Origin of the sequence: Lentzea alba (assembly GCF_047445655.1) — a bacterium.
GTDB classification, from domain to species: Bacteria; Actinomycetota; Actinomycetes; order Mycobacteriales; family Pseudonocardiaceae; genus Lentzea; species Lentzea alba_A.
In genome coordinates, this window is the sequence record NZ_JAJAEG010000032.1 from 72,982 (window position 1) to 122,865 (window position 49,884).

At 68.1% G+C, this 49,884-nt stretch carries 43 protein-coding genes, 2 tRNA genes, 2 pseudogenes and 1 riboswitch; of the genes and pseudogenes, 31 read left to right on the forward strand and 16 right to left on the reverse strand.

The features are described 5' to 3' along the window. Positions 1 to 245 precede the first annotated feature (245 nt). The 3 genes from serA (at position 246) to LFM09_RS39540 (ending at position 6,674) form a co-directional block, all read left to right on the forward strand. Complete coding sequence (gene serA / locus LFM09_RS39530; RefSeq protein ID WP_414101760.1) at positions 246 to 1,841, forward strand: phosphoglycerate dehydrogenase; 1,596 nt, start codon at positions 246 to 248, stop codon at positions 1,839 to 1,841. Positions 1,842 to 2,084: 243 nt separating this feature from the next. Further along, on the forward strand, positions 2,085 to 5,357 hold the full coding sequence (locus LFM09_RS39535; RefSeq protein WP_414101761.1) for a S8 family serine peptidase: 3,273 nt from the start codon (positions 2,085 to 2,087) through the stop codon (positions 5,355 to 5,357). Between the two features lie 279 nt (positions 5,358 to 5,636). After that, positions 5,637 to 6,674 carry a 3-isopropylmalate dehydrogenase gene (locus tag LFM09_RS39540; protein WP_414101762.1) on the forward strand — a complete coding sequence of 346 codons (1,038 nt, stop codon included), beginning with the start codon at positions 5,637 to 5,639 and terminating at the stop codon, positions 6,672 to 6,674. Between the two features lie 75 nt (positions 6,675 to 6,749). On the opposite strand, the gene LFM09_RS39545 is transcribed toward LFM09_RS39540, so the two are convergent. After that, the gene (locus LFM09_RS39545) at positions 6,750 to 7,169 is read right to left on the reverse strand and encodes a YciI family protein (protein ID WP_414101763.1); all 420 of its coding nucleotides are present in this window, start codon (positions 7,167 to 7,169) and stop codon (positions 6,750 to 6,752) included. 145 nt (positions 7,170 to 7,314) lie between these two features. Then, a riboswitch (cobalamin riboswitch) is annotated at positions 7,315 to 7,444 on the forward strand. Positions 7,445 to 7,473: 29 nt separating this feature from the next. Between LFM09_RS39545 and LFM09_RS39550 the strand changes: the two genes are divergently transcribed. The 6 genes from LFM09_RS39550 to LFM09_RS39575 all read left to right on the forward strand — a co-directional run bounded on the left by LFM09_RS39550 (position 7,474) and on the right by LFM09_RS39575 (position 13,632). Then, the gene (locus tag LFM09_RS39550) at positions 7,474 to 8,496 is read left to right on the forward strand and encodes a FecCD family ABC transporter permease (RefSeq protein ID WP_414101764.1); all 1,023 of its coding nucleotides are present in this window, start codon (positions 7,474 to 7,476) and stop codon (positions 8,494 to 8,496) included. Continuing rightward, positions 8,496 to 9,236, forward strand: a complete 741-nt coding sequence (locus LFM09_RS39555) for an ABC transporter ATP-binding protein (protein WP_414101765.1) — start codon at positions 8,496 to 8,498, stop codon at positions 9,234 to 9,236. The genes LFM09_RS39550 and LFM09_RS39555 overlap by 1 nt, the downstream gene beginning before the upstream one ends. Next, positions 9,233 to 10,216, forward strand: coding sequence for an ABC transporter substrate-binding protein (locus LFM09_RS39560; protein WP_414101766.1), 984 nt, complete (start codon positions 9,233 to 9,235; stop codon positions 10,214 to 10,216). Before LFM09_RS39555 ends, LFM09_RS39560 begins: the two co-directional genes overlap by 4 nt. Positions 10,217 to 10,548: 332 nt before the next feature. Then, the gene (gene cimA / locus LFM09_RS39565) at positions 10,549 to 12,132 is read left to right on the forward strand and encodes a citramalate synthase (RefSeq protein WP_414101767.1); all 1,584 of its coding nucleotides are present in this window, start codon (positions 10,549 to 10,551) and stop codon (positions 12,130 to 12,132) included. Positions 12,133 to 12,146: 14 nt separating this feature from the next. After that, positions 12,147 to 12,905 carry a fumarylacetoacetate hydrolase family protein gene (locus LFM09_RS39570; RefSeq protein ID WP_414101768.1) on the forward strand — a complete coding sequence of 253 codons (759 nt, stop codon included), beginning with the start codon at positions 12,147 to 12,149 and terminating at the stop codon, positions 12,903 to 12,905. Positions 12,906 to 12,972: 67 nt separating this feature from the next. Beyond that, on the forward strand, positions 12,973 to 13,632 hold the full coding sequence (locus LFM09_RS39575) for a LuxR C-terminal-related transcriptional regulator (protein ID WP_414101769.1): 660 nt from the start codon (positions 12,973 to 12,975) through the stop codon (positions 13,630 to 13,632). On the opposite strand, the gene LFM09_RS39580 is transcribed toward LFM09_RS39575, so the two are convergent. After that, on the reverse strand, positions 13,622 to 14,878 hold the full coding sequence (locus LFM09_RS39580) for an FAD-dependent oxidoreductase (protein ID WP_414101770.1): 1,257 nt from the start codon (positions 14,876 to 14,878) through the stop codon (positions 13,622 to 13,624). The two genes, LFM09_RS39575 and LFM09_RS39580, sit on opposite strands and share 11 nt — an antisense overlap. A 383-nt stretch (positions 14,879 to 15,261) precedes the next feature. Between LFM09_RS39580 and LFM09_RS39585 the strand changes: the two genes are divergently transcribed. From LFM09_RS39585 to LFM09_RS39595, 3 genes are all read left to right on the forward strand, one after another. After that, a complete protein-coding gene (locus LFM09_RS39585; RefSeq protein WP_414101771.1) occupies positions 15,262 to 15,999 on the forward strand; it encodes an HAD family hydrolase in 738 nt (245 codons plus the stop codon). 150 nt (positions 16,000 to 16,149) lie between these two features. Next, a tRNA-Gln gene (locus LFM09_RS39590) sits at positions 16,150 to 16,221 on the forward strand. Between the two features lie 117 nt (positions 16,222 to 16,338). Then, positions 16,339 to 16,411 (forward strand) — tRNA-Glu (locus LFM09_RS39595). 1,684 nt (positions 16,412 to 18,095) lie between these two features. Here the strand turns inward: LFM09_RS39595 and LFM09_RS39600 are convergent. Continuing rightward, positions 18,096 to 18,797, reverse strand: coding sequence for an IclR family transcriptional regulator (locus tag LFM09_RS39600; RefSeq protein WP_045310640.1), 702 nt, complete (start codon positions 18,795 to 18,797; stop codon positions 18,096 to 18,098). Between the two features lie 73 nt (positions 18,798 to 18,870). Between LFM09_RS39600 and leuC the strand changes: the two genes are divergently transcribed. The 3 genes from leuC to LFM09_RS39615 all read left to right on the forward strand — a co-directional run bounded on the left by leuC (position 18,871) and on the right by LFM09_RS39615 (position 21,715). After that, positions 18,871 to 20,277, forward strand: coding sequence for a 3-isopropylmalate dehydratase large subunit (gene leuC, locus LFM09_RS39605; RefSeq protein WP_414101772.1), 1,407 nt, complete (start codon positions 18,871 to 18,873; stop codon positions 20,275 to 20,277). A gap of 2 nt (positions 20,278 to 20,279) precedes the next feature. Continuing rightward, the gene (gene leuD, locus LFM09_RS39610; protein ID WP_414101773.1) at positions 20,280 to 20,882 is read left to right on the forward strand and encodes a 3-isopropylmalate dehydratase small subunit; all 603 of its coding nucleotides are present in this window, start codon (positions 20,280 to 20,282) and stop codon (positions 20,880 to 20,882) included. A 185-nt stretch (positions 20,883 to 21,067) separates the two neighbouring features. After that, complete coding sequence (locus LFM09_RS39615; RefSeq protein ID WP_112261950.1) at positions 21,068 to 21,715, forward strand: HU family DNA-binding protein; 648 nt, start codon at positions 21,068 to 21,070, stop codon at positions 21,713 to 21,715. Between the two features lie 428 nt (positions 21,716 to 22,143). Here LFM09_RS39615 and LFM09_RS39620 read toward each other — a convergent pair whose 3' ends face one another. Genes LFM09_RS39620 through LFM09_RS39630 form a run of 3 tightly spaced genes read right to left on the reverse strand, consistent with a single transcriptional unit; the run spans position 22,144 to position 25,603 of the window. Next, positions 22,144 to 23,061, reverse strand: coding sequence for an NUDIX hydrolase (locus tag LFM09_RS39620; protein WP_414101797.1), 918 nt, complete (start codon positions 23,059 to 23,061; stop codon positions 22,144 to 22,146). Beyond that, positions 23,061 to 25,352, reverse strand: a complete 2,292-nt coding sequence (locus tag LFM09_RS39625; RefSeq protein ID WP_414101774.1) for an RNA degradosome polyphosphate kinase — start codon at positions 25,350 to 25,352, stop codon at positions 23,061 to 23,063. Before LFM09_RS39625 ends, LFM09_RS39620 begins: the two co-directional genes overlap by 1 nt. Before the next feature lie 59 nt (positions 25,353 to 25,411). Continuing rightward, complete coding sequence (locus LFM09_RS39630) at positions 25,412 to 25,603, reverse strand: hypothetical protein (RefSeq protein ID WP_414101775.1); 192 nt, start codon at positions 25,601 to 25,603, stop codon at positions 25,412 to 25,414. Positions 25,604 to 25,666: 63 nt separating this feature from the next. Between LFM09_RS39630 and LFM09_RS39635 the strand changes: the two genes are divergently transcribed. Beyond that, complete coding sequence (locus tag LFM09_RS39635) at positions 25,667 to 27,208, forward strand: hypothetical protein (RefSeq protein ID WP_414101776.1); 1,542 nt, start codon at positions 25,667 to 25,669, stop codon at positions 27,206 to 27,208. On the opposite strand, the gene LFM09_RS39640 is transcribed toward LFM09_RS39635, so the two are convergent. From LFM09_RS39640 to cofC, 4 genes are all read right to left on the reverse strand, one after another. Beyond that, positions 27,121 to 28,275 carry an acyltransferase family protein gene (locus tag LFM09_RS39640; RefSeq protein WP_414101777.1) on the reverse strand — a complete coding sequence of 385 codons (1,155 nt, stop codon included), beginning with the start codon at positions 28,273 to 28,275 and terminating at the stop codon, positions 27,121 to 27,123. The two genes, LFM09_RS39635 and LFM09_RS39640, sit on opposite strands and share 88 nt — an antisense overlap. 91 nt (positions 28,276 to 28,366) lie before the next feature. Further along, positions 28,367 to 29,128 (reverse strand): hypothetical protein, encoded by a 762-nt coding sequence (locus LFM09_RS39645; RefSeq protein WP_414101778.1) that lies wholly within the window; start codon positions 29,126 to 29,128, stop codon positions 28,367 to 28,369. Next, positions 29,122 to 30,087 (reverse strand): hypothetical protein, encoded by a 966-nt coding sequence (locus tag LFM09_RS39650; protein ID WP_414101779.1) that lies wholly within the window; start codon positions 30,085 to 30,087, stop codon positions 29,122 to 29,124. Before LFM09_RS39650 ends, LFM09_RS39645 begins: the two co-directional genes overlap by 7 nt. A gap of 53 nt (positions 30,088 to 30,140) precedes the next feature. After that, the gene (gene cofC / locus LFM09_RS39655; RefSeq protein ID WP_414101780.1) at positions 30,141 to 30,764 is read right to left on the reverse strand and encodes a 2-phospho-L-lactate guanylyltransferase; all 624 of its coding nucleotides are present in this window, start codon (positions 30,762 to 30,764) and stop codon (positions 30,141 to 30,143) included. Positions 30,765 to 30,899: 135 nt separating this feature from the next. Between cofC and LFM09_RS39660 the strand changes: the two genes are divergently transcribed. The 4 genes from LFM09_RS39660 to LFM09_RS39675 all read left to right on the forward strand — a co-directional run bounded on the left by LFM09_RS39660 (position 30,900) and on the right by LFM09_RS39675 (position 34,201). Further along, entirely contained in the window at positions 30,900 to 31,547 is a 648-nt protein-coding gene (locus LFM09_RS39660; protein WP_414101798.1) for a lysophospholipid acyltransferase family protein, read from the forward strand. A 2-nt stretch (positions 31,548 to 31,549) separates the two neighbouring features. Then, entirely contained in the window at positions 31,550 to 32,560 is a 1,011-nt protein-coding gene (locus LFM09_RS39665; RefSeq protein WP_414101781.1) for an NAD(P)H-dependent glycerol-3-phosphate dehydrogenase, read from the forward strand. After that, a complete protein-coding gene (locus LFM09_RS39670; RefSeq protein WP_414101782.1) occupies positions 32,557 to 33,624 on the forward strand; it encodes a cystathionine gamma-lyase in 1,068 nt (355 codons plus the stop codon). The genes LFM09_RS39665 and LFM09_RS39670 overlap by 4 nt, the downstream gene beginning before the upstream one ends. A gap of 118 nt (positions 33,625 to 33,742) precedes the next feature. Beyond that, complete coding sequence (locus LFM09_RS39675; protein WP_414101783.1) at positions 33,743 to 34,201, forward strand: cysteine dioxygenase; 459 nt, start codon at positions 33,743 to 33,745, stop codon at positions 34,199 to 34,201. On the opposite strand, the gene LFM09_RS39680 is transcribed toward LFM09_RS39675, so the two are convergent. Next, positions 34,182 to 34,826 carry a pyridoxamine 5'-phosphate oxidase family protein gene (locus LFM09_RS39680; RefSeq protein WP_414101784.1) on the reverse strand — a complete coding sequence of 215 codons (645 nt, stop codon included), beginning with the start codon at positions 34,824 to 34,826 and terminating at the stop codon, positions 34,182 to 34,184. The genes LFM09_RS39675 and LFM09_RS39680 overlap by 20 nt on opposite strands. 67 nt (positions 34,827 to 34,893) lie before the next feature. Here LFM09_RS39680 and LFM09_RS39685 point away from each other — a divergent pair, with 67 nt between their 5' ends. The 3 genes from LFM09_RS39685 to LFM09_RS39695 are packed head-to-tail and all read left to right on the forward strand — an operon-like array spanning position 34,894 to position 37,646. Next, a complete protein-coding gene (locus LFM09_RS39685) occupies positions 34,894 to 36,258 on the forward strand; it encodes a PLP-dependent aminotransferase family protein (protein WP_414101785.1) in 1,365 nt (454 codons plus the stop codon). Further along, the gene (locus LFM09_RS39690) at positions 36,255 to 36,560 is read left to right on the forward strand and encodes a hypothetical protein (protein ID WP_414101786.1); all 306 of its coding nucleotides are present in this window, start codon (positions 36,255 to 36,257) and stop codon (positions 36,558 to 36,560) included. The genes LFM09_RS39685 and LFM09_RS39690 overlap by 4 nt, the downstream gene beginning before the upstream one ends. 33 nt (positions 36,561 to 36,593) lie before the next feature. Then, a complete protein-coding gene (locus tag LFM09_RS39695; RefSeq protein WP_414101787.1) occupies positions 36,594 to 37,646 on the forward strand; it encodes a D-alanine--D-alanine ligase family protein in 1,053 nt (350 codons plus the stop codon). On the opposite strand, the gene LFM09_RS39700 is transcribed toward LFM09_RS39695, so the two are convergent. After that, a complete protein-coding gene (locus LFM09_RS39700; protein ID WP_414101788.1) occupies positions 37,643 to 38,206 on the reverse strand; it encodes a DUF3515 domain-containing protein in 564 nt (187 codons plus the stop codon). The genes LFM09_RS39695 and LFM09_RS39700 overlap by 4 nt on opposite strands. 19 nt (positions 38,207 to 38,225) lie before the next feature. Continuing rightward, a complete protein-coding gene (locus LFM09_RS39705; RefSeq protein WP_053736927.1) occupies positions 38,226 to 38,459 on the reverse strand; it encodes an Lrp/AsnC ligand binding domain-containing protein in 234 nt (77 codons plus the stop codon). Positions 38,460 to 38,556: 97 nt separating this feature from the next. Here LFM09_RS39705 and LFM09_RS39710 point away from each other — a divergent pair, with 97 nt between their 5' ends. The 5 genes from LFM09_RS39710 (at position 38,557) to LFM09_RS39730 (ending at position 42,581) form a co-directional block, all read left to right on the forward strand. Further along, positions 38,557 to 39,525 (forward strand): thiamine-phosphate kinase, encoded by a 969-nt coding sequence (locus tag LFM09_RS39710; RefSeq protein ID WP_414101789.1) that lies wholly within the window; start codon positions 38,557 to 38,559, stop codon positions 39,523 to 39,525. A 55-nt stretch (positions 39,526 to 39,580) separates the two neighbouring features. Then, entirely contained in the window at positions 39,581 to 39,991 is a 411-nt protein-coding gene (locus tag LFM09_RS39715) for a GNAT family N-acetyltransferase (RefSeq protein WP_414101790.1), read from the forward strand. Positions 39,992 to 40,001: 10 nt separating this feature from the next. After that, on the forward strand, positions 40,002 to 40,523 hold the full coding sequence (locus tag LFM09_RS39720; RefSeq protein WP_414101791.1) for a gamma carbonic anhydrase family protein: 522 nt from the start codon (positions 40,002 to 40,004) through the stop codon (positions 40,521 to 40,523). A 16-nt stretch (positions 40,524 to 40,539) separates the two neighbouring features. Then, entirely contained in the window at positions 40,540 to 41,214 is a 675-nt protein-coding gene (locus LFM09_RS39725) for a uracil-DNA glycosylase (RefSeq protein WP_045310622.1), read from the forward strand. 149 nt (positions 41,215 to 41,363) lie between these two features. Beyond that, positions 41,364 to 42,581, forward strand: a complete 1,218-nt coding sequence (locus tag LFM09_RS39730; RefSeq protein WP_414101792.1) for an MFS transporter — start codon at positions 41,364 to 41,366, stop codon at positions 42,579 to 42,581. Here LFM09_RS39730 and LFM09_RS39735 read toward each other — a convergent pair. The 3 genes from LFM09_RS39735 to rpmB form a co-directional block, all read right to left on the reverse strand. Then, on the reverse strand, positions 42,524 to 43,405 hold the full coding sequence (locus LFM09_RS39735) for an NAD-dependent epimerase/dehydratase family protein (RefSeq protein WP_414101793.1): 882 nt from the start codon (positions 43,403 to 43,405) through the stop codon (positions 42,524 to 42,526). The genes LFM09_RS39730 and LFM09_RS39735 overlap by 58 nt on opposite strands. After that, a complete protein-coding gene (locus tag LFM09_RS39740; RefSeq protein ID WP_414101794.1) occupies positions 43,402 to 44,532 on the reverse strand; it encodes a nucleotide disphospho-sugar-binding domain-containing protein in 1,131 nt (376 codons plus the stop codon). The genes LFM09_RS39735 and LFM09_RS39740 overlap by 4 nt, the downstream gene beginning before the upstream one ends. 162 nt (positions 44,533 to 44,694) lie before the next feature. After that, positions 44,695 to 44,886, reverse strand: a complete 192-nt coding sequence (gene rpmB, locus LFM09_RS39745; protein WP_030467945.1) for a 50S ribosomal protein L28 — start codon at positions 44,884 to 44,886, stop codon at positions 44,695 to 44,697. Positions 44,887 to 45,034: 148 nt separating this feature from the next. On the opposite strand from rpmB, the gene LFM09_RS39750 reads away from it, so the two are divergent. The 3 genes and pseudogenes from LFM09_RS39750 to LFM09_RS39760 form a co-directional block, all read left to right on the forward strand. Then, entirely contained in the window at positions 45,035 to 46,645 is a 1,611-nt protein-coding gene (locus LFM09_RS39750; RefSeq protein WP_414101795.1) for a DAK2 domain-containing protein, read from the forward strand. 14 nt (positions 46,646 to 46,659) lie between these two features. Then, positions 46,660 to 47,157 (forward strand): annotated as a pseudogene (locus LFM09_RS39755) (OB-fold nucleic acid binding domain-containing protein); the annotation flags it as partial. Positions 47,158 to 48,180: 1,023 nt separating this feature from the next. After that, positions 48,181 to 49,845 (forward strand): annotated as a pseudogene (locus LFM09_RS39760) (helicase-related protein); the annotation flags it as partial. Between the last annotated feature and the right edge of the window lie 39 nt (positions 49,846 to 49,884).

Consider the following 49,884-nt stretch of genomic DNA (forward strand, 5'->3'; position numbering starts at 1 on the left):
CACCGTGGTGGGCGTGGTGCCGCACTCTCCCGAGTCGAGCACCACGCCCACCCGTGCGATGGCAACCACCGCAAACCCCGTCCCACCCCACAAGACGCCTGCCGTGACCTGAGCCACCCGCCAAAGGCCCAGGCAAGCCCCCTGTCTATGCTCGTTAACAGTCCGGACACATTGCGGTGCCCGGTCGGCGCGGGTCAGCCGCCTCGACCACGCCCGCGCCCCACGATCCGACCGTTCTGGGAGCGATGTCCGTGACCAACACGAGCCGACCTGTTGTCCTCATCGCCGAGAAGCTCGCGCCGTCCGTTCTGGACGCTCTCGGCGACGGCGTGGAAGTGCGCCACGTAGACGGCACCGACCGCCCGGCCCTGCTTGAGGCCGTCGCCGACGCGGACGCCCTGCTCGTCCGGTCCGCCACCCAGGTCGACGCCGAGGTGTTCGCAGCCACCCGCAAGCTCAAGGTCGTGGCCCGGGCCGGTGTCGGCCTGGACAACGTCGAGGTGCCGGCGGCGACGAAGAACGGCGTGATGGTCGTCAACGCGCCGACGTCCAACATCGTCAGTGCCGCCGAGCACGCCGTGGCGCTCCTCCTGAGTGTGGCGAGGCAGATCCCCGCCGCCCACGAGACGCTGCAGAACCACGAGTGGAAGCGCAGCAAGTTCAACGGCGTCGAGCTCAACGGCAAGACCGTCGGCGTCGTCGGTCTCGGCAAGATCGGGCAGCTGTTCGCGCAGCGCATCGCCGCGTTCGGCACCAACCTGATCGCCTACGACCCCTACGTGAGCCAGCAGCGCGCCGCTCAGCTCGGCATCGAGCTCGTCACCCTCGAGGAGCTCCTCGAAAGGGCCGACGCCATCAGCATCCACCTCCCGAAGACGCCTGAGACCAAGGGCCTCATCGGGTCGGAGCAGCTCGCCAAGGCCAAGCGCGGCGTCATCATCGTCAACGCCGCCCGCGGTGGCCTCATCGACGAGGAAGCGCTCGCCGAGGCGGTCCGTGAAGGCCAGGTCGGCGGCGCCGGCGTCGACGTCTTCAGCACCGAGCCCACGACCGAGAACCCGCTGTTCAACGTTCCGGGCATCGTCGTCACCCCGCACCTCGGCGCGTCCACCGCCGAGGCGCAGGACCGGGCGGGCACGGACGTCGCGAAGAGCGTCATCCTCGCGCTGGCCGGTGACTTCGTGCCGGACGCCGTCAACGTTCAGGGAGGTGCGGTCGGCGAAGAGGTGCGGCCCTACCTGCCGCTGGTGCAGAAGCTCGGCACCGTCCTCAGTGCACTGTCGCCGAAGGCCCCGACCAGCGTCACGGTCGAGGTGCGCGGCGAACTGTCCAATGAGGACGTCGCGGTCCTCCCGCTCGCGGCACTGCGCGGCGTTTTCGCCAGCGTGGTCGAGTCGCAGGTGACCTTCGTGAACGCGCCGCGCCTCGCCGAGGACCTCGGCGTGAACGTGGAGCTGGTCAAGGAGACCGAGAGCCCGAACCACCGCAGCCTCGTCACGGTCAAGGCCGTGCAGGCGGACGGCACGACGAACAGCGTGTCCGGCACCATCAGCGGTATCGCTCAGGTCGAGAAGCTGGTGAACATCAACGGCCGCAACTTCGACCTCAGGGCCGAAGGTTCTGTCCTGCTGCTGGAGTACCCGGATCGTCCGGGTGTCATGGGCACGGTCGGCACGCTGCTCGGCGAGGCCGGCGTGAACATCGAGGCCGCGCAGATCAGCCAGACCGGTGCGGACGCCGTGATGGTGCTGCGCGTGGACCGTCCGGTGGACACCGCGGTGCTCGACCCGATCGGTGCTGCTGTGGGCGCGCGCACCGTGCGGAGTGTCGACTTCGGATAGTCACGACAAAGCGGGAAGGGGACCGCAAAGTCCCCTTCCCGTGTCTATCGCTGTTCACAACGAACGCGTAACAGGCAACTATCTGTAGACAACATTCATACTTTCGGGGCAGTCGCAGACACACGATCAGCGATTAGGTTCCCCACGAGGTCGACCCGTGCCGTAGAGGGCGCGGCACTGTGTATTCGGGTCGAAAGCACACACCTCGTTTGGGGCAACGTTGTGAAGAGACGATCAAGTCTGGTGGTGTTCTCTGCCATCACCACACTGCTGATCGCACCCGCCACGGCTCAGGCGCAGAGCGACCCGCTCGCGCAGGGCATCCAGGGTGCGCAGGGGCTGGACGCGAAAGCGTTGCACCTCAAGGTTTCTCCCCGGTTGAACAAGTCCGGCAAGGTCACCGCGTTCGTCGCGCTGGACCGCAAGGCCGCCGTCGACGCGTTCACCGAGAAGCAGAGCCAGGGCAAGGAAGCGCAGAAGCAGGCCGCCAAGCAGGCCAAGAACGACGTGTCGGCCACGGTCGACCAGGTCGTCGGCCAGCTCAAGACCGCGGACAGCTCCACCAAGGAGCTCTACCGCACCTCGAACGGCGTTCCCGGCGTCGTCGTGAAGGCCGACGCGCAGAAGGTTCGCGAGCTCGCGAACCGCTCGGACGTCATCGCGGTCTACCCGGTCGTGCCGAAGAAGCGGCAGAACTCCAACGCCGTCCAGCTCACCAAGACTCTCAACGTCTGGCAGCAGTACGGCAAGCTCGGCGACGACGTCCGGGTCGGCATCATCGACACCGGCGTCGACTACACCCACGCGAACTTCGGCGGACCCGGCACGGTCGAGGCCTTCCGCGCCGTCAACCCGCGCGCGGCGGACCCGAACTTCCCGACCGCGAAGGTCGTCGGCGGTTACGACTTCGTCGGCGAGGAGTACGACGGGGCGAGCGAGGACCCGGCGATCAACACGCCGAAGCCCGACCCGAACCCGATCGACTGCAACGGCCACGGCTCGCACGTCGCGGGCACCACGGCCGGCTTCGGTGAGAACGCCGACGGCAGCACGTTCAAGGGCGACTACACCAAGCTCGACGCCGACAAGCTCAACGCGATGAAGATCGGCCCCGGCACCGCGCCGAAGGCCCTCGTCTACGCGCTCAAGGTCTTCGGCTGCGACGGTTCGACCAACGTCACCTCGCAGGCGCTCGACTGGTCGCTCGACCCCGACGGCGACGGCGACTTCTCCGACCACCTCGACGTGGTCAACCTGTCGCTCGGCTCCGACTACGGCGCTCCGGACGACCCCGACAGCCTGTTCGTGAAGAAGCTGTACAAGGTCGGCGTCATGCCGGTCTTCTCCGCGGGCAACGGCGGCGACCTCTACGACATCGGCGGTTCGCCGGGCAACACGCCCGAGGCGCTGACCGTCGCGTCGACGCGTGACTCGTTCGTGCTGCGCGACGGCGCCGAGGCGAAGGGCCAGGGCGTCAAGCCTGGCCAGTACAGCCAGAACTTCACCGGGTACCTGGGCTACAACAAGGAACTCCCGGTCGTGAAGCTGACCCAGGCGGGCAACGCCGACGGCTGCCAGCCGATCACCGAGTCCCTGGCCGGCAAGTTCGTGTGGCTGGAGTGGGACGACGTCGACGCGACGCGTCGTTGTGGTTCGGGTGGCCGCACCAACAACGCGCAGGCCGCGGGCGCGCAGGGCGTCCTGCTCTCGTCCACTTTGAACAACTTCAACGCGGGCATCGCCGGCAACGCGACCATCCCGGTCTTCCAGTTCACCGGTGACGCGACCAACCAGGTTCGTCCGGCGCTGAACGCGGGCACGCTGGTCGTCCGCATGGCGGGTGACCTGCGCACCACGGTGCCGACGTACGACCAGTCCATTTCGGACACCCCGAGCTCGTTCACCAGCCGCGGCACCCGCGGTGGCGTGGTCAAGCCGGACGTCGCGGCACCCGGTGACACGATCTCGTCGACCGCCGTCGGTTCCGGCAACGACCGCTCGGTGATCTCCGGTACGTCGATGGCGTCCCCGCACGTCGCCGGCATCGCCGCCCTGGTGCGCCAGACGCACCCGGACTGGTCGCTGGAAGAGGTCAAGGCCGCGATCATGAACACCGCCGGTGCTGACGTGAAGGAGAACGGCAAGACCTTCGCGCCCAACCGGGTCGGCACCGGCCGCGTCGACGGCAAGGCCGCGATCGACAACCAGGTCCTCGCCTTCGTCGAGGACGACCCCGGCCACGTGAGCGCGAGCTTCGGTGTCGTCGAGGTCGCCAAGGCGCTGTCGAAGACCAAGACGATCAAGATCGTCAACAAGTCGACGAAGACCGTCGAGTACAACGTCGGCTACACGGCCGCCACGACGATCCCCGGCGTGAGCTACGTGCTCTCGCAGGACAAGGTGAAGGTCGGCCCGCGCGGCATCGCGAGGGTCAAGGTCACCCTGAAGATCGACGACCCGAAGGCGCTGCGCAAGACGGTCGACTCGACGGTCGCGCCGACGCAGCTCGACGTGCCGCGGCAGTTCCTCGCGGACGCCTCCGGTCGCGTGAACCTCACGCCGACCTCGGGCTCCTCCGTGCCGCTGCGCGTGTCGGTCTACGCGGCGCCGAAGCCGGTCGCGGACATCAACACCGCGTCCAGCCTGAAGTTCCGCGGCAACGACAAGCAGGCCGTGCTCAACCTGACCGGCCGCGGCGTCGACCAGGGCACCGGCTCGCAGGCGTACCGCTCGCTGGTCAGCGTTCTGGAGCTGCAGGCCCAGTCGCCGAAGCTGCGCGACTGCCGCCGCAACGTCACCGAGAACTGCGCGCTCAACGAGACCGCCAAGGGCGGCGACCTCCGCTACGTCGGCGCGGCCTCCACGGCCCCGCTCGCCAAGGCGCAGGGCAAGCCCGAGGAGTCGCTGCTCGCGTTCGGTGTCGCGACGTGGGGCAACTGGTACAACCTCGGCATCAACACCATCCCGTTCGTCGACATCGACACCAACGGTGATGGCACGGCCGACTTCGAGGTGTTCGCGACCCGCCTGACCGACACCGACCTGCTGGTCGCGTCGACGGTCGACCTCAAGACGGGGCAGACGGTCGACATCCAGGGCGTCAACGGCCTGTTCGGCGACGTCGACGCGAACGTGTCCGACACCAACGTCGTGGTCCTGCCGGTGCTGCTGACGGCACTGGGCATCGACCCGACGAAGGACACCTCGCGCATCTCGTACGTCGTCGGCACCGGCGGCTACTACCCGGCGCCGGGCAACGCGAACAGGCTCGTCGACGTCATCGACCGCAACCTGTCCTTCGACCCGCTCAAGCCGGGTCTGTGGGCGCAGGGCGGCGGCGACGCGGCGCTCTCCTACCTCGCCAAGCCGGGCACGGCGCTCGTGGTGAACAAGGACGAGGCGGCCCTGAAGGCCGACAAGTCCGAGGGCCTGCTGGTCCTCAACCACCACAACGCCAACGGCGACCGCGCGTCGGTCGTCACAGTCCGCTCCAGCGGTAGGGGTTCTGCCTACTAGCAGCTCCGACGTTTGCCATGAGGGTGACCTTCATGGACCTCAGGTCCATGAAGGTCACCCTCATGGCTTGTAAGCAGGGGTGTCACCCCTTGACGCGACAGCGTTCCTACGATCGAGTGACACCCGAAAGTGCGGAATGGGCCGTGTGGGTGTCCCGCAGTACGGGAGAGAACACCCCGATGGGGTGTCCGGCATGCGGCGAGTGGCGGCGATGCCGGTAGCCTTTCGCGAAGGAAAGTAGTCCCACTAATTGGGGACTGACACCTGGGAGGTGTGTGGATGCGGCTCGCAGTGATCCCAGGAGACGGGATCGGGCCCGAGGTCATCGCTGAGGCCCTGAAGGTCCTCAACGAGGTCGTTCCGGCGGCCGAGATCACTCGCTACGACCTCGGCGCGGCGCGCTGGCACGCCACGGGAGAGTTGTTGCCCGAGTCGGTGCTCGGCGAACTTCGCCAGCACGACGCGATCCTGCTCGGCGCGGTCGGAGATCCGTCGGTGCCGAGCGGAATTCTGGAGCGCGGCCTGCTGCTGCGGCTCCGGTTCGAGCTCGACCACCACGTGAACCTCCGCCCGGCTCGTCTCTACCCCGGTGTCCGCAGCCCGCTCGCGGACCCGCCGGAGATCGACATGGTGGTGGTGCGCGAGGGCACCGAGGGCCCGTACGCGGGCAACGGCGGTCTGCTGCGCAAGGACACACCGCACGAGATCGCCACCGAGGTCTCGCTCAACACGTCGTTCGGCGTGGAGCGCGTCGTCCGTGACGCTTTCGCGCGTGCGTCGAACCGCCAGCGCCGGCACCTGACGTTGGTGCACAAGACGAACGTCCTCACGCACGCCGGCTCGTTGTGGTCGCGCGTCGTCGAGGAGGTCTCGCTGCAGCACCCGGACGTCACGGTGGCGTACCAGCACGTGGACGCGGCGACCATCCACATGGTCACCGACCCGGGCCGGTACGACGTGATCGTGACGGACAACCTGTTCGGCGACATCCTGACCGACCTGGCCGCCGCCGTCACGGGTGGTATCGGCCTGGCCGCGTCGGGAAACATGGACGTGACGCGCCGCAACCCGTCGATGTTCGAGCCGGTGCACGGCTCGGCACCGGACATCGCGGGCCAGGGCATCGCGGACCCGACGGCCGCCGTGCTGTCGGTGGCGCTGCTGCTCGACCACCTCGGCGAGCACGAGGCAGCGCGCCGGATCGAGGCCTCCGTGGCCTTTGATCTGGCGACCCGGGACCACCAGTCGCCGGGCGCTACTTACGCGATCGGTGACAGGCTCGCCGCGCTCGTTTCCTCGAACGTGCGCACGGGCTGATCTTCCGATTCCGGCTTCCGGCCCCGGCACCTCCTGGTGCCGGGGCCGAGTTGTGTCAGGGGCCCGTACCCACGCTCAGAGCTGACCGGTCGACTCACGCCACGCGCGCTCCTTCTGGATCCACTCGTTGTCCTGCGGGAACTCGTCGATCGTCGGCACGCGGCGGATCTCGGTCTTGAAGCCGGGCCCGGTGATCGGCGCGCGCTTCGCCCACTCGATCGCCTCTTCCTTCGAGGCGACGTTGATGATGTAGAAGCCGTTGAACAGCTCCTTGGTCTCGCCGTACGGGCCGTCCGTCACGACCGGCGGTTCGGTGGAGTAGTCGACGACGACGCCCTCCGAGGGGTCTGACAGACCTTCGGCGGCCAGCAGGACGCCGGCGCGGATCATGTCCTCGTTGAACCGGCCGACCGTCTCCAGCATCTTGTCGAAGTCGAACTCGCCCATGTTCGCGAAGGCCTCGTCGGTGGCGCGCCAGATCATCATGAACTTCATGGTGTGTCTCCCTGTTCGGTGTCTTCGGTGTTGTGACATCCCGAGGTCGAACGGGCCCCACGCCGGATCGACACGAGCCTCGAACTTTTTTCGAGATTTCTGTTTTCCCAGGTCACGGCCCTGGCGAGAACTTCCTGCAAGGTTTGTGCAGAAGGCGGGTTAGAGTGCGTGCGTCGTGCACGGGGGAAGACCGGTCGAAGTCCGGCGCTGACCCGCAACGGTAGGTCCCTCCAGGGGGACGAGCCCGAACACCCGCTCACGGTGAAACCAGCTACTCCTGCCGTGGACTGCGGGAAGGGACCCCTTGCTCTCGAAGATCAGCGCGCTCGTCGGCGTGCTCGCCGTCAGCATCGTCGCCGGCGTGGCGTCAGGCCCCGTCTCCGTCCCGTTCGACACCACTCTCGAACTGCTGCAGGCCGCCATCACCGGTGGCACGATCCCCGCCGACCTGGCGGGGCAGTACCACATCGTCTGGGACATCCGGCTGCCGCGCGTGTTGCTGGCCGCGGTCGTCGGGGCGGGCCTGAGCACCGTCGGCGTGGCGATCCAGGCCATGGTCCGCAACGCCCTGGCCGACCCGTACGTGCTGGGCATCTCGTCGGGGGCGAGCGTGGGCGCGACGGCCGTGGCGACGCTCGGCGTGCTGTCCGGCCTCGGCGTCTACGCGTTGTCGGTCGGGGCGTTCGTCACCGGGCTCGGCGCCACGGCCCTGGTCTACATCACCGCACGCACGAGCCGGGGGCTCACACCGTTGCGGCTCGTGCTGACCGGAACCGCGCTGGCGTACGGGTTCTCCGCCGTGGCGATGCTCATGGTGTTCCAGGCACCGCACGGGGAGGCGGCCAGGAGCGCCATGTTCTGGTTGCTCGGCAGCCTCGGTGGCGCGACCTGGACGGCGTTGCCGATCGCCACCACCGTGACCGTGCTCGGGATCGCCTACCTGATGACCAAGGCCCGGCAGCTGAACGCGCTGGCGATGGGGGACGAGACCGCGACGACGCTCGGGGTCGCGGTCAACCGGTTCCGCACGCACCTGTTCGTCGTCACCGCGGGCATGACAGGCGTGCTGGTGGCGGTGAGCGGCGCGGTGGGGTTCGTCGGTCTCATGCTGCCGCACCTCACCCGCATGGTCGTGGGCGCCGACCACCGCCGGGTCCTGCCGCTCGCACCCCTTGCCGGAGCGTCGTTCCTGGTCTGGGTCGACGTGGCCGCGCGGATGCTCGCGGCACCGGAGGAACTGCCGCTCGGCGTCATCACGGCCGCGATCGGCGTGCCGTGCTTCATCTTCCTCATGCGCCGCAAGAGCTACGTGTTCGGAGGACGTTGATGCGCGTCGAGATCGACCAGGTCACCGTCCGCGGCATCATCGAGGACATCACGCTCCACGCCGAGAACGAGGTCGTCGGCATCGTCGGCCCGAACGGCAGCGGCAAGTCCACGACCCTGCGCTGCGTGTACCGAGCTCTGAAGCCGGCCGCGGGCACCGTTCTGCTGGACGGCTCGGATGTCCACAAGCGACAGCACGTCGCCCGCGACCTCGCCGCGCTCACCCAGGAGTCGCAGGTCGAGTTCGACTTCACGGTCACCGAGGTCGTGGAGATGGGCCGCCTGCCGCACGACCGCGACCCCGCCCGCGACCGCCGCGTGGTGACCGAGGCACTGGCCACTGTGGACGTCGCACACCTCGCCGATCGCAGCTTCTTGAGTTTGTCCGGCGGCGAACGGCAACGGGTGCTGATCGCGCGTGCGCTGGCCCAGGAACCGCGCGTGCTCGTGCTGGACGAGCCGACGAACCACCTCGACATCCGCCACCAGCTCGACGTGCTGGGACTCACCCGCGAACTGGGCGTCACCGTCCTGACCGTCCTGCACGACCTCAACCTCGCCGCGTCCTACTGCGACCGCCTGTACGTGCTCGACGAAGGCCGCCTCGTCACTTCCGGCACACCTGCGGAAGTGCTGGAGCCTTCGTTGATCGCCAAGGTCTTCCACGTCACCGCGCACGTCGTCAATCACCCCACCACGGGAGTCCCACAGCTCCTGTTCGACCAGGAGGTCACCCCTTGAGAACCGCCCTAGCCCTGGCTTCGCTGCTGCTCGTCTCCGGCTGCGGCGCCACGGTCGCGCAGGACACCTCCTCCGCGAACACCCCGGTGACCGTCACGAACTGCGGCCAACAGGTCACGTTCGACAAGGTGCCGTCCAAAGTGGTCACCAACGACACCGGCATCACCGAGCTGATGTTCGCGCTGGGTCTCAAGGACCGCATGGCCGGCTACGTGGTGGACGGCGCCGACACCGCGGACCGCCGCACGTCGCCGTGGAAGGCCGACTTCGACAGCGCGAAGCACCTGTCCGACAAGATCTCCAAGGAGGTCGTGCAGGGCGCCAACGCCGACTTCGTGTTCGCCGGCTGGAACTACGGCTTCAGCGAGAGCAGCGGCTTCACCCCGGACGCGCTGAAGCAGCTCGGGATCGCCACCTACCAGCTCACCGAGGCGTGTCGCAACGGCGTCGGCAAGCAGCGCGGCATCATGCCCGCACTCGACGCGCTCTACACGGACCTGCGCAATCTCGGGAAGATCTTCCGCGTCGAGGCCAAGGCGGAGGAGCTGATCTCGGGCTACCAGCAGCAGATCGACAACGCGGCTCGGCTGATGACCGGCAAGCCGCAGCCCAAGGTGTTCCTCTACGACAGCGGCCAGGACCAGCCGTTCACGTCCGGTCGCAACGCCGCTCCGCAGGACATCATCTCGAAGGCCGGTGGGGACAACATCTTCGGCGACCTCAACGACAGCTGGACCACGGTCAACTGGGAGACCGTGGTGCAGCGCAACCCGGACGTGATCCTGATCGTCGACTACGCCGATGGGGACTTCAACACGCCCGAGCAGAAGCAGGCGTTCCTGGAGGGCTTCGCGCCTTTGCAGAACTCGCCGGCGATCAAGAACAAGCGGTTCTACGCGCTGCCGTACGCGGCGCTGGTGGAGTCGCCGCGCAACCCGGCGTCGATCGAGGCGTTCGCGAAGTTCTTGACCTCTGTTTAAGTGGAGGCCCAGGGCGACCGGGAGGGGCTGCAGCGCTTTGCTGGGGGAGTTGCGGGGCGGTGCGGTGCGCGGGCTCACCCGTTACCTCGCCCGCAGCCTTCCGGTGAGTACTGACAGGCGTGCGGGAGTACTCACCGTGACCAGATAGTGGGAGATTTCCTCCCGGCGCTTGGTACGCCGTGCTGAGCTGTGGCAGCATCCGCTTCATGGCTCAGCACCTCGCCATCATTATCGACGAGCGCGTCGGGTAGTGCCGCCCCTGGCACCCGACGCGCAGACCTCTCGCATCCGCGGGGGGTCTTTTTGTTTGTCCGGATGAGGAGATGACCCCGATGGCCGGCCCTACCGACGACTTCCACGTCTACGACACGACGTTGCGCGATGGCGCACAACGTGAGGGCATTTCGTACTCCGTCACGGACAAGCTCGCGGTGGCGCGGCTGCTGGACGGGCTCGGCGTCGGGTTCATCGAGGGCGGCTGGCCCGGCGCACTGCCCAAGGACACCGAGTTCTTCGCCCGTGCGGCGGCCGGTGACCTGGAACTGAAGCACGCCAAGCTGGTCGCGTTCGGCGCGACCCGCAAGGCCGGGGTCAGGGTCGAGGAAGACCTGCAGGTGAAGGCACTTCTCGACTCCCAGGCGCCGGTGGTCACGCTCGTGGCCAAGTCGGACCTCAGGCACATCGAACGTGCGCTGCGGACCGACACCGAGGAGAACGAGCGGATGGTGCGCGACACCGTCCGGTTCCTCGTCGAGCACGGCCGGCGTGTTTTCCTCGATGCCGAACACTTCTTCGACGGCTACGCCTTCTCGCCGGACACCAGTCTCAAGGTGCTGGAGTCCGCTGTGGAGGGTGGCGCGGACGTCGTTGTGCTGTGCGACACGAACGGCGGGCAGCTGCCGCTCAAGCTCGCCGAGACGGTCGCGGAGGTCGTCGAGAAGACGGGCTTCCGCGTCGGAATCCACTGCCAGGACGACACGTCCTGCGCGGTGGCGAACACCCTCGCGGCCGTTCAGGCGGGCGCGACGCACGTTCAGTGCACCGCCAATGGTTATGGCGAGCGAGCAGGCAATGCGGACCTGTTCGCCGTCGTGGGAAACCTCGTGACCAAGCTCGGCATGGAGGTGCTCCCGACCGGGGCACTGGCCGAGCTCACCCGTGTCTCCCATGCGTTGGCCGAGATCGCGAACATCGCACCCGACACCCACCAGGCCTATGTCGGGTCGTCAGCATTCGCTCACAAGGCGGGTCTGCACGCGAGCGCGATCAAGGTGGATCCGGAGCTGTACAACCACATCGATCCGGACATCGTCGGCAACGACATGCGGGTGCTGGTCACCGAGATGGCCGGTCGGGCGAGTCTCGAACTCAAGGGACGTGAGTTCGGGATGGACCTGACCGGCCGGTCAACCGAAGTGGGCAGCGCGCTCAAGCGGGTCAAGGAGCTCGAGGCGAAGGGGTGGTCGTTCGAGGCCGCCGACGCGTCGCTGGAACTGCTGCTGCGCAACGAGTTGTCCGAACTGGACACTCCACCGTTCACCCTGGAGTCGTACCGCGTCGTGCTGGATCACCGCTCGGACGGCGAGATCGTGTCCGAGGCCACGGTCAAGGTGCACGTGGCGGGGGAGCGGGTCATCGCGACCGCCGAGGGCAACGGCCCGGTGCACGCGCTGGACGCCGCCCTGCGCAAGGCGTTGCTGCCGCATCTGTCCTGGTTGGACACTGTGGAACTGGCCGACTACAAGGTGCGCATCCTCACCGAGCATCCCGGTACGGATGCCGTGACGCGCGTGCTCGTCGAGTCCACGGACGGTGAGCGCGAGTGGACCACCGTGGGTGTGCACGGCAACATCGTGGAGGCCAGCTGGTTGGCGCTGTGCGACGCGCTTGTCCACAAGTCGATGCGGAAGCTCTAGGTAAGCTGACACCCGTGCGTATCGCCCGTATTGCTCATCCTGCTGGCGTAGCTTTTGTCGCTGTTCACGGCGACGAGGCTGCGGAGATCGCCGAACACCCCTTCGGCACGCCCACGTTCACAGGCCGCAAGTGGCCGTTGGCCGACGTCAGGCTGCTCGCGCCGATTCTGCCGACCAAGATCATCGGCATCGGCCGCAACTACGCCGACCACGCCGCCGAGCTCGGCAACGAGGTCCCGGCAGAGCCGTTGATCTTCCTCAAGCCCAACACGTCGGTCATCGGCCCGAACGTGGAGATCAAGATTCCCGCCGCCTCCCAGCGCGTGGACTTCGAGGGCGAGCTGGCCGTCATCATCGGCCAGCCGTGCCGCGAGGTCTCGAAGGCGAAGGCGATGAGCGTGGTGATGGGTTACACCATCGCCAACGACGTCACCGCGCGAGACCTCCAGAAGAAGGACGTCCAGTTCACGCGCGGCAAGGGTTTTGACACGTTCTGCCCGATGGGTCCGTTCATCGAGACCGAGTTCGACCCGTCCGATGTCCGGGTCGTCACCGAGCTCGACGGGCAAGTCAAACAGGACGGCCGTACTTCGTTGATGGTGCACGACATTCCGTCGCTCATCGAGTACGTCTCGGGCATCATGACGCTCCTGCCGGGTGACGTGATCCTGACGGGCACGCCGGCCGGCGTCGGGCCCATGGAGGCCGGACAGACCGTTTCCGTGACTGTGGACGGCCTCGGCACGCTCACCAATCCGGTCGCAAATAGGTAGCCGTACGGAGCAATCCGGCGTCCGGCAGGTTACGCACCCCGGTACCCACTAGTAACTTCCCGGTGTCATGACGGACCTGGCGTCCACCCGTGTGCTGCTGGTCGATGGTTCGCAGCTCATCACCGAGGGGCTGCGGCTCTCGCTGCACCGCACGCACTGCTTCCGCGTCGTCGGCATCGCCCACACCGTGGCCGATGCCGCGCGCTGTCTGCGCGGGGTGATGGTGGACCTGGTCGTCACGGACTTCGACGTGCCGGGCGCCGGGCCGCTGCGCACCGTGCGGGACACGGCGCAGTTCCGGCCGAGCGCCCGCGTCGTCGTGCTGTCCAATGCGGACAGTCCGAGCTGGGCCCGCGCGGCGCTGGACGCCGGCGCGGTGGCCTACCTGCTGAAGACCTCACCCGTGGCCGAGCTGCTGCCGCTGATAGTGGCCGCCGTGCGGGGTGCTCCCGCCACGATCGACGCACGGGTGGGGTCGCTGGCCCGCCTGCCGTCCCGGATGCCGCCGCCCGCCTCGCTCGGCGCGTTGTCGGCGCGTGAGTTCGACGTGCTGGCCGAGATGGCGAAGGGCATGGACAACGCTCGCATCGCCCAGCGGCTCTTCATCAGCAACGACACCGTGAAGACCCACGTGAAGGCGATCCTGCGCAAGCTGGGCGCTCGTGACCGCGCCCACGCCGTGGCGATGGTCCTCGGGGAGTCCTCCGAGGCGTTCGTCACGACCTAGCGATGGTCTGCGGCGCCCTGCGCGCGAAGTCCGGCGCGTGTTCCGGGCGCGGGCCGATCGCGATCACGTAGGCCGGGACCGCCTGGAGCCAGGGCAGCTTCTGCGCCAGCTTCAGCGGCAACGGCACGCCCGCGGCCGAGACCGTCTCGGTGCTGTTGAGCTTCCGGCCCAGGAACAGCCGGTGGATGATCCGCTGCACGGTCTGGATCACCACCGTGGGGAAGAGGCGGCGCCGGCGCACCTTCGCGAGCGTGGCGTTCGAGACCATGCCCTGCCGCAACGGCTTCGCGAGGATCGCCGCGGTCGCCACCGCGTCCTGCACGGCGAGGTTGATGCCCACGCCGCCGACCGGTGACATCGCGTGCGCCGCGTCACCGATGCACAGCAGCCCGTCGACGTGCCAGCGCCGCAACCGGTCCAGCTTCACGTCGAGCAGCTTCGCGTCGTCGATGCTCGTGATGTGGTCGACGCGGTCGGCGAGCCACGGGATGAGCGTGACCACGCGCCGGCGGAACTTCTCCACGCCCTCCGCGCGGACCTTCTGGTCCGTCCCCTTGCGAATCAGGAAGGCGCACTGGAAGTAGTCGCCGCGCGGGATCAGCACCATGGCGCTGCCGGCGCTGAACCGCCCGGCGCCACCCTTGACCGGGTCGCTCTCCTTGCGCGGCAAGCGGAACCACCACACGTCCATCGGCGCGCCGAACTTGTACACCGGCAGGTCCACTTCCGCGCGCAGGATCGAGCTGCGCCCGTCCGCCGCCACGACGAGGTCCGCGGCGATCTCGCCCTCGTGCCCGTCGACGCGATCGCGGTACTTCACGCCCGTGACCCTGTTGCCCTGCTTGGTGATCCCGGTGACCTCGGTGTTCATCCGGAGGTTGAACGTGGGCTCCAGCCTGCCCGCGTCCGCCAGCAGGTCCAGGAAGTCCCACTGCGGCACCATCGCGATGCGCTTGTTCGCGCCGGGAAGTCGTTTGAGGTCAGCGATAGTGGCCTTGGCGCCGCCGTCGAGCAGCGCTTCGATCTTGTCGACGTCCTGGTGCGGCACCTGCTCGAACGCGGGCCCCAGCCCCAGTTCGTCCATGAGCGTGAGCGTCGACGCGTGCACCGTGTCGCCGCGGAAGTCGCGCAGGAAGTCGGCGTGCTTCTCCAGCACCGTGACCTCGACGCCTCCGCGTGCCAGCAGCAGCCCCAGCACCATTCCCGCAGGTCCGCCACCGACGACGAGGCAGGTTGTCCTCTCCATCTCGATCCCCTCATTTCAACCGCTGTTGAATAAACCCAGCATGCTCTTGATCGCCGTGTGCGTCAAGCTGAGTTCCGAGTGGCGTGGCTCTCCCTCGTTTCGGTCCGTCCTATGTAGACGGTCTGGGAACCCAGGCCCCGAAACGGTTGCGGCCAGTGCACAATGTGGCTGCGCGAGCTAAGGTGTCGCGCTCGCGGAACCGCCCGTTCGGGCAGTGTGTCGTGAGTTGCCGAACAACACTCGACCGGGTGATTGCATTCGGCGCTCGGACGAGTCTCACTGGTTCGTTCGGGGCCTCAAGGTCCCCTTGATCGTGCAAGGACCCACAGGAATCACCTCGTTAGCCGAATCGGACGAGGCCCCCTCACACCTAACCTTCCGGGGTGACAACTGCGTCCCCGACTTTCACGCGTAAGAGAACCGGCGAGATCCGCGCTGTGTGCCTGGACGTCGACGACACACTTGTCGACTACAGCACTTCCTCGCGAGCCGCGTTGGCCTCGATGGTCGGTAACGCCGACGCCTGGTCGTTGTGGCAGCGAATCACCGACGACCACGTCTCCCGCCAGCTCGCCGGCGAACTCCAGTACGAGCAGATGCGCAACATCCGCACCCAAGCCTTCTTCGCCGCACTCGGCGAGGAGCTGTCACTGGAGGAATCCACCCGCCGCGAGCTCGCCCGCCAGGAAGTTCTCTCCGCGGGCTGGTGCCTGTTCCCGGACGTGATCCCGATGCTCGACTGGCTGCGCGCCACGGGCCTCCCGATCGCCGCGATCAGCAACGCCTCGGGCCGCCACCAGCGCGTGAAGATCGCCCAGCTGGGCCTGTCGGAGTACTTCGACACAGTGCTGATCGCCGGCGAGGTCGGCTGCGCGAAGCCGGACCGCGTGATCTTCCACACGGCGTGCTTGTCGTTGGGGGTGCCTCCGGGCGACACCGTCCACGTGGGAGACCGCCTGCACGCCGACGCCATCGGCGCGCGCGACGCGGGAATGCACGGCGTCTGGATCAACCGCACTGGTCCTACCGGCGGCACGTTGCCCGCCGGCCTGTCGTCCATCGCGTCGCTGGCGGAACTGCCGGAGCTCCTCGTGTGCGAGCTGTCCGCCGCCACCGCCTGACTTCGGGGTTTGAACCGGCCCCCACCTGCGCGTTTGCCTGCAGGTGGGGGCCGATTTCACTTCTGGTGGGGGCGTGGTCTAGTATTTCTCCCGGCAGCAACGAGGACCTCGGAACTCCTTCGGGACACCGAAGTCGATCGTGAAAGCCAATGGGGTATGGTGTAATTGGCAGCACGACTGATTCTGGTTCAGTTAGTCTAGGTTCGAGTCCTGGTACCCCAGCTGCTGCGGAAGAACTGCCTTCGGGTAAGCTTTCGGAGCTAGCTATAAAAAGAACTGAATAGCCGGATTTGGACCGGACAGAATGATCTGATAAGGTTCAACGGCGAGAAGTTCTAGGGCCCCGTCGTCTAGCGGCCTAGGACGCCGCCCTCTCAAGGCGGTAGCGAGGGTTCGAATCCCTTCGGGGCTACAGAGATGAAAGAGGCCTGTCTGCGGAGAACGCAGACAGGCCTCTTTCGCATTTGTCCTCTGGGGGCCGAGCCCCAGACCCCCAGCCGGCGGAGCTTCGCCCCCGGACCCCCGTAGGTTTCCCGGCGCGGGGTGATGGGCGTCGCTTCGCTCGCCGAAAGGCTGCGCTTCGCTTGCCGGAATGAAAGCGGGCGTCGCTTCGCTTGCCCATTGTTTGGGTGACTGGGGTCACGTTAGGAATGTGGCGCGTCGCTTCGCTTGCGTGTCGGCGGATTGTTGGTGGCCGGGTCTGGGGCGTCGTTTTCCGACTGCGTCAGCCTTCACCGGCTCAGGCCGTCTCGCGTGCGATAGCGCTCCGCTTCGCCTCTCGTGCGGCATATGGAGTCCGCGCCCAGGGGCTCGCGTCTCATTGCCGCAGTGCGTCACAGCCGCGCCGCGCTGGGTTCCCTTGCCCTCTGCCCGGTCTCCCTCGCCCGAAGCAGCTTTACGTCGTCCTGCCACTCCGCCTGTCGCGCTCCGCCTCTCCGCTTCGCGAACCAGCGTCTCTCGCGCCCAGGGTCCCGTGTCTCATTGCCGCTTCGTCCGGCTCGTCCGCTGCAGGCCTCCGCTCCACGCCATCGCGATCAGCACGGCGATGAACGACGTGATGGCGAACCGCAGGAACGTCCCTCGACTCCGCGTCTCGGGCGCTATTGCCCGCTCGCCGCGCGTGTCTCGCGTTGTGTCGCGCGTGTTCCGTGTTTTGGGCTCCATCGCTCGCTCACGCCCGCGTCTCTCTCGCGCCCGTCCTGCGTCTTGGGCGTCTCGCCCGCCCGCCCGGCGCCCCTTGCGCGGTGTCGTGTCGGCCTTGTGCCTTGCGCGGCATGAGCCCTCCGCCGCGTGCCTTGCGCGGCATGAGCCCTTCGCCGCATCGCTCTCGCGCTGAGAGCCGCCGTCTCTGCTCTCTCGTCCTTCTAGCCCTCCGCTTCCTCTCTCGCCCCAGGCCCTTCCGCTCCGGGGCCCTCCGTCTCTCTCGCGCATAGGCGCCTCTCCGTCTCTCTCCGTCGCGCCTTACCTCTCCATCCCGCCTCTCTTGCGCCATTGCGCCTCGCCCGCCTCGTGCGCGTCATTGCCTTTCGGCCCGGCCCTATGCCGCATCGCACTCCGTCGCGTCCCTCTCGCGCATCGCCCCCGCCCCGCCTCTCTCGCCGTCGCGTCCTACCTCTCCGCCTCGCCTCTCTTGCGCTATCGCGGTTCGCTCGTCTCGTGCGCGTCATTGCCCTCTCGGACCGGGCTCCCATGCCCGCATCGCTCTGCGTCCCGCTCCTCTCACGCTTTGGTCTCCACCCACCTCTCTCACGCTGTCGCGCCCCACCTCTCCACCCCGCCTTCTTGCGCTCTACCTCTCCACACATCGCCTTGCAGTCTTGGCTCCCGTGCCCCACCGACTCTCGGTCTCGGCTCCCTCGACCCAGCGGCCCCAGCTCCCGCCTCTCGCTACCCAGCGACTCTCGCTCCCGGCTTCTGCGGCGCCCTTCGGCCTGGACCGCTTGCGCCGTGCCATGGGCCGTTCGCGCTTGGGTTCGCTTGCTTGCGGGCATGACGACACGCCGCGCGTTTCGGGCGACACGCGGTAGCGGGCGAAAGGGAGTGGAGACGCGTGTGGCCGCCCTTCCCGTGGGGAGGGCGGCCACATGGGTGGTGCGTTAGAGGCGGCTTTGCAGGGCTTCGGCTGCTGCCAGCAGGTCGGCTGCCCAGCGGGCGCCGGGGCGGCGGCCCATTCGGTCGATGGGACCGCTGACTGAGACGGCGGCGACCACCGCGCCTGAGGAGTCGCGCACTGGGGCTGAGACTGAGGCCACGCCTGGCTCTCGTTCGGCCACGCTTTGCGCCCAGCCGCGGCGGCGCACCTCCAGGAGAGTGCGTTCGCCGTAGACGGCGTCGGCCAGGACGGCTCGTTGGGTGCCTGGGTCTGCCCATGCGGCAAGGACCTTGGCGCCTGAGCCGGCGGTCATGGGCAGGCGTGCGCCAATGGGAACTGTGTCGCGCAGGCCCGAAGGGGGCTCGGCGGCTGAGACGCAGACGCGTTGCATTCCGTCGCGGCGGTACAGCTGCACGCTTTCGCCGGTGATGTCGCGCAGGCGTGGCAGCACCGAAGAGGCGGCGTCGAGCAACGGGTCTGTTGCGCCGCCTGCCAGTTCGGCCAGGGCCGCGCCTGGGCGCCAGCGGCCGTCGGAGCCTCGGCGCAGCAACCGGTGCACCTCCAGGCCCACGGCCAGGCGGTGTGCGGTTGCCCGCGGGAGGCCGGTGCGATTGCACAACTCGGCCAGTCCGCATGGATCTTTTGCTACGGCGTTCAACACGGCCACTGCCTTGTCCAGCACGCCGATCCCGCTATGCTGTCCCACAAGCCGATACTAACTTCCCAGACAGTGAGAAGTCCAGATCCGTCGGCACGTCCATAATGTGGGAGATGTCGCGATGAGCCGCACGCTCGCGGAGAAGGTGTGGGAGGCACACGTTGTGCGCCACGGCAGTGGTGCGGAGCCGGACCTGCTCTACATCGACCTCCATCTGCTCCACGAAGTCACCAGTCCTCAGGCGTTCGACGGGCTCCGGCTCGCGAACAGGAAGCTCCGCCGGGCGGACCTGACGATCGCCACCGAGGACCACAACGTTCCGACCGTCGACATCGACAAGCCGATCGCGGACCCGGTGTCGCGCACGCAGGTCGAGACGCTCCGGCGCAACTGCGCGGAGTTCGGCGTGCGGCTGCACCCGATGGGTGACATCGAGCAGGGCATCGTCCACGTGGTCGGCCCGCAGCTCGGCCTCACGCAGCCGGGCATGACCGTTGTGTGCGGCGACAGTCACACGTCCACGCACGGTGCGTTCGGCGCGCTGGCGTTCGGCATCGGCACGTCCGAGGTGGAGCACGTGATGGCGACGCAGACGTTGCCGTTGCGTCCGTTCAAGACGATGGCCATCAACGTCGACGGGGCGCTGCAGCCGGGCGTCACGGCGAAGGACATCATCCTCGCGGTCATCGCGAAGATCGGAACCGGTGGCGGACAGGGCTATGTGCTCGAGTACCGCGGCGAAGCCATCGAGAAGCTGTCGATGGAAGCGCGCATGACGGTGTGCAACATGTCGATCGAGGCGGGTGCCCGCGCCGGCATGATCGCACCGGACGACACGACTTTCGACTACATCAAGGGGCGCCCGCACGCACCGTCCGGCGCGGACTGGGACGCGGCCGTCGCGTACTGGAAGACGCTCAAGACCGACGACGACGCGAAGTTCGACGCCGAAGTCAGCATCAACGCGGACGAGCTCACGCCGTTCGTCACGTGGGGCACGAACCCCGGGCAGGGCTTGCCCCTGGGTGCGAACATCCCCGACCCCGAGCAGATCGTGGACGAGAACGAGCGCGTGGCCGCCGAGAAGGCGCTGACGTACATGGGCCTGACGCCGGGCACGCCACTGCGCGACATCCACGTGGACACCGTGTTCCTCGGTTCGTGCACGAACGGGCGCATCGAGGACCTGCGCGCCGCCGCGGACGTCATCAAGGGGAAGCACGTCGCTTCTGGAGTACGGATGCTGGTCGTGCCCGGTTCGATGCGGGTGCGCAAACAGGCGGAAGAAGAAGGCCTCGACAAGGTCTTCCTCGACGCGGGCGCCGAGTGGCGGCAGGCCGGCTGCTCGATGTGCCTTGGCATGAACCCGGATCAGCTCGCGCCCGGTGAGCGCAGCGCTTCGACGTCGAACCGGAACTTCGAGGGCAGGCAGGGCAAGGGCGGCCGCACGCATCTCGTTTCGCCGCTCGTTGCCGCCGCAACGGCCGTGCGCGGCACCCTGTCCGCCCCCGCAGACCTGGAGAACTGACCATGGATGCCTTCACCACCCACACGGGCGTCGGCGTGCCGCTGCGCAGGTCCAACGTGGACACCGACCAGATCATCCCGGCCGTCTACCTCAAGCGCGTGACCCGCACGGGGTTCGAGGACGGGCTCTTCGCCGCCTGGCGCGGTGACGAGCACTTCATCCTCAACCAGGAGCCGTACAAGGCGGCCAGCGTCCTCGTGGCGGGCCCCGACTTCGGCACCGGGTCCTCACGGGAACACGCCGTCTGGGCGTTGATGGACTACGGCTTCCGCGTGGTCGTGTCGTCCCGGTTCGCCGACATCTTCCGGGGCAACGCCGGCAAGCAGGGCCTCGTGGCGGCGCAGTGCAGCCAGTCCGATGTCGAGTTGCTGTGGAAGTTGCTCGAGGCGGAACCCGGCACGCCGGTCACCGTGGACCTCACCGACAAGACCGTTCGCGCCAAGGACTTGGTAGCCCCGTTCGAGATCGACGACTACACCCGTTGGCGCCTGTTGGAAGGCCTCGACGACATCGCTTTGACGCTGCGCCACGAGGCCGAGATCAGCGGATTTGAAGGCAATCGCCAGACTTGGTTGCCCACAACGGATCCGCTTCCGGCGGTCTGAGAGGGGGCCGGATTCTCCCCTTGAGAGGGGCGAATCCGGCGCCTCCTGTCCCTCGAAGGGGCGCAATTAGCCACGCCACAACGAAAATTTTGGCGTGGCGATTGGTATTTCTCGCGATTTGGGCCTACCGTTGCGTTCTAGTCGGCCCGACGCTAGGGCCGTGAGCGTCCTGGGAGGGACTGGAAGTGAACAAGGCCCAGCTCATCGAGGCGCTCGCCGAGCGCCTGGGAGACAAGAAGACCGCGGGTGCTGCTGTTGACGGCATCGTCGATGTGATCGTGCGTTCCGTCAACAAGGGCGAGAAGGTCAACATCACGGGCTTCGGCGTCTTCGAGAAGCGTGCCCGTGCGGCTCGCACCGCGCGCAACCCGCGCACGGGCGAGACCGTGAAGGTCAAGAAGACCAACGTGCCCGCGTTCCGCCCCGGCTCGACGTTCAAGGACGTCATCAGCGGCGCGAAGAAGCTGCCCAAGGCCGTTGCGGCCAAGGCTGCTGCGAAGCCGGCTGCTGCTGCCGCTGCGAAGCCCGCGGCTGCGAAGGCGCCTGCCACCAAGGCGGCGACGACCCGCGCGACCACCACGCGCACCCGCACGGCCGCGGCCGCCACCAAGGCGCCCGCGACCCGTCGCACCACCACGGCTGCCGCCAAGACCACGGCTGCCAAGGCGCCTGCGAAGGCGACCGCCACGAAGGCCGCTGCCAAGCCGGCTGCGAAGGCCCCCGCGGCCCGCAAGACCGCTGCCGCCAAGACGACGGCTGCGGCCAAGCCCGCCGCGAAGACCACGGCTGCCAAGGCGCCCGCGGCTCGCAAGACGGCTGCCAAGAAGAAGTGAGACGGGCCTCCTCTAGAAGGAGGCTGCGTCACTTCGGTTCTACACGCGGAAGGCCCCGGTGTGCGCACACCGGGGCCTTCCGCGTGCCTGGGCACAGATCGCCTGCCCGCCAATAGAAATAACGCCCCAGGCGTGCGACCGCCCAGATCTGCCAATAGAAATAACGCTCGGCGGCCTCCGAACGGGTCCCGCACAAGCGAAACCGCCGCCCTTCCGGCCCGATTCGTTGCCTGAGGCNCCTGCCCGCCAATAGAAATAACGCCCCAGGCGTGCGACCGCCCAGATCTGCCAATAGAAATAACGCTCGGCGGCCTCCGAACGGGTCCCGCACAAGCGAAACCGCCGCCCTTCCGGCCCGATTCGTTGCCTGAGGCGAACTTTCGGTGGACCAGGAGGACGGCGGCGGTGAAAACGTAACGCAGAACCCGTCAGGGACGGGGCAGTGCCGAGGCCAGGTAGTGCGCTGACACCAGCGTTGGCCAGCGCGAAGGCGAGTCCGAAGTGGACCAGGTGCCGAACGGCCGGGTGAAGGCCAGCACCCACACGCTGCCCTTCTTGCAGGGCACCTCGGACAGTCGCAGGCCGCCCATCTCGGCCAGCGACTGCACCACGGACGGGATCACCCCGCCCTGCGACGACACGACCGCACGGCCTTCATCGGAGGCGACTTCCAGCAGTCGCACGAGACCTGCCTCCGGGTCGGGCCAGTAGCCCTCCTCCGACAGCCGGGGCTCCTCGACCATCTCCACGGAGAGATCGGTGGCCACGCCCCGCACGGTGTCCGCGCAACGCACCCTGGGAGCCGTGTGGACGCGTGTGGGTGTCCACAGGGGCAGAAGCGCGCGGAGCGCCTCGGCCTGCCGCCAGCCGGCGTCTGAGAGGGGACGCAGATCGTCGTCATCGTCCCACTCGGACCGCTTTCCCGCCTTCGCGTGCCGCACCAGCAACACCAGCAACAGGTCCGCGGGCAGCCGGGCGAATTCCGCGAGCACGTCCCGGTCCGGTTCGTAGGTCAGCAACTCCGAGGCTTCGGCGATCGGCAACCAGCGAAGCTCGTCGACCTCCTCCGAAACGGCGAAATCACCCGACACGGCCTCGGCGGCGTAGTAATCGACAGTCTTCGGCACGCCCCGGACGTCATAAGAAACCTGTCGCAGATGCCGCCCGAGGACGCACGAGTATCCGGTCTCCTCGAAGACCTCGCGCACCGCACAGGCGGGAATCGTCTCGCCGCGATCCAGTTTTCCCTTCGGCAGGGACCAGTCGTCATAACGCAGGCGGTGCACCACCGCGATTTCGACGTCGCCGTCGGCCTCGCGCCAGAGCACCGCCCCAGCAGCTTTGATCACCCAAGAGCTCCGTGCTTGTGCAACAGTTCCATTTGGTGGTCGCGGACCGACGGGCCGTCGGACGGCGATGCTTCCCATTCTCCGTCTGCACGCAGCACCCAGCAGCGCGTCTGCGGGTCGAGCGCGGACGTGAAGACGTCCTCCAGCTGCCTGGCCAGGCGCGGGCTCATGACGCGCACGGCCACCTCGACGCGGCGGTCCAGGTTGCGGTGCATCATGTCCGCGCTGCCGATCCAGAACTCGTCGGAGGCGATGAACCGGAAGATTCGCGAGTGCTCCAGGAACCGGCCCAGGATCGAGCGCACCCGGATGTTCTCCGACAGTCCCTTGATGCCCGGCTTCAGGCTGCAGATGCCGCGCACGACCACGTCGACGGGCACGCCGGCCTGGGAAGCGCGGTACAGCGCGTCGATGACCTGCTCGTCCACGAGCGAGTTCACCTTGATCTGCACGCCGGACTTCTCACCCGCCTGCGCGCGCTCGATCTCCAGGTCGATGCGCTCCACGATGCCCTTGCGGACGCCGTACGGGGCGACCAGCAACGAGCGGTACTCGTCCTGGCGCGCATAGCCCGTGAGGACGTTGAAGAGGTCCGTGAGGTCCGCGCCGATCGTCGGCTCGGCGGTCAGGATGCCGACGTCCTCGTACAACCGCGCCGTCTTCGGGTTGTAGTTGCCGGTGCCGATGTGGCAGTAGCGCCGGATCGTCGAACCCTCCTGGCGCACGACCAGCGACGTCTTGCAGTGCGTCTTCAGACCCACCAGGCCGTAGACGACGTGCACGCCGGCCTTTTCCAGCGCTCGCGCCCACTTGATGTTCGCCTGCTCGTCGAAGCGCGCCTTGAGCTCCACCAGCGCCACGACCTGCTTGCCCGCCTCGGCCGCGTCGATCAGCGCGTCGACGATCGGCGAGTCACCGGACGTGCGGTACAGCGTCTGCTTGATGGCCAGCACGTGCGGGTCTGCGGCGGCCTGCTCGATGAACCGCTGCACCGACGTGGAGAACGAGTCGTACGGGTGGTGCACGAGGACATCGCCCTCGCGCAACGTCGCGAAAACGCTCTTCGGCGTCTCCCGCTCACCGAACGCCGGGTGCGTCGCCGGCACGAACGCCGGGTCTTTCAACGTCTTGCGGTCGATGCTGTAGAGCTGCCACAGGCACGACAGATCGAGCAGGCCGGGCACCGTCACGACGTCGTGCGGGTCGACGTCCATCTCCCGCAACAACAGTTCGAGCATGTGCTCGGTCATGTCGTCGGCGACCTCCAGGCGCACCGGCGGACCGAACCGGCGCCGCGCGAGCTCGCGTTCCAGCGCCTGCAACAGGTCCTCGTCGCGGTCCTCCTCGACCTCCAGGTCCGCGTTGCGCGTCACGCGGAAGGCGTGACACTCGATGACCTCCATACCGGTGAACAGCTCGCCCAGGTGCGCGGCGATGAGCTCCTCCAGCGGCAGGAAGGTCGCCGAAGAAGACGACCGGTCCGCTTCGACGCGAACCAGGCGCGGCACGTTGTCCGGCACCTTCACGCGGGCGAAGCGCTCACCGCCGCCCTCGGGGTCGCGCACGGTCACCGCGAGGTTCAGCGACAGCCCGGAGATGTAGGGGAACGGGTGCGCCGGGTCGACCGCGAGCGGCGTCAGGACCGGGAACACCTGCTCGCTGAAGTAGTTGGAGAGCCTCAAACGGTCGTAGTCCGTGAGGTCGCCCCACGCCACGATGCTGATCCGGTGCTCTTCCAGGCCTGGCCGGATGTGGTCGAGGAACGCGCGGGCGTGCTGCTCCACGAGTTCCTGCGAGCGCTTGGAGATCGCCACGAGCTGCTCGAGCGGCGTGAGCCCGTCCGCACTGCGCACCGTGAGACCGGTCTCCGCCCGCCGCTTCAGGCCCGCGACCCGGACCATGTAGAACTCGTCCAGGTTCGAGGCGAAGATCGCGAGGAACTTCGCGCGCTCCAGCAGCGGCTGCGACGAGTCCTCTGCCAGTGCGAGCACGCGGGCGTTGAAGTCCAACCAGGACAGTTCACGGTTGAAGTACCGGTCGTCCGGGAGGTCGGTGGGCAGGGCGCTCGACGTCACCGCGGGTGGTGCCGAGGGGACACCCCGCACCGGCGTCGAGACCGGCTGAGTCGGCTGCGTCTTGGTCCGCGGAGGGTTGGCTGCCCGCCTGGTCGCCGCACGAGGCTGCCTGCGCGGGGTCGCCGCGGGTGGAGCCACAGCCTTGCCGCGCGTCGAGCGGCGTCGGGAGGGTGTCGCCTTGCCGTCGTTGTCGTCCGTGCTCACGCCCCGCATTGTTCCGCACTATCGGCGCGAGCGCCCCCAACCAGTACGTCCGGCTGGTGAACTCCTCGTCACAGAACAGGCATGCGCAGGGCGGTGATGGCCCCTTCGGGACTACGTTCGAGGGTCACCCGCTGCCCCGGACGCAGCATTCGCCAGCCACCCGCGGTGACCGCGGCCACGCTCACATCGACCAGAACGCCGTCATCGCGCAGCACTACCGCGGAACCGTCGCTGTTAAACGTCGACACAGTCGCCTGCACAGAGCAGAAGCCTAGACGTTCGGAGCTACTCGTCTCATTCGAGCCGCTGCCAGGGTCGAACGCATGAAGGTTATAGCCACTTTGACAGCGGCAGCCCTGTTGGCCTTCACCACGGCAGGACTGGCTTCGGCGGCGGCGGCCGAACCCAAGACTCCCAAGGTGGACAAACCACGCCTGACGGCAGCGGCCAAGAACGTGCGCCTGAAGGCCTCGCTCCCCGGCACCAACGGCGCGATCTCGATCGCGTTCGCCCAGTACGGACCGCGTGACGTGGCGTTCGTCAGCGCGACGGACGGACTCAAGACTTTCGACGTCACCGATCTGGACCAGCCGAAGCTCCTCGACCACCTCACCAAGCAGGAGATGGCGCTGCCCGGTGACGACACGACCCAGATCTTCTGGGAGAACGAGGACATCAACGTCGACCCGAAGCGCAAGCTCGCGTTCCTCGCGCGGGAGACCAACTCGTTCGGCCGCAAGCTCCCCGGCGACCGCCCGACCGGCAACTACATCGTGTCCGCTGTGGACCCGGCGGACCTGAAGGTCCTCAGCTTCCACCGGCAGAACACCGGTCACACCTCCACCTGCATCAACGACTGCCAGTTCCTGTGGACGGCCGGTCTGGACCGGTCGGACGCCAAGACCGGGCGGATCTTCGTCACGGACATCCGCGATCCGAAGACCCCGCAGGAACTCCCGGTCTCGATCGACGTCCGCGGCAAGGCGGGCGAAGGCAAGATCACCCACGACGTCCAGGTCGACGCGCAGGGCATCGCGTGGGTGGCCGGCGACAACGGCACCCGCGGCTACTACACGCGCGGCTGGCACCGCGACCCGTTGAGCGGCAAGTACCGCGAAGCGAAGGCGTGGGACCCGGTCGCGTACGCGGGCGGCAACGTCCCGAAGATCGACATGCCGACCTCGTTCACGCACAACTCGATGCGGCCGGTCGGCAGCACGATCGACGACGGCCCGCGCCCCACGCGCGACAACCCGGCGGGCAGCCTGCTCCTGCACACCGAGGAGGCGTTCGGTTCCTCCACGTGCAAGGACCAGGGCCGGTTCGTCATCTCGTCGCTGAAGGGCACGCACAACGGCGAGGGCTGGGCGGAGACGCCCGCGGAGATGAAGACCGTGGGCGTGTGGAGCCCGGACGACCAGGAGGGCACGATCCCCGGTGACGTCACGTGTTCCGCGCACTACTTCGACGTGAAGAAGCGGATCGTGGCCTACTCCTGGTACGACCAGGGCACCCGGTTCCTCGACATCTCCAACCCGGCCAAGCCGATCCAGATCGGCTACTGGCGCCCGGACGCGGCCACGTCGTGGGCACCGTACTGGCACCGCAACGCCGTCTTCATCGCCGACATCTCGCGCGGCGTGGAGATCGTGGCGCTGGAACAGGGTGCCTACGAGGCGCAGGCGAGCGGCACGAACGTGACCCTGACCACGCAGTACGCCAAGGAACTGGCCAGGGAGAGCGGACGCGACCGCGTGCCGCTCGCCCCGAACCCGTTCTACGGCTGGGCCTGCCCGATGATCGCGAGCCGGGACGACGCCGGTTCGGCAGACTGCGGCGTGGGGGCCTGCGGCGCACCCTGCTGAGCCCGAACGCGCTGGCGGGCGATCACACGACGACCGAGGTCGATCATCGGGATCTCCACGGTCTTGTGGAGAACGCCCGCCAGCGCCAACCCCATCGCGGTGACCACCGCGGACTGTCCGACACCGGAGAGTGCCGGCCAGAAGAAGGCTGCGACCGTCGCGGCGATCGTCTGCACCAGGTAGAGCGAGTACGAGCGTTCACCGACGTACTGCATCGGCTTCGTGGACAGAAAACCCGTCACCGGCCCCGGCCCGACCAGCGCAGCGAGCAGCACGGCCGTGGCGACCGCGTACATCGGGATCACCATCACGTGACCGGTGATGCCGTTGAACCCGTCGAGGTGGTGCGAGATCGGCTTCAGGCTCAGCTGCACGCCGACGAATCCAATCGACACGATCACCTGCGCGACCGGTTTCGTGAGCGGACGCACCAGGTCGAACCCGCGCCTGCTGTGCAGCGCGATCGCGAGCAGCACACCGGTCAGGATCGGGAAGTAGTGCAGCGGCCAGCCGGGGTTGTTGTGCGACGTCGTGAAGTTGACGACCACGAGTCCGAGCACCATGCCGAGGACGGCAGCACCGGCACGGCGCTTGAGCACGACTGTCCCCAGCGCGACCGCGACCAGCGGCCAGACCAGGTAGAACTTCTGCTCGATGCCCAACGACCACGACTGGTCGTACGGGCTGCGGTCGGCGAACTCGTTGGTGAAGGTCAGGAAGTACTTCAACGCGGGCCCGATGCCGTTGCTGACGAACGTGCCCGCCACCACCGAGGCCACGACCGTCACGAACAGGACCACGAGGTACACCGGCAGAATCCGGAAGCCCCGGCGCAGGTAGAACTCCTTGAGCGAGATCCGGCCGGTGCGGTGCTCCTCGCGCAGCATCAGCGTGGTGATCAGGAATCCGCTGAGGACGAAGAACATCTGCACACCGGCCCAGCCCTGCAGCCAGTCGGGTCCGCCGTAGTGGAAGACCACCACCATGACCGCGGCGATCGCGCGCAGGCCGTCGAGAGCGGGAAAGCGGCGCAACGCCAGGTAGTCGGCGTGCGTCAACGAAGACATGCGGTACACCTCGGGGCACGTGTCGGGGGCAAAAGTGCACGGGTTTCCCGTCACGTCGCCGGCGCCAACCTTTCGTGGCGCTTGTCACGGCCTAGCAGGCAGGCAGAGGTGAAAGTTCGGACAGGGGAACGGCGGCGGTGTCCTTCCCCTTGAACAGCACGAGCGCACCGCCCATCACCCGGAGCACGTAGCCGTAGCTGGTGTGCACGCTCGCGCCCGAGCGCATGTCCGTGACGTACGAGGAGTCCATGCCCCACCACGAGACGAAGTCGCCGTGCACGCTCGGCCCCCCGATGCGGCCCACGTTCGGCGACTGCTGGATCTCCGCGACCAGGCGTGGTTGCGGCCAGTCCGTTCGTTGCCCGTACAGGCGGTGGTCCTCCGCCCACACGGACGTCGTGCCGTCGGACGACCGGTAGTGGTCCGGGTCCTGACGCTCCCGGTTGATCCGGACGGGTTCGCCGCCCGTGTCGGCGTCCCACGTGTAGAACCTGACACCTGCACCGGACCTGCTGGTCATCGAGAACACCACTGTGCGGCCGTCGAACTCGATGACGTGCGGAGTGTCGTGCTGCGACGCGGCGATCTGCTGTCGTCGCCCGTCCGCGGCGTGCAGGACGAGTCCGGTCTCCGGCCAGGTCCGCAAGACGGTCGCGCGCCCGTCAGGACTGGCGGCGACGACGTCCACGGACTTTTCGGCGCCGGCTTTCACCTCGTTCGCCGCGAGCGCGTCCCGCCAGTCCTGCGGGAGGTTCACGCTGCACGACACGAGCTTGTTGGTGTACCGGTCTTCCACCTCCGGCGCGCACCCCGTGAGCAGCACGGCCAGCACGACCAGCGCCCGCGTCAACATGCAGGCAGTGGTGAGAGCTCGGACAGGGGAGCTGAGGCGGCAACCCGCCAGCCCCGCTGCGTGAGCGCACCGCCGTGCACCTCCAGCCAGTAAGCGCCTTCGGTCGTGTGCGCGGTCGCGCCACTGCGGATGTCCGTGACGTACGACGACTCCGACTGCCACGACACGAAGTCACCACTGACCCGCGGGAACACGATGCCCTCCGTCTTCGGCTCGCGCTTGATCTCCGCGAGCTCACGTGACTCGGGCCAGCCCTCACGCCAGCCGTGCAGCGCGTCACCCTCCGTCCACACCACCGTGCGGCCGTCCGACGCCACGGCCTCGGGTTCGGCGTTCTTCAACGGGTCCGGCACGGCGTCGCCGCGGAACCTCCCGTCCTGCAACCACATGACCGCGTCGCCGAGGAACACCGGATCCGCGCCCTGACCGACGACCCTGTCCTTCTTCCGCGCGAGGTCGTGGACGTGGACGCCGGCGCTGTCGGAGAACGCCGCTTTGCCGTTGTGCACCACGGCTCCTTCCGAACCGATCCGCACGGGGGCGCCGTCGTTGCGCGAGTCCCACGCGTAGGTGGTCGCGGCGGCGTCGGGCCCGGGAGCCGTGGAGAACGTCGCCCACCGCCCGTCGAACTCGACGCCGAAGAGCAGCCCGTCGTCCTGCACCGCCATCACCTGCTGGCGTTTTGTGCTGTCGTGCAACACGAGTTCGGTGGTCCGGTTGCGGGTGGTCTTCACCAGGGTCGTGCCGGCGTCGGAGTTCGCTCCGACCACGGTGACCTGTTCGTGCGCGCCAGCCTCGATCTTGTTGCGGGACAGCTCGTCCTTCCAGTCCCCGGGTAAGTCCACGCGGCACGAGGAGAGCTTGCTCGGCGCGGTGTAGTCGGAGGGCCGGTCGATCGGTACGGCGGCGACACAGCCCACGATGGCCGTGATCGCCGCCAGCGCGATGAGCGCTCGCATCAGTCTCCCAAGTCGTGATCACCCCAGTGACCCGGAAGACGCGTGAGAACTGCTCAGGTTGTCCAGGCGGGCAAGGCGTTCGAGGTGTGCGCGCCGAGGCCCAGCATGACGGCGAGTCGCAGATCTTCTTCCGTGTCCACGTCACAGCGCAGCGACGGCCACGGCCCGAACAGCGCCACCGCCCCGGAGATCCGGTGGTGCCCGGCGGATCCGACACCGAACCGCGGATCGAGCTCACCGCCGGGTGCCGAGAGCAACAGCGTCGTGCCGGTGCCCTGCCGATCCGGGACGAACGCGCGGCGGCCGGCCGATGCTTCGAGAGCCGCCTGCAGTTCGGACGATCGCAGCGCCGGCAGGTCGGCCTGGAGCGCGCCGATCCGTGCCGAACGGAGCGTGCGGGCGCCGTGGAGCAACGCCTCGTTGAGTCCGGGCTGCGCGGGCTCCGGCAGTGACTCGACGCCCAATCCGGACATCTCGGCCGCGACCGCCGGGTCCGATGTGATCGTGACCACGCGGCGGACACCCGGAGTCGCCAGTGCGGCGCTCACCGTGTCCATGGCGAGCGCGAGCGCCAGCGCCGCGTGCGACACCGGATCTCCGCCGGTGGCGCTGGTCAGCCTGGTCTTTGCCCGGTCGAGCGTCTTGACCGGGACCACGAGGTCAACTTCATCCCGCACCTCGCCATAGTCCACGATTCGACGACTAGTGTGCTCATGGGCGCAGTAGGTGCAGGTCAGGAGTGAGGAGAGGTCCACGTGGCCAAGGAGAAGGGCGGCTTCTGGGTCGGCGTCGCCGCGGCGATCGTCTACCCCATGTCGTTCGTGCTGGGCAGGCACCGGATCGTGCACGGCGACCGCATCCCGCGCCAGGGGTCGGCGCTGCTCGTCATGAACCACATCTCGCACCTCGACCCGTGCTACGACGCGGTGTTCGTGCACAAGAACGACCGCGTGCCGCACTTCCTCGCCAAGCACAGCCTGTGGAACGTGCCGATCATGGGCGCGATCCTGAAGGGCGCGAAGCAGATCCCGGTCTACCGGGGAACGTCGGACGCGCAGCAGAGCCTGCGCGAGGCGCACAACGCGCTGGAGACCGGCCAGGTCGTGGTGATCTACCCGGAGGGCACCATCACCAAGGACCCCGACGGCTGGCCCGCGAACTCCCGCACCGGCGTTGCGCGGCTCGCGTTGCAGCACGACGGCCCGGTCATCCCGGTCGCCCGCTGGGGCACGCTCGACCTCTACAACCACTACCAGAAGAAGTTCCGGCCGTTCCCGCGCAAGACGATCACCCACTTCGTCGGTGAGCCGATCGACCTGTCCGCCTACCGCGGCAAGGAGGAGACGCTGCCGTTGCTGCGCGAGGTCACCGATCTGCTCATGAACCACGTCAAGGACCAGCTCGCCGAGGTTCGCCAGCAGCCGGCGCCCGAAGGCTTCTACGGACCGAGGAAGGCCTGAGCATGGCTATCGAAAAAGTCGCGGTGCTCGGCGCCGGTTCGTGGGGCACGACGTTCGCGAAGGTCGTCGCGGACTCCGGGCCCGAGGTCGTGCTGTGGGCGCGGCGGCAGGAGGTCGCCTCGGCGATCACCGAGACCCGCGTGAACGCCGACTACCTGCCCGGCATCTCCCTGCCGGCGAACCTGGCCGCCACCTCCGACCCGGCGAAGGCGCTGGACGGGGCGGACGCGGTGATCCTGGCCGTGCCGTCGCAGACCCTGCGGGCGAACCTGTCCGGCTGGAAGGAGCTGCTGCCGCCGGACGCGACGCTCGTGTCGTTGTCCAAGGGCGTCGAACTCGGCACGCTCAAGCGGATGAGCGAGGTGATCCGCGAGGTCGCCGCCGTCGACGAGTCGCAGGTGGCCGTCGTGTCCGGGCCGAACCTGGCCAAGGAGATCGCCGTCGGGCAGCCGACCGCGACCGTCATCGCGTGCACGGACCACGACCGCGCGGTCGACCTGCAGCACGCGTGCTCGAACTCGTACTTCCGCCCGTACACCAACACCGACGTCGTCGGCTGCGAGCTGGGCGGGGCGTGCAAGAACGTCATCGCGCTGGCGTGCGGCATGGCGGCCGGCATGGGCTTCGGCGACAACACGATGGCGTCGATCATCACGCGTGGTCTGGCCGAGACCGCACGACTGGGTGCGGCCCTGGGCGCGGACCCGCTGACGTTCGCGGGCCTGGCGGGTCTGGGCGACCTGGTGGCGACCTGCGCGTCGCCGTTGTCGCGCAACCGGTCCTTCGGCGAACGGCTCGGCAAGGGCGAGACCCTCGCGCAGGCGCAGGAAGCCGCGCACGGACAGGTCGCCGAGGGCGTGAAGTCGTGCTCGTCGATCCGCGAGCTGGCACGGGCGCACGGCGTCGACATGCCGATCACTGATGGCGTGCACATGGTTTGTCATGACGGGCTCAGCGTGCGCGATCTGGGGGCGGCGCTGCTTGGACGCGATCGGAAACACGAACGCCAGTGAACGAGTCTTACGGTGACGGCACCCGAGTGGTGCATTCGGTTTCGGGCAAGCCCGGCGAGCCGTTCGGTGCGCAGCCGGTGTTCGCCTCGGCCTTCCACCTCGGTGGCGACGACTTCTACGGCCGCGTCGGCAACCCGACCTGGCGTGCGCTGGAGCAGGCGCTGGGGTCGTTGGAGGGCGGGGAATGCGTCGTCTTCCCGTCCGGCATGGCCGCGATCATGACGTTGCTGCGGTCGGTTCTGTCCACTGGGGACACTCTGGCGGTACCGTCGGACGGCTACTTCCTGACCAGGCGCGTGGTGTCCGAAATGGACGTCAACGTGGTGGAGGTGCCCACGGCGGGGCCGTACCCGTCCTTCGAGGGCGTGCGCCTGGTGCTGCTGGAGACGCCGTCGAACCCCGGTCTCGACGTCTGCGACATCGCGGCGCTCGCCGAGGCGGCACACGCCGCGGGTGCGTTGCTGGCCGTGGACAACACGACCGCGACCCCGCTCGGGCAACGGCCGTTGGAGCTGGGCGCGGACATCGTGGTGGCGTCGGACTCCAAGGCCGTGTCGGGTCACAGCGACGTCCTTTTCGGACACGTGACGGTGGCGTCGGCCGATCTGGCCGCTCGGGTGCGTGAGCTGCGCACGTCGAACGGTGCGATTCCCGGGCCGTTCGAGACCTGGCTCGCGTTGCGCGGACTGGCGACCCTGGACCTGCGTCTGGCGCGGCAGGCGGAGAACGCGGCGGCGATCTACGAGCTGCTCAAGGGCCGTGTCGAGGGCCTGCGGTGGCCGGGTGCGCCGGAGGACCCGGCGTACCTCGTTGCGGCGCAGCAGATGCGGCGGTTCAACGGCGTGCTGACGTTCGAGCTCGAGGACGTCGTGGCGGTCGACAAGTTCCTGTCGCGCCTCAAGGTGGTTTCGGCGGCGACGTCGTTCGGCGGCCTGCACTCCACCGCGGACCGGCGGGCCCAGTTCGGTGACCCGGTGCCCGAGGGACTGGTCCGTTTCTCGGCGGGTTGCGAGGACACGCGGGACCTCGTCGCGGACGTGTCCCACGCTTTGGGACTGGATTGACGGAGGGTCCCGGTTCCGGGACCCTCTGCCTCATGTCCTTCAACACGTGTTGCTGTTGTACCTGGCGATAGTCCCGCGTCCTCTTTTCGCGCACTCGCCTGGTTAGGACTTTTCCCCGATGTTCGCCGTTCCTGAGAACAGCGTCGTTCTGCCTGAAAACTCCGCTCTGCTGCACCCCGTCCGGGTGGCTTTGTCGTGGGCTGCCGACCGTGACCGGTGGAAGCACCTGCTCCGGTACGACCCGGAGGAGCGCTTCTCCGCGCTGGTCGACAAGACGGCCGACCAGGAGATCTGGCTGATGAGCTGGCTCCCCGGTCAGGTCGCCTCGCTGCACGACCACGACCACACCTCCGGTGCGTTCACCGTGGTCAGCGGCCTGCTGACCGAGGTGGTGACGACCCGCATCCAGGTCGTGCACTCGCTTCACGCCGGTCAGTCACGCGTGTGGGGGCCTGGCTACGTGCACCAGGTGCGCAACGACGGTGTGGATCCGGCCGTGTCGATCCACGTCTACCGTCACGGCACACGCGCCATGACCCCGTACCACTACGACCCGGTCAACGGCCCCGTGCGCTGACGTGCGGCGGGATGGCTTTGTCCGTCTCGTGCGGCACCGGCTCGCCCCACGTCGTGATGAGCGGCATGTGCCCGGCCCACACGAGGTTCGCTTCGAGGTCGGACGGCTCCTCACCCGGCCCGCCCTCACGCACCTTCACGCTCGCCTCGGTGAGGTCGATCTCCAGCGCGGCCGTCTGCGCGAGCTCCTTCTTGGACGGTTCGCGCGCGTAGTCCCAGCTGCCGGGCGTGACGTGCTCGACGATCACGCGCAGGGCGTGCTCGGGATCGTCGGCGATCTTCGCGGTGCCGTGGATGATCGCCGAGCGGTAGTTCATCGAGTGGTGGAACACCGAGCGCGAGTAGACGACGCCGTCCACGAGCGTGACCGCGACGCAAACCTGCTTGCCTTCGAGCATGCTCCTGATGGACCGTGAGCCCGTCGACCCGTGCAGGAAGATGCGGTTGCCGTCCCGTCCGTACGCGGTGGGGATGAGGAACGGCGCTCCGTCGACCTCGACGGCGAGATGGCAGACCAGGCCGGCGTCGAGGATGTCGTAGAGCACCTGGCGGTCTTGGACGGCTCGCTTCTTGCCGCGGACCGGGGTGCTGCGCGGAGTGGGCGAGAGCTGCAGGTCAGAGGTCATGGTTCTACTCTGGGGCCGGAAGTGGCATCATTGAAGCGCCATTTTCCGCCGATTTGAGAAGGCCACTTTGGCTGAGACCGCGCTTCCCGTGGCGCTGGACCGCGAGTCGGCCGAACCGCTCGCCGTCCAGCTGGCCGACGCCCTGCGCTCCGCCGCCTCCGAGGGACGGCTCCGCGCGGGCGACCGCCTGCCGTCGACCCGTGCGCTGGCCGACAGCCTCGGAGTGTCGCGCACCGTCACCGCCGCCGCCTACGACCAGCTGCACGCCGAGGGCTGGATCGCCGGTCGGCACGGTTCCGGCACCTACGTCACCACGACCCCGCCAGGCCCGTTGCGCAAACGTTCGCGCAAGGCGGTCGTCCCGGCCATCACCGACTTCGTCGACCTGGGCACGGGCGCGCCGTGGGCGGGCGGCCTGGACCGGGCGGCCTGGCGCCGGGCGTGGCGTGGCGCGGCAGACACACCGCCGCTGTCCCGTCCCGAACGCGCCGGCCTGCCCGAATACCGCGAGGCAATCGCCGAACACCTGCTGCGCCATCGCGGCCTGGCCGTCAACGCCGGCCCGGTGCTGGCGACCGGCGGCACCACCGCGGTGCTGACCGAGATCGCGGTGGCGGTGCTCAAGCGCGACGCCGTCGTGGCCGTGGAGGAACCCGGCTACCAACGCGCCGTGGGGTGCTTCCGCGCCAACGGCCTGAAGGTCGTCCAGGCCGCGGTCGACGCGGAGGGACTTCTGCCGGACGCGGTACCGGACGGGGTGAGCGCTGTGTACTGCTCGCCCGCGCACCAGTACCCGCTCGGTGGCCGCATGTCGGCGGGCCGCCGCGTTGCCCTCGTTGAGCGTGCACGGCGAGACGGCTGGCTCATCATCGAGGACGACTACGACGGTGAGCTTCGTTACGACGTGGCACCGCTGCCGTCACTGGCCGCGCTCGCGCCGGACGTCGTGGTCCACCTCGGCACCACGAGCAAGATCCTCACCCCGACGCTGGGCACGGGCTGGATGGTCGCTCCCGAGCACATCGCCACGACGATCCTCGAACACCGCGACCTGACCGGCACGAGCCCCGCGGCCGCCGGGCAGCGAGTCGTCGTCGAGCTGGCGCGCACGGGCGACCTGGGCCGGCACCTGCGCAAGCTGCGCCGGGAGCTGGCCGAGCGCCGGGCGTTGATCGTCGACACGTTCGCCGACGCCGGCATCGACGTGCTCGGCGACGACGCGGGCGCACACGTCGTGGTGCTGCTGACCAGCGCCGACCAGGAGCGCGAGCTGATGCGGCTGGCTCTCGAACGCGGGCTGCGGGTCGACGGTCTGGCTCGGCACTACGTGAACAGGGCCAAGCTGCACGGGCTCGTCATCGGTTACTCGGCGTGCTCCCGCGAGCAGCTGGTCAGCGCACTGCCCGTCCTGAAGGAGCTGCTCACCCGATGACCTTCGCACCGGCGGAGGGGTTCGCGCTGGACTGCAACCTGTCCGACCTGCGCAGGCACGCGGACGACTTCGCCAAGCGCGCCGGGTTCACCTGTTCGGTGCTCGAAGGAGAAGAGGTGATCGGCTGCGTCCACATCTGTCCGACGCGGGACGACCACACCGTCGCGCGGGTGGATTCCTGGGTGCGGGCCGACCGCGCTGACCTGGACAAGCCGCTCTACGACGCGGTTTCCGCCTGGCCGGCGAACGACTGGATCTTCCCCGAGGTCCGCTACGCCCCGCGACCGTCAACTGGTCAGTAGGCACAATCGCCCAAACGGGTAGGGTCCTGGCCCATGACGCAGCGCAAGACGAGGGTGGCCGTGGTCTTCGGCGGCCGCAGCTCCGAGCACGAGGTCTCCTGCCAGTCCGCCAAGAGCGTCCTCCCGCACCTGGACGCGGACCGCTTCGAGGTGGTGCCGGTCGGCATCACACCGCAGGGGCAGTGGGCACTCGGCACGGACCCGAACGCGCTGGAAGCCGGCGCCGGCAACCTCCCCACGCTGCGCAACCGCACGGACATCGTCGCGATCGAGCCCGGTCAGGCCTTGCAGGACGTAGACGTCGTCTTCCCGCTGCTGCACGGCGCGTGGGGTGAGGACGGCACCATCCAGGGCCTGCTCGAACTGGGCGGCCTCCCGTACGTCGGTCCGGGCGTGTTCGCCAGCGCCGCCGCCATGGACAAGATCTTCGCCAAGAAGATCCTCCAGGCCGAAGGGCTGCCGGTCGGCAAGTTCGTCGCCCTGGACCGCTCCGCCACCACGCTGACCCTCGACGAGCGCGAGCACCTGGGCCTGCCGGTGTTCGTGAAGCCGTCGCGCGCCGGGTCGTCCGTCGGCATCTCCAAGGTCTCCGACTGGGCCGATCTGGACGCCGCGATCTTCGAGGCCCGCCAGCACGACCCCAAGGTCATCATCGAGGGCGCCGTGCCGAACGTGCGCGAGATCGAGCTCGCGGTCCTGGAGTTCCCGGACGGCCGCGTCGAGGCGTCGCTGCCCGCCGAGTTGCGCGCGGTCGCGGACGACGTCGAGTGGTACGACTTCAACGCCAAGTACGTCGACGACACCTACGAGGCCGACATCCCGGCGAAGCTCGACGACGACATCACCGCACAGCTGCGCGAGATGGCCGTGACGGCGTTCAAGGCGCTCGACTGCCAGGGACTGTCCAGGGTGGACTTCTTCCTCACCGAGCAGAACGAGCTGATCATCAACGAGCTCAACACCATGCCCGGTTTCACGCCGATCTCCATGTACCCCAAGGCGTGGGAGGCGACCGGCATGGACTTCGGCACGTTGCTGACCACGTTGATCGAGACGGCGATCGCCCGCGGCTCAGGCCTGCGCTAGGGCGTCGTCTTGACCGGCTGCTTCGGCAGCAGGTCGCGCACCGTCGCTGAGATGTCCTGCAACGGCCCGGTGCCCGCGTCGTCGGGCACCGTCAGGGCCACGTACGCGCCGCGGTCCACGACCACCCAGGTGGAGCTGCCCGAACCGGGCAGCTGCAACCACTGCACGTCCGAGATCACCCGGAGTTGAGAAGTCTGCGAGAGCTCGGACGGGCGGGGGAGCCCACAGCGCAGGACCACCGGATCGTGTGCGGCGTCCCCCCACGCGACGGCGGCGAGCGGCGCGGGCGCGGCGAGTTCCCGGCGCGGCAGCGTGTCCTTCCCGGACGGCAGCTGCAGCGGCAGTTTCGGGATCAGGGACACACAGGTTTCCGAGCCGGCGTCCGGTGCGTCGATCGAGACCAGGGCGAGAGGACCCGTGCGACCGGGCACGTCCTGGGTCTGCTCCTCTTTGCCGAGCACGAGACCGAGCGCGGCGAAACCGACGACGAGCACCACGGCGAGCCCGACCGCCACGAGCAGCGGCCGGGACAGCGCCGACGTGGATTCCTGCTGAGTCACCCGGTTATGACAACACGGGCTACAGATGCACGACCGGGCAGGTCAGCGTCCGCGTGATGCCTTCCACATTCTGGATGCGGGCGACCACGAGCTGGCCGAGCTGGTCGACGGTGTCCGCTTCTGCGCGCACGATGACGTCGTAAGGACCGGTGACGTCTTCGGCGGTGGCGACCCCGGTGATCCCGGAGATCTCGGAGGCGACTGCAGCGGCCTTGCCGACCTCGGTCTGGATGAGGATGTATGCATGCACCACGGCGTGCCCCTTCGTCGCGACAGGTTGGGTCGAGGTAGGAACGTGTCACGCAACGTACCCCAGTTGGGGTTCCGAATGCTCAGATTGGGAGGCAACTTTGCGTCCGGAGCCGCCGCGCGACGCGGAGACGGTCGCCGATGTGGGTGAGTTCAATCTCATCCACCGGGTGACGACCGGCCGGGCGCAACCGGAGACGACCATCCTCGGTCCCGGTGACGACGCGGCAGTGGTCGCCGTCCCGGACGGGCGTGTCGTCGCCTCGATGGACGTGCTGGTCGAGGGTGTCCACTTCAGACTCGACTGGTCCAGTCCCGAGCAGGTGGGCCGAAAAGCGGCCGCGGTGAACCTCGCGGACATCGTCGCGATGGGAGCGTTGCCGTCGGCTCTGCTGGTCGGGTTCGCCTGTCCCGCCGACACCCCCGCGTCCGTCGTGGAGGGGATCATGTCGGGACTCTGGCAGGAGGCGGCGACGGCCGGCGCCGGCATCGTCGGCGGCGACATGGTCAGCTCCGCGACGCTGGTGATCTCGATCACGGCCATGGGCGACATGAACGGACTTGAGCCGATCACACGTTCCGGCGCGCTCGTCGGCGACGTCGTGGCGGTGACCGGACGACTCGGCTGGGCCGCCGCCGGACTCGCCGTGCTCGGCCGTGGATTCCGTTCGCCGGTCGGCATCGTGAACGCGCAACGCACGCCCGAGCCGCCGTACGAGGAAGGGCCCAAGGCCGCCGAGGCGGGCGCCACGTCGATGATCGACGTCTCGGACGGACTGCTGCAGGACCTCGGCCACATCGCGGACTCCAGCGGGGTCGCGATCGACATCCGCACCGAGCTGCTGCCCTTGCACCCGCGGCTGCTGGACGTGGCCTCGGCGCTCGGCGGTGACGCACGGCACTGGGCGCTGACCGGAGGCGAAGATCACGCGCTCGCGGCGACGTTCCCCGGCCCGAAGGCGGTCCCGCCGAACTGGACCACCATCGGCACGGTCCGCGCGGGCGAGGGCGTGACGGTGGACGGCAGGGTTTATGAAAAACCTCCTGGCTGGGAGCACTGGCGCGCGTAGACTGCCCGATGTGGAACTATGCACGCGCACGTATGACCATCCAGACTCGGTCAAGATGATCGCCGACCTGCAGCAGGTCTACGTCGAGCGCTACGGCGACGTCGACGTCACGCCGGTCGACCCGGCGCAGTTCGCCCCGCCGCTCGGCTACTTCGTCATCGGCTACCTCGACGGCGTGCCCGTGGCGTGCGGTGGCTGGCGCATCAACGAGGAGCTCGACGGCGCCGCGGAGATCAAGCGGATGTACGTCGTCGACTCGGTGCGCGGCAAGGGCCTCTCGCGCCTGATCCTCGCCCACCTGGAGGAGACCGCGCGCGAGGCGGGTCTGCAGCGAATGGTGCTGGAAACCGGTCTCCGCCAGCCGGAGGCGATCAGCCTGTACACGACCAGCGGGTACGAGCAGATCGACAACTTCGGCGTGTACCGCGACCACCCGGAGAGTCGCTGCTTCGGCAAGCCGTTGTAGGTTCGGGCGCATGGCCATCTATGCGCTGGGGGACTACACGCCGCAGATCCACCCGGACGCGTACGTGCACCCGGATGCGACGGTGATCGGCGACGTGCGGATCGGCGCGCACTCGTCGGTGTGGCCCCAGGCCGTGCTGCGCGGCGACTACGGCCGCATCGAGGTCGACGAGCGCACGTCGATCCAGGACGGCACGGTGATCCACTGCACCGAGGTCCACCCGGTGCACATCGGTTCGTCGTGCGTCATCGGCCACAACGTGCACATCGAGGGCGCGACGGTCGCGGACGAGTGCCTGATCGCCTCGGGTTCGGTGGTGCTCAACGGTTCCATCGTCGAGAAGGGCGCGATCGTCGGCGCCGGCGCGGTGGTCTCGTTCGACGGGCACGTCCGCGAACGCACGATGGTGCTTGGGGTTCCGGCTCGCGAGCGTGCTGGATATGTTGTGCCAGAACAGGCCTGGGCTTTCATCGTCGAGAAATATGTGCAGAACATCGGTCTGTACCGGGAGAAGCTGCGCCGTCTGGACTGAGATAGGGTTCACAGCCGTGGCTCGTCCCCTCAACGAAGTTGTCGAAGCCGGTTGGGCTGAAGCTCTCGCCCCCGTTGCTGACCAGATCGCCGCCATGGGTGAGTTCCTGCGCGCGGAGGTCGCCGCCGGCCGCACCTACCTGCCTGCGGGCGAGAACGTGCTGCGTGCGTTCAAGCAGCCGTTCCACCAGGTGAAGGTGCTCATCGTCGGGCAGGACCCGTACCCGACGCCCGGCCACGCGGTCGGCCTGTCGTTCTCGGTGGCCCCGGATGTGCGGCCGATCCCGAAGTCGCTGGTCAACATCTACAAGGAGTACGCGGAGGACCTCGGTCACCCGCTGCCCTCGAACGGCGACCTGACCCCGTGGTCCGAGCGCGGCGTGCTGCTGCTCAACAGGGCGCTGACCGTGCAGCCCGGCAAGGCGAACTCCCACCAGGGCAAGGGCTGGGAGGCCGTGACCGAGCAGGCGATCAAGGCTCTCGCGGCGCGTGACGCACCGCTGGTCTCGATCCTCTGGGGCCGCAACGCGCGCAACCTGCGTCCGCTGCTCGAACCGTTGCCCGCCATCGAGTCCGCGCACCCGTCGCCGCTGTCCGCGCACGCCGGGTTCTTCGGGTCGAAGCCGTTCAGCCGGGCCAACGAGCTGTTGGAGAAGCAGGGCGCGGAACCCGTTGACTGGAAACTTCCGTAGTGCTGTGACCGGCGGCCTCTGTCCCGTATTTCGGTGGTCAGACGGGCGCATCGTGGTGCTCTGCTGAGCATCGGAAGACGCGGCGGAGGCCGCCGGTCACAGCACTTAATCGATTGCCCCCGCTTGGTTCCTGACTAGCGTCGGGAATCATGCGGGGGAATCGTGATCTGAAGCTGCTGGCGTTCGGTGCGGCCGTCTCCCAGTTCGGCAACTCGCTGTCGCTGCTGGTGCTGGTCTTCTGGGCTACACCGATCAGCTCGTTGCTGGTGGCCGCGATCCTCGTCGCCGAACTGCTGCCGATCGTGCTCGGCGCACCCTTGGCGGGACAGCTCGTCGACCGGCTGCCCAACCGCAGATTGTTGATCTCCGCACTGCTTCTGCAGGGCGTCGCGATCACGGCCATCGCGCCGTTGATGGGCCAGCCCGCCTTCGTGGTGGCGCTGGTGTTCCTCTCCGGCTGTGGCCTTGCGGTCGCCGTGCCCTCGACGTCCGCTCTGGTGCCGCACATCGCCGGCGAAGAAGAAGCGACGCGGGGTTACGCGTGGATCGGCACCGCGCGCAGTGTCGGCAACATCGCCGGCGTCACCGGTGGTGCGCTGCTGGCCGGCTTCTTCGGACATCCTGCCGCGATGGTGATCGACGGCATGACGTTCGTCGTCTACGCGGCGCTGCTGGCCTTCGTGAGGTCGGAACGCAGGCCTACCGGTGAACACTCCGCGCGTCCCAGTGCGCTCGCCGGCATTCGGCACGTCCGGCGGGATCCCGTGCTGTTCGCGGCGATCATCGGGCTGGCGTTCTTCGTCGGCGCCGTCGTGGTGATCAACGTGGCCGACCCCGCGTTCGTGCGGTTCGTGCTGCACGGCGACGAGTTCCTGCTGGGCGCCATGCAGGCGTGCTGGACGGTCGGCATCCTCGTCGGAAGCCGGCTGGCCGCTCGGCTGAACACCGTTCCCCAGGTCGCTTACGCGCTCGCGATCACCGGCATCACCACGGGCATCGCGGTGCTGATCCCGGCCGCCTTCCCGTTCGTCGTGGCAGCCGGGATCGGGTGGCTCATCGGTGGCATCTCCAACGGCGTCGACAACGTCACGATGAACGCCATCGTCCGGTTGCGCACCCCGGAGGAGATGCGCGGCCGTGCGTTCGCCGCGGTCGGGTCGATGGTGACCGGCGCGAACCTGGTCGGTACGGCCGCTGCAGGGTTGTTGTTGCTGGTCATGGGCCCGCGAGCGGTGTTCGCGCTGGGCGGCACCGGTGCGTTGCTCAGCGGTGTCGCGTGTCTGGTGTTCGTGCACCGGGCCCTGCGGCGTCAGGCCGCCAGCGGCAGCGTCGACCGGTACCAGGACACGGTTTCACCGAGGCCCTGACGCAACGGCCGCGGCGTCACCAGCTCGTACATCCGCGTCGTGTCGAGCGCTCGTGCGGGCGCGCCGGTCGGTTTGGTGAGGTCGAGCCGCACCCGTTCCGGCACGTCCAGCAGCGCGCAGAGGGTGCGGGCGAGTTCGAGGATCGAGATCGTCTCGCGGGTCGCCACGGTCAGCACGTCGTCGGTGTGGTGGGCGATCATCTGCAGGATCGCCGCCACGACGTCGTGCACGTGCACGAACGACCGCGTCTGCGAACCGTCGCCCCAGATCTCGACGTCCTGGCCGGAGGCGATCCGGTTGATCATCGCGGGGATCACGCGGTCGAGCTTGTCGCGCGGGCCGTAGACGTTCGACGGCCGCGGCAGCAGGATCCGCATGCCGTACTGCTTGCGGTACTGCTCCGCCAGCAGCTCCACCACGGACTTCGAGAGCGCGTAGCCGTTGTCCGACTCCACCGACGCCTCGGCGGAACTGACCAGGACGACGTTCTCGACGCCCGCGTCTCGTGCGGCGTTCAGCACGTTGGACCCGATGCGCAGGTTCGTGTCGAAGATGAGAGCGGTGTTGTCGCGCTTGAACGCCGCGTTGCCGTCCATCGCCGCGGTGTGGATCACCGAGTGGGCGTTGGGGGCCGCGTACCGCAGCAGCGCGCGGAGCTCGTTCTCGTCGAGCAGGTCCAGCGGGAACGTCTGGAGGTTCGGCGCGGTGAACGGCGGCGGGTCCGTGCGGTACAAGGCGATCACGCGGGTGTCGGTGCTCAGCAGGGTTTCCACGACGTGCGAGCCGATGAAGCCACCTGCGCCGGTCACCACGACTGTCTTCACGATTGCGCCTCCACTAGGGCGATGAGGGAGGAGGCGACGGCTGCGGGTGGCGGCAGTGCCCGCATCTCGTCGCGGATCTTCTCCGCTGCCACGCGTGGTGCCGGGTCGTCCAGCAGCCAGGCGACGTGGTCACGGACGGATTCCGCGGTGATGTCGTCTCCGATGAGTTTGGCGGCGGCGCCGACGGCTTCCGCGCGGTCGGCGTGGCGGTGCTGGTCGCACATCTGCGGCAACGCGAGCTGCGGCAGGCCCGCGTGCAGCGAGGTCATGGTCGTGCCCGATCCGCCGTGGTGCACCACGGCGTCACACGTCTTGAGCACCTGGTTGAGCGGCATCCAGTCCACGACGCGGGCGTTGGCCGGCAGTGCTCCTGGATCCAGTGCGCCGCCGCCGGTGATCACCAGGACCTCGGCGCCGGTCGTGGCGAGTCCGGCGAGCACCGTGCGCAGCACCCGGTCGTGCTCTCCGCCGGGGACGGGCACGCTGCCGAGCGTCACGCAGATCCTCGGCCTGGTGCGCGGTTCGAAGATCCACGACGGGAGCACGCCCGAGCCGTTGTACGCGGTGTAGGCCATCGGCGACCCGGCCGGTGCGTCCGGGTACTGCAGCGCCGGGGGACAGACGTCCACTTCGAGTGCGGGCTCGTCCGGGAAGCCGTGTTCGCGGTGAACCGGTGCGAGGGTCGCGGCCTCGGCGGGCGCCAGCTCCGGTGGCAGCGCGACACCCCAGGTGTGCCGGACGAGCGGAACACCGAGTCGTGCGGCGGCGATCGGCCCCGCGTACTCCCACGGTGTGTGCATTACGGCATCCGGGCGCCATCTCTCGGCCAGATCGATCACCTTGGGGACCGTGAAATGGGCGATTTTCGCGTAATGCTCGGTGACGTGCTCGATCAGAGCTTCTGTCACATTCCCGGAATAAAGTGTGTGATTCGAGTCTCGGAAAACTTCCCGGATCGATACCTGTCCTACCGCTGTGGCCGGGAGGCCAGTAGCGGCTCCCACCTGCGTGAACTGGTCTGGCAACGCGAGCAGCACGTCGTGCCCGGCGTTGTTCAACGCCCAGCTGAGTGGAATAAGCGGATACAGGTGCCCGTAACCCGGACAACTCGTCACCAGGACTCGCACACATCCAACGTATGCGTAAGTTCAGGAGCGTTTCAACATCGTCTTGATTGGCGAGTCAACTACACGTCTTGTATGGGTTTTCGAGTAGTGGTTCTCTGCGTGAAAAAACAGAAGAGCCCGGCCGGAGCCGGGCTCTTCTGAGTTCTAGCGCTGTGGCGGTGATCAGCCGCGCACGACCTTGCCAGCCTTCAGGCAGGACGTGCACACGTTGATCCGCTGGCGCTGCGAGGCCGAGACCTTCGCGCGCACAGACTGGATGTTCGGGTTCCAGCGGCGGTTCGTCTTCCGCTGGGAGTGCGAAACCGAATGGCCGAAGCCCGGCCCCTTGCCACAGACGTCGCACACGGCAGCCACGTCAGCCACTCCTTCAGGTTCCTCAAGCGGTAAGTCTCGCGTCCCGGTGGGCGCGCAAGCGTGCACAAGCCTCAACCGGGCACGGCAACCCAGCTAGGGTAGCTGGTTGATTAACCCGCGACCAAACCGGGTGGATACCCTCGCCGCCATGCAGGTCATGGATGCGGTCGCGGTGCGCAGATGGGCGGACGCGTGCGTGCGGTCGTTGGACGCCAATCGGGAGTCCATCGACCAGATCAACGTCTTCCCCGTGCCGGATGGTGACACAGGTACGAACCTGCTGCACACGATGCAGTCGGCGCTCGACGCGCTGCTGCGGTCGCCCATTTCCACAGTCGGTGACGCGCTGTCGGCGTTGGCCCGCGGCGCGCTGTCCGGAGCGCGCGGGAACTCCGGCGTGATCCTGTCCCAGGTGCTCAGGGGGCTGGCGGAGACCGTGCAGGAGGTCTCGCTGGTCACCGGTTCGGCGTTGCGCAAGGGCCTGCACCGAGCGGACGAGCTGGCCACCGCCGCCGTGTCCAATCCGGTGCCCGGCACGGTCCTGACGGTGCTGCACGCCGCGTCGGAGGCTGCTCGCGACTGTGAGTCGGACGAGCTCGACGAAGTGGTGATGGCGGCGTCGCGCGCGGGTGCGGTCGCGTTGGCAGACACGCCGCGTCAGCTCGCCGTGCTGGCCAAGGCCGGGGTGGTGGACGCCGGCGGGCGAGGGCTCGTTGTGTTGTTGGACACACTGGCAGCGGTGATCACCGGTCAGACCGTGGAAACGCCGATGGACGCGCCGCTGCTGCCGCGCACGCCCGAGTCGCTGACGACCGAGCGGGAGAGCGGGTCGTCGGAGTTCGAGTACGAGGTCATGTACCTGCTCGACGACACCTCCGAGGAGGCGGTCGTGGAGCTGCGTGTTTCGCTGAACCTGCTCGGCGACTGCGTGTCGGCGGTGGGTGACGGTGCTTCTCTGTGGACCGTGCACGTGCACTGCAACGACATCGGCGCGGCCATCGAGGCAGGTGTGCGCGCTGGGCGTCCGCACCGCATCACGGTGGCGCGGTTCGCCGACCAGATCGCCGCGCAGGCTTCGCGGTTCGTGCGCGACCGTTCGATCGTGGTGGTGGTGAGCGGCGCCGTGGATCTGTTCCGTGCCGAGGGCGCCACGGTCTTCGACCTCACTACTTCTCCTGCGACGCCCACGGACCTGTTGTCGTCCATCGTGGCGACGCGCGCGCGTCACGTCGCGGTGTTGCCCGGTGATCCGGACATCCGTGAGGCACTTGATGAGGCCGTGGCATACGCACAGGCTGCTGGGCAGGACGTAGTGGTGGTGCCGACGTTCTCGCCCGTGCAAGCTCTCGCCGCGTTGGCCGTGCACGACTCTTCCCGGCGCGCCGGTGACGACGTTGTCGCGATGGCCGAGGCCGCCGCCGCCACGCGCCGCGGTGAGCTCTCGATCGCCGCCGACGAGGCGTTGACCTGGGTGGGTCGCTGCCAGCCCGGCGACCTGCTGGGCATGCTGGACGGCGAGGTCGTGCTGATCGAGCCAGGTCCTGCGTCCGCGGAGTCGTTGCTGGACCTGTCGTGCCGCCTGGTCGACCGCATGCTGAACGGTGGCGGTGAGCTGGTGACGGTGATCCTGGGCGCCGATGCCCCGGACGGCCTGGTCGACGTGCTGGAGGACCATCTCCGGGTCACCCATCCGGAGGTCGAGGTGACGGCCTATCCGGGCGGCCAGCCGGACGCGGTCATTTTTGTCGGTGTCGAGTAGTTCAATGGGACGCGATGATCTCCTTCGACGACAAGCTGCAGCCGTTGCTCGGCAAGAAGTCCGCCGACGCACTGGAGACCGGCCTCGGCCTCACGACGGTCGGTGACCTGCTGCGCCACTACCCGCGCCGTTACGACGAGCGCGGGAAGCTGACGGACATCCGGTCCCTGGAAATCGACGAGCACGTGACCGTGCAGGCCGAGGTCCGCAAGTGCACCAAGCGCCAGATGAAGGCGCGCCGCGGCCACATGACCGAGGCCGTGATCACGGACGGCACCTCCGAGCTGCACCTGGTGTTCTTCGGCAAGGTGGCCTTCGTCGCCGAGCAGGAGCTGCTGCCGGGCACCCGCGCGCTGTTCGCCGGCAAGGTCGGCCGCTACCGCCAGAACCTGCAGCTGGTGCACCCGGCGTTCGAGATCCTCACCCCGGAGCAGGACGGTTCGTCGTTCCTGCAGACCTTCCTGCCCGTCTACCCGGCCTCGCAGCACATCAACACGTGGAACATCGCGAACTGCGTGAAGCAGCTGCTGGAGATCTGGGACGGCGTGCCTTCCGACCCGCTCCCCGAGGACTTTCGTTCGGAGCAGGGCCTGATCGGCCTGGAGGAGGCGCTGCGGGCGATCCACCGCCCGGACAGCTGGGCGCAGATCTCGGTGGCGCAGCAACGGCTGAAGTGGGACGAGGCCCTGGCCGTGCAGCTCGCGCTCGCCCAGCGCCGCAAGGCTTCCACCGCTCGTCCGGCTCCTTCGTGTGCCCGCCGGTCCGGCGGCATTCTGGACGCTTTCGACGCGCGGCTGCCGTTCAAGCTGACGGGTGGTCAGGTCGAGGTCGGCGCGCAGATCTCTTCGGACATCGAGTCTGTTGTGCCGATGAACCGCTTGCTGCAAGGGGAAGTCGGGTCGGGCAAGGCTCAGCCGCTCGACTCACTCGTGCTCACGCCCAGCGGTTTCATCCGAATGGGTGAGGTTCAGGTTGGGGACGAGGTGATCGCGGCGAACGGTGAGATCACCGTCGTGACCGGGGTCTTTCCCCAAGGCGAGCGAGACGTCTATCGGGTGGTGCTTTCTGACGGACGCAGCGTGGAGTCCGACCTGGAGCACCTGTGGGCCGTGAACACGACCGTGCGCAGAGCTCGCGGAAACCCGGTCAAAGTACTCACGTTGCGCGAGATCCGCGACGATTTGACCACGGCGAGCGGTGCGTCGAAGTGGCATCTGCCGGTGGTGCAAGCGCCCGAGTTGGACTGCCTGACCGAACGGCCGCTGGACCCGTACCTGCTCGGACTGTTGATCGGGGACGGCTCGCTGCTCAACGGCAGGGTGATGTTCACCAGCGCTGACCCGGAGCTGCTGGTCGAACTGATGGCCGCCCTTCCAAAGGGGGCGCACCTCGCCAAGCCGGACTGGGCAAACAAGTACGACTGGTTCGTGAACGGATGTCGCAAGGGCACGAACCCGGTTCTGAACGCGCTGCGAGAGCTTGGTGTCTACGGCCACGTTGCAAGGGACAAGTTCCTGCCGCAGAACTACCTCGTTGCGCCAGTCAAGGTTCGTCACGCGTTGTTGCAGGGGCTGTTGGACACCGACGGCACGCTCGCCGCCAAGCAGGGCTCGAACGTGACCTTCTTGTCGGCGTCTCCGCGGCTCGCCGATCAGGTCGGCTGGCTGGCTGAGTCACTCGGCGGCACGGGCAGGGTCCGCCCGGTCGAGAAAATGGGGAAGACGTATCACCTCGTCAGCCTCCGCCTGCCGAACGAGTTTCCGCCGTTCCGGCTCACTCGGAAGGCAGACCTCGTCAAGGAACGCACCAAGTACGAGAAGCCGGTGCGCGCGATCAGGTCTGTGGAGTTCGTTGGGCGCAAGCCTGTCCAGTGCATCTCGATCGCTCACCCGGACCAGTTGTACGTCACCGATCACTTCGTGGTCACCCACAACACCATGGTCGCGTTGCGAGCAATGCTCCAGGTGGTCGACGCCGGCCGTCAGTCCGCGATGCTCGCACCCACGGAAGTCCTTGCGGCACAACATGCTCGTTCGTTGACCGAGATGCTCGGCGACCTCGCCCAAGCCGGTCAGCTCGGTGGCGCGGAGGACGCCACGCGCGTGACGTTGCTGACGGGCTCGATGAACACCGCTCAACGCCGCCAGGCCCTGCTCGACATCGTGACCGGCGAGGCGGGCATCGTCGTCGGCACGCACGCGATCATCCAGGAGAAGGTGGAGTTCCACTCGCTCGGTCTGGTCGTCGTCGACGAACAACACCGCTTCGGCGTCGAGCAGCGCGCCGCCCTCTCGGCGCGGGGGGAGAAGGAGAACCCGCACGTCCTGGTGATGACCGCGACCCCGATCCCGCGCACCGTGGCCATGACCGTCTACGGCGACCTCGAAGTCTCGGCCCTGCGCGAACTACCCGGCGGCCGCTCACCCATCAAGACCTCGGTCGTACCCGTGCGCGAAAAGCCCGCGTGGCTGGACCGCGCGTTCGCCCGTGTGCGCGAAGAGGTCGCCGCCGGCCACCAGGCGTACTTCGTGTGCCCGCGCATCGGCGACGAGGAACCCGCGAAGTCCTCGGAAGACGACGACAAGCGCCCGGCCCTGTCCGTGATCGACGTGGCGAACATGCTGTCCGCCGGCCCGTTGCGCGGCCTGCGCGTCGAAATCCTGCACGGCCGCATGCCCCCCGACGAGAAGGACGCCGTGATGCGCGCCTTCGCGGCCAACCAGGTCCAGGTGCTCGTCGCCACCACCGTCATCGAGGTCGGTGTCAACGTCCCGAACGCCACGGTCATGGCCATCATGGACGCCGACCGCTTCGGCGTCTCGCAGCTCCACCAGCTGCGCGGCCGCGTGGGCCGCGGTTCGGCGCCGGGGTTGTGCCTGCTGGTCACGGAGATGCCGGAGATGACGGCCACCATGGAACGCCTGCGGGCTGTCGAGTCCACTCTGGACGGATTCGAGCTGGCGCAGCTGGACCTGGAGCTGCGGCGGGAGGGCGACATCCTCGGCGCGGCCCAGTCGGGGCGGCGGTCCGGGTTGAAGATGCTGTCGCTGCTGCGCGACGAGGACATCATCGCGGACGCACGGGTGGCGGCCCAGCAGGTGGTGGACGCGGACCCGGACCTGGAGAAGCACCCCGGGCTGGCCGGGATGGTGGCCACGCTGCTGACTGAGGAACGGGCCGAGTTCCTGGAGAAGACCTAGTAGTACTTTGTTAGGTCTCGGCGTGTCGTGGGGACGCGG

Excerpts from the sequence above, each read along its gene's own strand:
- LFM09_RS39720 (WP_414101791.1), top strand. The coding sequence starts at position 40,002 with ATGGCCATCTATGCGCTGGGGGACTACACGCCGCAGATCCACCCGGAC.
- LFM09_RS39675 (WP_414101783.1), top strand. The coding sequence starts at position 33,743 with ATGTTCGCCGTTCCTGAGAACAGCGTCGTTCTGCCTGAAAACTCCGCT.
- LFM09_RS39635 (WP_414101776.1), top strand. The coding sequence starts at position 25,667 with ATGAAGGTTATAGCCACTTTGACAGCGGCAGCCCTGTTGGCCTTCACC.
- LFM09_RS39730 (WP_414101792.1), top strand. The coding sequence starts at position 41,364 with ATGCGGGGGAATCGTGATCTGAAGCTGCTGGCGTTCGGTGCGGCCGTC.
- LFM09_RS39650 (WP_414101779.1), bottom strand. The coding sequence starts at position 30,087 with ATGCGAGCGCTCATCGCGCTGGCGGCGATCACGGCCATCGTGGGCTGT.
- LFM09_RS39625 (WP_414101774.1), bottom strand. The coding sequence starts at position 25,352 with ATGCGGGGCGTGAGCACGGACGACAACGACGGCAAGGCGACACCCTCC.
- LFM09_RS39715 (WP_414101790.1), top strand. The coding sequence starts at position 39,581 with ATGATCGCCGACCTGCAGCAGGTCTACGTCGAGCGCTACGGCGACGTC.
- LFM09_RS39660 (WP_414101798.1), top strand. The coding sequence starts at position 30,900 with ATGTCGTTCGTGCTGGGCAGGCACCGGATCGTGCACGGCGACCGCATC.
- LFM09_RS39680 (WP_414101784.1), bottom strand. The coding sequence starts at position 34,826 with ATGACCTCTGACCTGCAGCTCTCGCCCACTCCGCGCAGCACCCCGGTC.
- LFM09_RS39750 (WP_414101795.1), top strand. The coding sequence starts at position 45,035 with ATGCAGGTCATGGATGCGGTCGCGGTGCGCAGATGGGCGGACGCGTGC.
- LFM09_RS39580 (WP_414101770.1), bottom strand. The coding sequence starts at position 14,878 with ATGGAGAGGACAACCTGCCTCGTCGTCGGTGGCGGACCTGCGGGAATG.
- LFM09_RS39695 (WP_414101787.1), top strand. The coding sequence starts at position 36,594 with ATGACGCAGCGCAAGACGAGGGTGGCCGTGGTCTTCGGCGGCCGCAGC.
- cimA (WP_414101767.1), top strand. The coding sequence starts at position 10,549 with ATGGCCGGCCCTACCGACGACTTCCACGTCTACGACACGACGTTGCGC.
- leuD (WP_414101773.1), top strand. The coding sequence starts at position 20,280 with ATGGATGCCTTCACCACCCACACGGGCGTCGGCGTGCCGCTGCGCAGG.
- LFM09_RS39645 (WP_414101778.1), bottom strand. The coding sequence starts at position 29,128 with ATGTTGACGCGGGCGCTGGTCGTGCTGGCCGTGCTGCTCACGGGGTGC.
- LFM09_RS39640 (WP_414101777.1), bottom strand. The coding sequence starts at position 28,275 with ATGTCTTCGTTGACGCACGCCGACTACCTGGCGTTGCGCCGCTTTCCC.
- LFM09_RS39690 (WP_414101786.1), top strand. The coding sequence starts at position 36,255 with ATGACCTTCGCACCGGCGGAGGGGTTCGCGCTGGACTGCAACCTGTCC.
- LFM09_RS39540 (WP_414101762.1), top strand. The coding sequence starts at position 5,637 with ATGCGGCTCGCAGTGATCCCAGGAGACGGGATCGGGCCCGAGGTCATC.
- LFM09_RS39555 (WP_414101765.1), top strand. The coding sequence starts at position 8,496 with ATGCGCGTCGAGATCGACCAGGTCACCGTCCGCGGCATCATCGAGGAC.
- LFM09_RS39575 (WP_414101769.1), top strand. The coding sequence starts at position 12,973 with ATGACGGACCTGGCGTCCACCCGTGTGCTGCTGGTCGATGGTTCGCAG.
- serA (WP_414101760.1), top strand. The coding sequence starts at position 246 with ATGTCCGTGACCAACACGAGCCGACCTGTTGTCCTCATCGCCGAGAAG.
- LFM09_RS39545 (WP_414101763.1), bottom strand. The coding sequence starts at position 7,169 with ATGAAGTTCATGATGATCTGGCGCGCCACCGACGAGGCCTTCGCGAAC.
- leuC (WP_414101772.1), top strand. The coding sequence starts at position 18,871 with ATGAGCCGCACGCTCGCGGAGAAGGTGTGGGAGGCACACGTTGTGCGC.
- LFM09_RS39665 (WP_414101781.1), top strand. The coding sequence starts at position 31,550 with ATGGCTATCGAAAAAGTCGCGGTGCTCGGCGCCGGTTCGTGGGGCACG.